General features: G+C 63.6%; 51 protein-coding genes. 21 read left to right on the top strand and 30 right to left on the bottom strand.

The features are described 5' to 3' along the window. Nucleotides 1-98 precede the first annotated feature (98 nt). On the bottom strand, nucleotides 99-893 hold the full coding sequence (locus I6F38_RS32880) for a DNA repair protein (protein ID WP_225163345.1): 795 nt from the start codon (nucleotides 891-893) through the stop codon (nucleotides 99-101). A gap of 256 nt (nucleotides 894-1,149) precedes the next feature. Here I6F38_RS32880 and I6F38_RS32885 point away from each other — a divergent pair, with 256 nt between their 5' ends. Further along, complete coding sequence (locus I6F38_RS32885) at nucleotides 1,150-2,598, top strand: UdgX family uracil-DNA binding protein (protein ID WP_225163346.1); 1,449 nt, start codon at nucleotides 1,150-1,152, stop codon at nucleotides 2,596-2,598. Between the two features lie 531 nt (nucleotides 2,599-3,129). Continuing rightward, on the top strand, nucleotides 3,130-4,752 hold the full coding sequence (locus I6F38_RS32890) for an inorganic phosphate transporter (RefSeq protein ID WP_057015669.1): 1,623 nt from the start codon (nucleotides 3,130-3,132) through the stop codon (nucleotides 4,750-4,752). 91 nt (nucleotides 4,753-4,843) lie between these two features. Here the strand turns inward: I6F38_RS32890 and I6F38_RS32895 are convergent, their stop codons facing one another. After that, a complete protein-coding gene (locus tag I6F38_RS32895) occupies nucleotides 4,844-5,752 on the bottom strand; it encodes a LysR family transcriptional regulator (RefSeq protein WP_225163347.1) in 909 nt (302 codons plus the stop codon). A 138-nt stretch (nucleotides 5,753-5,890) separates the two neighbouring features. Between I6F38_RS32895 and I6F38_RS32900 the strand changes: the two genes are divergently transcribed. Then, a complete protein-coding gene (locus I6F38_RS32900) occupies nucleotides 5,891-7,072 on the top strand; it encodes a cytochrome P450 (protein WP_225163348.1) in 1,182 nt (393 codons plus the stop codon). 3 nt (nucleotides 7,073-7,075) lie between these two features. On the opposite strand, the gene I6F38_RS32905 is transcribed toward I6F38_RS32900, so the two are convergent. Next, on the bottom strand, nucleotides 7,076-8,248 hold the full coding sequence (locus tag I6F38_RS32905; RefSeq protein WP_057015671.1) for a M20 aminoacylase family protein: 1,173 nt from the start codon (nucleotides 8,246-8,248) through the stop codon (nucleotides 7,076-7,078). Nucleotides 8,249-8,510: 262 nt separating this feature from the next. Here I6F38_RS32905 and I6F38_RS32910 point away from each other — a divergent pair, with 262 nt between their 5' ends. After that, on the top strand, nucleotides 8,511-8,936 hold the full coding sequence (locus I6F38_RS32910) for a hypothetical protein (RefSeq protein WP_225163349.1): 426 nt from the start codon (nucleotides 8,511-8,513) through the stop codon (nucleotides 8,934-8,936). A gap of 42 nt (nucleotides 8,937-8,978) precedes the next feature. Here I6F38_RS32910 and I6F38_RS32915 read toward each other — a convergent pair whose 3' ends face one another. Together I6F38_RS32915 and I6F38_RS32920 are read right to left on the bottom strand one after the other, a co-directional pair. Then, on the bottom strand, nucleotides 8,979-9,605 hold the full coding sequence (locus tag I6F38_RS32915; protein ID WP_225163350.1) for a pyridoxamine 5'-phosphate oxidase family protein: 627 nt from the start codon (nucleotides 9,603-9,605) through the stop codon (nucleotides 8,979-8,981). A 158-nt stretch (nucleotides 9,606-9,763) separates the two neighbouring features. Next, entirely contained in the window at nucleotides 9,764-10,534 is a 771-nt protein-coding gene (locus tag I6F38_RS32920) for an IclR family transcriptional regulator C-terminal domain-containing protein (RefSeq protein ID WP_225163351.1), read from the bottom strand. Nucleotides 10,535-10,704: 170 nt separating this feature from the next. On the opposite strand from I6F38_RS32920, the gene I6F38_RS32925 reads away from it, so the two are divergent. The 5 genes from I6F38_RS32925 (at nucleotide 10,705) to I6F38_RS32945 (ending at nucleotide 15,929) form a co-directional block, all read left to right on the top strand. Further along, a complete protein-coding gene (locus I6F38_RS32925; RefSeq protein ID WP_028331684.1) occupies nucleotides 10,705-11,196 on the top strand; it encodes a MaoC family dehydratase in 492 nt (163 codons plus the stop codon). A gap of 11 nt (nucleotides 11,197-11,207) precedes the next feature. Continuing rightward, a complete protein-coding gene (locus tag I6F38_RS32930; RefSeq protein ID WP_016847524.1) occupies nucleotides 11,208-11,660 on the top strand; it encodes a MaoC family dehydratase in 453 nt (150 codons plus the stop codon). Nucleotides 11,661-11,894: 234 nt separating this feature from the next. Continuing rightward, the gene (locus I6F38_RS32935; protein WP_225163352.1) at nucleotides 11,895-13,202 is read left to right on the top strand and encodes an MFS transporter; all 1,308 of its coding nucleotides are present in this window, start codon (nucleotides 11,895-11,897) and stop codon (nucleotides 13,200-13,202) included. Between the two features lie 197 nt (nucleotides 13,203-13,399). Next, nucleotides 13,400-15,019: a GMC family oxidoreductase N-terminal domain-containing protein gene (locus I6F38_RS32940; protein WP_225163353.1), complete on the top strand. Its 1,620-nt coding sequence runs from the start codon at nucleotides 13,400-13,402 to the stop codon at nucleotides 15,017-15,019. A gap of 7 nt (nucleotides 15,020-15,026) precedes the next feature. Next, on the top strand, nucleotides 15,027-15,929 hold the full coding sequence (locus I6F38_RS32945; RefSeq protein WP_225163354.1) for an alpha/beta hydrolase: 903 nt from the start codon (nucleotides 15,027-15,029) through the stop codon (nucleotides 15,927-15,929). A gap of 26 nt (nucleotides 15,930-15,955) precedes the next feature. Here I6F38_RS32945 and I6F38_RS32950 read toward each other — a convergent pair whose 3' ends face one another. The 6 genes from I6F38_RS32950 to I6F38_RS32975 form a co-directional block, all read right to left on the bottom strand. Continuing rightward, entirely contained in the window at nucleotides 15,956-16,465 is a 510-nt protein-coding gene (locus I6F38_RS32950) for a DUF2721 domain-containing protein (protein WP_225163355.1), read from the bottom strand. A gap of 133 nt (nucleotides 16,466-16,598) precedes the next feature. Next, the gene (locus I6F38_RS32955; RefSeq protein WP_346657151.1) at nucleotides 16,599-17,600 is read right to left on the bottom strand and encodes a transporter; all 1,002 of its coding nucleotides are present in this window, start codon (nucleotides 17,598-17,600) and stop codon (nucleotides 16,599-16,601) included. A 211-nt stretch (nucleotides 17,601-17,811) separates the two neighbouring features. Further along, the gene (locus I6F38_RS32960) at nucleotides 17,812-19,245 is read right to left on the bottom strand and encodes a DUF1254 domain-containing protein (protein WP_225163357.1); all 1,434 of its coding nucleotides are present in this window, start codon (nucleotides 19,243-19,245) and stop codon (nucleotides 17,812-17,814) included. Between the two features lie 91 nt (nucleotides 19,246-19,336). Beyond that, nucleotides 19,337-19,678 (bottom strand): HdeA/HdeB family chaperone, encoded by a 342-nt coding sequence (locus tag I6F38_RS32965; RefSeq protein ID WP_057015680.1) that lies wholly within the window; start codon nucleotides 19,676-19,678, stop codon nucleotides 19,337-19,339. A 106-nt stretch (nucleotides 19,679-19,784) separates the two neighbouring features. Continuing rightward, nucleotides 19,785-20,453: a hypothetical protein gene (locus I6F38_RS32970; protein WP_225163358.1), complete on the bottom strand. Its 669-nt coding sequence runs from the start codon at nucleotides 20,451-20,453 to the stop codon at nucleotides 19,785-19,787. Nucleotides 20,454-20,559: 106 nt separating this feature from the next. Next, nucleotides 20,560-20,931 (bottom strand): AraC family transcriptional regulator, encoded by a 372-nt coding sequence (locus I6F38_RS32975; RefSeq protein WP_225163359.1) that lies wholly within the window; start codon nucleotides 20,929-20,931, stop codon nucleotides 20,560-20,562. Nucleotides 20,932-21,151: 220 nt separating this feature from the next. Between I6F38_RS32975 and I6F38_RS32980 the strand changes: the two genes are divergently transcribed. Both I6F38_RS32980 and I6F38_RS32985 read left to right on the top strand, forming a co-directional pair. Next, nucleotides 21,152-22,201, top strand: coding sequence for an AraC family transcriptional regulator (locus tag I6F38_RS32980; RefSeq protein WP_225163360.1), 1,050 nt, complete (start codon nucleotides 21,152-21,154; stop codon nucleotides 22,199-22,201). Between the two features lie 65 nt (nucleotides 22,202-22,266). Continuing rightward, the gene (locus I6F38_RS32985) at nucleotides 22,267-23,130 is read left to right on the top strand and encodes a hypothetical protein (RefSeq protein WP_225163361.1); all 864 of its coding nucleotides are present in this window, start codon (nucleotides 22,267-22,269) and stop codon (nucleotides 23,128-23,130) included. 252 nt (nucleotides 23,131-23,382) lie between these two features. On the opposite strand, the gene I6F38_RS32990 is transcribed toward I6F38_RS32985, so the two are convergent. Further along, the gene (locus I6F38_RS32990; RefSeq protein ID WP_225163362.1) at nucleotides 23,383-24,054 is read right to left on the bottom strand and encodes a hypothetical protein; all 672 of its coding nucleotides are present in this window, start codon (nucleotides 24,052-24,054) and stop codon (nucleotides 23,383-23,385) included. 436 nt (nucleotides 24,055-24,490) lie between these two features. On the opposite strand from I6F38_RS32990, the gene I6F38_RS32995 reads away from it, so the two are divergent. After that, nucleotides 24,491-24,724, top strand: coding sequence for a hypothetical protein (locus tag I6F38_RS32995; protein WP_028331701.1), 234 nt, complete (start codon nucleotides 24,491-24,493; stop codon nucleotides 24,722-24,724). Nucleotides 24,725-24,802: 78 nt separating this feature from the next. Here the strand turns inward: I6F38_RS32995 and cax are convergent, their stop codons facing one another. Next, on the bottom strand, nucleotides 24,803-25,906 hold the full coding sequence (gene cax / locus I6F38_RS33000) for a calcium/proton exchanger (protein WP_225163363.1): 1,104 nt from the start codon (nucleotides 25,904-25,906) through the stop codon (nucleotides 24,803-24,805). A 309-nt stretch (nucleotides 25,907-26,215) separates the two neighbouring features. On the opposite strand from cax, the gene I6F38_RS33005 reads away from it, so the two are divergent. Beyond that, a complete protein-coding gene (locus tag I6F38_RS33005) occupies nucleotides 26,216-26,683 on the top strand; it encodes a Spy/CpxP family protein refolding chaperone (protein WP_225163380.1) in 468 nt (155 codons plus the stop codon). Nucleotides 26,684-26,873: 190 nt separating this feature from the next. Here the strand turns inward: I6F38_RS33005 and I6F38_RS33010 are convergent, their stop codons facing one another. Beyond that, nucleotides 26,874-27,281: a GFA family protein gene (locus tag I6F38_RS33010; protein WP_225163364.1), complete on the bottom strand. Its 408-nt coding sequence runs from the start codon at nucleotides 27,279-27,281 to the stop codon at nucleotides 26,874-26,876. A gap of 237 nt (nucleotides 27,282-27,518) precedes the next feature. Here I6F38_RS33010 and I6F38_RS33015 point away from each other — a divergent pair, with 237 nt between their 5' ends. The 4 genes from I6F38_RS33015 (at nucleotide 27,519) to I6F38_RS33030 (ending at nucleotide 30,227) form a co-directional block, all read left to right on the top strand. After that, nucleotides 27,519-28,472 carry a metallophosphoesterase gene (locus I6F38_RS33015; protein ID WP_057015687.1) on the top strand — a complete coding sequence of 318 codons (954 nt, stop codon included), beginning with the start codon at nucleotides 27,519-27,521 and terminating at the stop codon, nucleotides 28,470-28,472. 12 nt (nucleotides 28,473-28,484) lie between these two features. Further along, a complete protein-coding gene (locus I6F38_RS33020; RefSeq protein ID WP_225163365.1) occupies nucleotides 28,485-28,808 on the top strand; it encodes a cupredoxin family copper-binding protein in 324 nt (107 codons plus the stop codon). 94 nt (nucleotides 28,809-28,902) lie between these two features. Further along, complete coding sequence (locus I6F38_RS33025) at nucleotides 28,903-29,460, top strand: sigma-70 family RNA polymerase sigma factor (RefSeq protein WP_018270594.1); 558 nt, start codon at nucleotides 28,903-28,905, stop codon at nucleotides 29,458-29,460. Then, a complete protein-coding gene (locus tag I6F38_RS33030) occupies nucleotides 29,457-30,227 on the top strand; it encodes an anti-sigma factor (RefSeq protein WP_225163366.1) in 771 nt (256 codons plus the stop codon). Before I6F38_RS33025 ends, I6F38_RS33030 begins: the two co-directional genes overlap by 4 nt. 101 nt (nucleotides 30,228-30,328) lie before the next feature. Here I6F38_RS33030 and hpnO read toward each other — a convergent pair whose 3' ends face one another. Next, a complete protein-coding gene (hpnO, locus tag I6F38_RS33035) occupies nucleotides 30,329-31,720 on the bottom strand; it encodes an aminobacteriohopanetriol synthase HpnO (protein WP_225163367.1) in 1,392 nt (463 codons plus the stop codon). A gap of 102 nt (nucleotides 31,721-31,822) precedes the next feature. Here hpnO and I6F38_RS33040 point away from each other — a divergent pair, with 102 nt between their 5' ends. Further along, nucleotides 31,823-32,452, top strand: a complete 630-nt coding sequence (locus tag I6F38_RS33040) for a DUF2147 domain-containing protein (RefSeq protein ID WP_225163368.1) — start codon at nucleotides 31,823-31,825, stop codon at nucleotides 32,450-32,452. 86 nt (nucleotides 32,453-32,538) lie between these two features. On the opposite strand, the gene I6F38_RS33045 is transcribed toward I6F38_RS33040, so the two are convergent. Beyond that, nucleotides 32,539-35,151: an MMPL family transporter gene (locus tag I6F38_RS33045; RefSeq protein ID WP_225163369.1), complete on the bottom strand. Its 2,613-nt coding sequence runs from the start codon at nucleotides 35,149-35,151 to the stop codon at nucleotides 32,539-32,541. 450 nt (nucleotides 35,152-35,601) lie between these two features. Here I6F38_RS33045 and ispH point away from each other — a divergent pair, with 450 nt between their 5' ends. Together ispH and hpnH are read left to right on the top strand one after the other, a co-directional pair. Next, nucleotides 35,602-36,528, top strand: coding sequence for a 4-hydroxy-3-methylbut-2-enyl diphosphate reductase (gene ispH / locus I6F38_RS33050; protein ID WP_028338687.1), 927 nt, complete (start codon nucleotides 35,602-35,604; stop codon nucleotides 36,526-36,528). 44 nt (nucleotides 36,529-36,572) lie between these two features. After that, complete coding sequence (gene hpnH, locus I6F38_RS33055) at nucleotides 36,573-37,733, top strand: adenosyl-hopene transferase HpnH (RefSeq protein WP_028331712.1); 1,161 nt, start codon at nucleotides 36,573-36,575, stop codon at nucleotides 37,731-37,733. 67 nt (nucleotides 37,734-37,800) lie between these two features. Here hpnH and I6F38_RS33060 read toward each other — a convergent pair whose 3' ends face one another. The 10 genes from I6F38_RS33060 to I6F38_RS33105 form a co-directional block, all read right to left on the bottom strand. Continuing rightward, entirely contained in the window at nucleotides 37,801-38,703 is a 903-nt protein-coding gene (locus tag I6F38_RS33060; protein ID WP_225163370.1) for a DUF2520 domain-containing protein, read from the bottom strand. Continuing rightward, nucleotides 38,700-39,542 (bottom strand): class II aldolase/adducin family protein, encoded by an 843-nt coding sequence (locus I6F38_RS33065; RefSeq protein ID WP_225163371.1) that lies wholly within the window; start codon nucleotides 39,540-39,542, stop codon nucleotides 38,700-38,702. Before I6F38_RS33065 ends, I6F38_RS33060 begins: the two co-directional genes overlap by 4 nt. Nucleotide 39,543: 1 nt before the next feature. Further along, the gene (locus I6F38_RS33070; RefSeq protein ID WP_225163372.1) at nucleotides 39,544-41,244 is read right to left on the bottom strand and encodes an acyl-CoA dehydrogenase family protein; all 1,701 of its coding nucleotides are present in this window, start codon (nucleotides 41,242-41,244) and stop codon (nucleotides 39,544-39,546) included. Further along, complete coding sequence (locus I6F38_RS33075; protein ID WP_018270585.1) at nucleotides 41,241-41,885, bottom strand: TetR/AcrR family transcriptional regulator; 645 nt, start codon at nucleotides 41,883-41,885, stop codon at nucleotides 41,241-41,243. The genes I6F38_RS33070 and I6F38_RS33075 overlap by 4 nt, the downstream gene beginning before the upstream one ends. Nucleotides 41,886-42,219: 334 nt before the next feature. Further along, entirely contained in the window at nucleotides 42,220-42,948 is a 729-nt protein-coding gene (locus I6F38_RS33080) for a phosphorylase (RefSeq protein ID WP_176936924.1), read from the bottom strand. A 26-nt stretch (nucleotides 42,949-42,974) separates the two neighbouring features. After that, nucleotides 42,975-44,936 (bottom strand): squalene--hopene cyclase, encoded by a 1,962-nt coding sequence (gene shc / locus I6F38_RS33085; protein ID WP_225163373.1) that lies wholly within the window; start codon nucleotides 44,934-44,936, stop codon nucleotides 42,975-42,977. Between the two features lie 164 nt (nucleotides 44,937-45,100). Next, nucleotides 45,101-46,351 carry a hydroxysqualene dehydroxylase HpnE gene (gene hpnE, locus I6F38_RS33090; protein WP_225163374.1) on the bottom strand — a complete coding sequence of 417 codons (1,251 nt, stop codon included), beginning with the start codon at nucleotides 46,349-46,351 and terminating at the stop codon, nucleotides 45,101-45,103. Further along, nucleotides 46,351-47,187 carry a presqualene diphosphate synthase HpnD gene (gene hpnD, locus I6F38_RS33095; RefSeq protein WP_076833035.1) on the bottom strand — a complete coding sequence of 279 codons (837 nt, stop codon included), beginning with the start codon at nucleotides 47,185-47,187 and terminating at the stop codon, nucleotides 46,351-46,353. The genes hpnE and hpnD overlap by 1 nt, the downstream gene beginning before the upstream one ends. After that, nucleotides 47,184-48,062 (bottom strand): squalene synthase HpnC, encoded by an 879-nt coding sequence (hpnC, locus tag I6F38_RS33100; RefSeq protein WP_225163375.1) that lies wholly within the window; start codon nucleotides 48,060-48,062, stop codon nucleotides 47,184-47,186. Before hpnC ends, hpnD begins: the two co-directional genes overlap by 4 nt. A gap of 194 nt (nucleotides 48,063-48,256) precedes the next feature. After that, a complete protein-coding gene (locus I6F38_RS33105) occupies nucleotides 48,257-48,493 on the bottom strand; it encodes a hypothetical protein (protein WP_092083335.1) in 237 nt (78 codons plus the stop codon). A gap of 405 nt (nucleotides 48,494-48,898) precedes the next feature. On the opposite strand from I6F38_RS33105, the gene I6F38_RS33110 reads away from it, so the two are divergent. Then, complete coding sequence (locus I6F38_RS33110; protein ID WP_028331723.1) at nucleotides 48,899-49,402, top strand: hypothetical protein; 504 nt, start codon at nucleotides 48,899-48,901, stop codon at nucleotides 49,400-49,402. 95 nt (nucleotides 49,403-49,497) lie between these two features. On the opposite strand, the gene I6F38_RS33115 is transcribed toward I6F38_RS33110, so the two are convergent. The 4 genes from I6F38_RS33115 to I6F38_RS33130 form a co-directional block, all read right to left on the bottom strand. Beyond that, a complete protein-coding gene (locus I6F38_RS33115) occupies nucleotides 49,498-51,882 on the bottom strand; it encodes an MMPL family transporter (RefSeq protein WP_225163376.1) in 2,385 nt (794 codons plus the stop codon). A gap of 197 nt (nucleotides 51,883-52,079) precedes the next feature. Beyond that, nucleotides 52,080-52,874 (bottom strand): ethanolamine ammonia-lyase subunit EutC, encoded by a 795-nt coding sequence (gene eutC / locus I6F38_RS33120; RefSeq protein ID WP_225163377.1) that lies wholly within the window; start codon nucleotides 52,872-52,874, stop codon nucleotides 52,080-52,082. Between the two features lie 4 nt (nucleotides 52,875-52,878). After that, the gene (locus I6F38_RS33125; protein ID WP_225163378.1) at nucleotides 52,879-54,465 is read right to left on the bottom strand and encodes a B12-binding domain-containing radical SAM protein; all 1,587 of its coding nucleotides are present in this window, start codon (nucleotides 54,463-54,465) and stop codon (nucleotides 52,879-52,881) included. A 128-nt stretch (nucleotides 54,466-54,593) separates the two neighbouring features. Beyond that, nucleotides 54,594-55,976: an ethanolamine ammonia-lyase subunit EutB gene (locus I6F38_RS33130; RefSeq protein ID WP_225163379.1), complete on the bottom strand. Its 1,383-nt coding sequence runs from the start codon at nucleotides 55,974-55,976 to the stop codon at nucleotides 54,594-54,596. Nucleotides 55,977-56,270: the final 294 nt, after the last annotated feature.

Consider the following 56,270-nt stretch of genomic DNA (forward strand, 5'->3'; position numbering starts at 1 on the left):
ACCCGGATCGCATCTCACGATGCGATCCGGCCTCCCCCGCAAGCGGGAGAGGGAGTCCTACCACCGCCCGTGTGTCGGTTGGCACAACGGCATGTGCATCAGCTTGCGAGGCGATGTCCTGCGCGAGCTTGCGTTTGATGCGGTCGATGGGCAGGCGTGGCAGCCACAGGCTGAGGATACGCCGACGGTTCACTGAATTGGCACTCATCACATTTCCATTCCATGATCCATCGCCCGACCGGGCCATGACGATTGCGCACGAGTTCGGCCTCGAAGCGCGGCGTGCCCCACACGCTCGCGGCATTGCCCGGCGGCGAATGCGCCGCGCGCACGATCCAGCGCGTCTCCGCGGTCGAGGGGATCGGAGTTGCCGCGATCCGCAGCACCAGCGCGGTGACGCCGGAGGCTTGCGCGGCCAGGGTCAATTTGCGGCTGGCGACGAGATCGAGCTGGCGCGCCTGGCCCCAGACCTCGAGCACGACCGCGCCGAGCGCATCGCAGGCGAGCGCGTCGGCCGCGGTACGCAAACCGCTGTCGACATCGGCGGCGCGCACCGTGACCAGGAGGCGCGGATCGAGGCCGAGTTCGGCAAGCCCGCGCATCGACAGCGCGCCGTTTTCGCGATCGGAAAAATCCTGCCGCACCCAGACCAGCGGCTTGCGTGCCGACAGCCGTCCGGCGAGCCCCGCGATGAAGCCGGTCGCCGCGCCGCCCTGATGGCCGGCCGCGAACACCTCGTGCAAAGCTGCCGGCGCAAGCCCGCCGCGCAGCATCGCATCGGCGCCGGCATGGCCGAGCGCGACGCGGTTCGGCATAGTCGCATCCGATGGCGCCTCGATGCGCGCGATGCTGCCGCGCAGAGACGCAAGCGTACCCATGCGTGCGCCGTTCATAATGCGCCGCTCCTTCAACTTGAAAATTTGAGGTCGTCACTGCCTGAACAGAGAACCAGGGACTGGCTCAATTGTTCATGGTATGTTCTAATATAAAGCTAACAGGGCCCACGGAGTCAATCGGATTGGTGAGCTCATCGATTCATGAGTGGAATCAATGGGATTCAGCAGCCGCCGAACCGAACGGGCCCTGCTCTTCCGCAAGTCAGGCACGCAGGCCCCGAAAATGGCGGCGTGACGGAAACGGAGCAACCGCATGCGCATCATCGTGCTCGACAACGACACCGATTTCGAGGGCTGGCGCAAGGCCGCGCGGCGATTGGCGCTGAACGATGTGAAGCCCGCGGAGATCACATGGACGGTACGCAGCGACGACGAATTGTCGTCGGCATCCTGCGTGAATGAATTGCCGGATACGCCACAGGCGCGGTTCAATGTGTCGGCCAAATTCGTCGAGCTCGCAAAGGCCGCGATCCTGCATCGCAGTGACGAACGCTTTGCCCTGCTCTATCGCCTGCTGTGGCGGCTGCGCAGCCGTCACGATCTGCTCGGTGCGACCGATGATCCCGATGTCGCCGAGGTCCACGCGATGGCGCGCGCGGTCTATGTCGATATCGACAGGATGCATGCGCATCTGCGCTTCCGCGAGATCGGCCGCGAGCGGACGGCGCATTACGTCGCCTGGTTCGAGCCGGAGCATCACATCGTCGAGCTTGCCGCGCCGTTCTTCGCCGGCCGCTTCGCCGACATGCCGTGGTCAATCCTGACCCCCGACGTCTGCGCACATTGGGACGGGCACGCGATTTCGATCACGCCGGGCGTCGCCAAATCCGAAGTGCCGACCGAGGACCGGCTCGAGGAGGCCTGGCGGCGTCACGACAACGGCCGCTTCAATCCCGCACGGCTGAAAGTGATGGAGATGCCGCAAGCCTATTGGAGGAACCTGCCCGAGGACTCGATCATTAAACCCCTGATCGAAGACGCAATGCGCATGACCAGCGGCCCCTTCATCGCACGCAAGACGGCCGAGCCGCAGAAGCGGCAGGATACGCCGATGTCCCGCAAGCAAGTTCAAGGCAAGCAGGTTCAAGACAGGCAAGCTCACGACACGATTGCGGCCTTGCGCGAGGAGGCCGCCGATTGCCGCGCCTGCCCGCTGTGGAAAGACGCAACCCAGACCGTGTTCGGCGAGGGACCGCAGAGCGCAACGCTGATGCTGGTCGGCGAGCAGCCCGGCGACAAGGAAGATCTCGCAGGCCACCCCTTCGTCGGACCGGCCGGCCAGATGCTCGATCGCGCGCTGCAGGAAGCCGGCATCGATCGTCGCAAGGTCTATGTCACCAACGCAGTGAAGCACTTCAAATTCGTGCCGCGCGGCAAGATCCGGCTGCACCAGAAGCCGAGCACACCGGAGATCCGCGCCTGCCGCCAGTGGTATGAGCGCGAGTTCGCCACCATCAAGCCGGACCTCGTGATGGCGCTCGGCGCCACCGCGGCGCAGAGCGTGCTCGGCAAGATCACGCCGATCAACAAGAACCGCGGCCATCTGATCGACCACGACGGAACCAAGGTGCTCGTCACTGTGCACCCGTCCTATCTGTTGCGGCTGCCGGATGAAAAAGCCAAGGCGCTGGAATATCAGCGCTTTATCGACGACCTGAAAATCGCCGCACATCAGTTGCGCAGATCAGTCGATGCAGCTTGAGTTCCGTAAAACCGACGGAACCTGAGGAACCACATCGCAACGAGAAATTGTTCTAAGCCGCGGACAAATACCTACAACCTTGAATTGATCCGTGGTAGGGTAGCATGTTCCGCAGGTATCGGGCGTCATGTTCACGCCATGACGTACCCTGAGGCGGGCGCGCTGCGCGGTTTGCTAGCCCCGATCGTGCGGCGCGCCACCTCATCTCTCATCAATCCGCCTCCCTCATTCGCGATCCTCCCACTCGCAGGCGCCCGCCGAATTCTCCGGCCGGCCGGATGCCGGTGTGACGTCCTCCGCACATTGTCTCGCCCTGCGAAACGCAGGCCACAGCTTTCCGTCGCGATCCGCGATCCCTTTTTGCTGACGATTGCCACGAGGCCGCGAAGCCACGTGCGCGCTCAATGCGTTGCACAAAAATTCGGCTCGATGTCCACCGTCACCGCAAACCGGCTCATCTCGCGGGGCCGGATTTCAATTGCTTGTCATATGCATCGATCAAAATCGGGAGCATTGGGACAGGAGTTTACCATGAGCGATATGGCGTTACCCGGCTCGATCGAGCCCGCCCTGAAAAAGGGGCCGGACCTCGACAAGGGCTTTCATCCTCTCACCGGGGTTATCTATTTGGGCGTGGTTGCGGCCGCGCTGCTGTTCGTTGCCTACAGCATCTATGCCGATGTCGACGCCACCGGCACGCGCATCACCTCGTTCCTGCCATATATCCTGCTGTTCGTCGCGCTGCTGATCGCGCTCGGCTTCGAATTCGTCAACGGCTTCCATGACACCGCGAACGCGGTCGCCACCGTGATCTACACCCGCTCGCTGCCGGCGCATGTCGCCGTGGTGTGGTCGGGCATGTTCAACCTGATCGGCGTGCTGCTCTCCAGCGGCGCCGTTGCGTTCGGCATCGTCTCGCTGCTTCCGGTCGAGCTGATCCTGCAGGTCGGCAGCAGCGCCGGCTTTGCCATGGTGTTCGCGCTCTTGATCGCCGCCATCATCTGGAATCTCGGCACCTGGTGGCTCGGCCTGCCGGCCTCGAGTTCGCACACCCTGATCGGTTCGATCATGGGCGTCGGCATCACCAACGCGCTGCTGCGCGGCCGTGACGGCACCTCGGGCGTCGACTGGTCGCAGGCGACCAACATCGCGAAGGCACTGCTGCTGTCGCCGCTGTTCGGCTTCGCGCTCGCCGCCGGCCTGCTCTACCTCCTCAAGATCGCGCTGCAGCGCGCGACGCCGGCGCTGTTCGGCGAACCGGTCGGCGACCAGCCGCCGCCGTGGTGGATCCGCGGCATCCTGATCCTGACCTGCACGCTGGTCAGCTTCTTCCATGGCTCCAACGACGGTCAGAAGGGCATGGGCCTGATCATGCTGATCCTGATCGGCACCGTGCCGACCGCCTATGCGCTGAACCGCGCAATGCCCTCGAGCCAGATCGAGCTGTTCACGGCGCACTCGACCGCGGCCAGCAAGGTCATCGAAGGCAAGGCCGCCGGTTACAACGTGATCGGCAATCCGCGCCCGGCCGTGACCAACTACGTCGCGCAGCACCAGATCAACGAAGGCACCTTTCCGTCGCTTGCGGTGCTGGTGCGCGACATCGGCCAGCAGGTTGCCCAGTATGGATCGCTGGCCAAGTTCCCGGCTGACGCGGTCGGCAACACCCGTAACGACATGTACCTGGCGTCCGAGGCGATCCGTTTCCTGATGAAGGACAAGGAAGCCGAGCTGACCGCTGCCGACATCGCCACGCTGAACCAGTACAAGGGCTCGCTCGATGCCGCGACGAAGTTCATCCCGAGCTGGGTGAAGTTCGCCGTCGCCATCGCGCTCGGCCTCGGCACCATGGTCGGCTGGAAGCGTATCGTCGTCACCGTCGGCGAGAAGATCGGCAAGACCCACCTGACCTACGCGCAGGGCGCCTGCGCCGAGATCACGGCGGCCGCGACGATCGCGGCGGCCGACGGCTACGGCCTGCCGGTCTCGACCACGCACGTGCTGTCGTCAGGCATCGCCGGCACCATGGCCGCCAACGGCTCCGGCCTGCAATGGGCCACGATCCGCAACATCGCGATGGCCTGGGTGCTGACGCTGCCGGCCGCGATGATTATCTCGGGCGTTCTCTACTACGTGTTCTACCACCTGTTCTGACGCCACACGCTTTCGGCGCAGCAACGCGCCGGACAAAGGCCCGCACTCCGGTGCGGGCCTTTTGCTTTGGACCTGCAGCCCGGCTCCTCGCTCAGGCGGCGCAGGCCTTCGCAACCTCGGCCAGCAGGCCGCGTGCCCATTTGTGCAAGCCGGATTTGGCCGTCCTGGCGCTCCAGTACATGTCGATCGAGATCGGCACGCGGAACGGCAGCGCAGCGACATGCCACCCGCCGCGCATCGCCCGCGCCAGATGATGCGGGATGGTCGCAACGAGACCCGTACCGACGATGATGCGCTCCAGACTGTCGTGGTTCGGAAGGCTGACCACCGGCTCGATCTCGATTTCCCTCGCCCTCAGCGCCGCGAGATAGAGCGGCTGCCACTCACCGCTGTGGGTGATGAAGACATGCTCGGCCCTGGCATAGGCCGACAGCGCGATCCGGCCGCGCGCCAGCGGATTGGCCGGATCCATCACGCAGACATAGTGGTCGGTGAGGATATGGCGCCGAAAGAAGCTCTCGCCGACGATCCCGACCGGACCGAGCACGATGTCGCACTGGTTCTGCTTGAGATGGACGTCGCCGTGGCCCGCGGCATCGAGCAGGACGAGACGGACCCGCGGCGCGCCGGCACGCAGCCGCGTGCTGAACTGCGGGATCAGGGTCTGGCGTTCGTGATAGTTGCAGGAGATCGTCACGCTGCCCTGCGCCGTCGCCGGATCGAACTCCGCCGGTGATGCAAGCCCGTCGATCTCGCCGATCATCTCTCGCGCCCAGGCGACCAGCGCCGCACAGCGTTCGGTCGCCGTCACGCCATTGCCGCTGCGAACGAACAGCGGGTCATGCAGCGCACCGCGTAGCCGCTCGACCGCATAGCTGATGGTGGACTGGTTGACGTCGAGCCGCTTGGCGGCGGCGGAGAACGACTGCAGATCATAGACCAGCACGAGGGTCCGCAGAGTCCCGATGTCGATCGGATCAATCGAGGAATTGGCCGCCACGCTGTACCTCCCGCATTGCTGGCGGCCCAGCCTAGCACAAGGTCATGGAATATTTCGATGGGCCAGATCAATCCCATCGAATTGAGCGATCGCGCACCCGGAGCTAGCCTTCGCGAAAGAGCGCTCCCGGGAGGACCAATGACCAGCGCCGTGCCTGTCGTCACCGACATCGCGTATCAGGATCTGCTCGACGACCCCTATCCGATCTTCCGCCGCCTGCGCGAGATCGCGCCGGCGGTCTTCGTCGCGCCTGCGAAGCTGACGCTGGTGACGCGCTTCGACGACATCATGCGGATCGAGCGCGATCCCTCGGCCTACTCAGCCGACAATCCGGCCTCGCTGGTCAACAAGGTGATGGGGCCGACCTTCATGCGCAAAGACGGCGCTGAACACGCGATCGGCCGCAAGGCGATCGAGCCCTCGTTCCGACCGGCCACGATCAGGGAGCATTGGGCACCGAAATTCACCGCGATCGCAGAAAAGCTGATCGACGAGCTGGCCGCGAGCGACGGGGCCGATCTGTTCTCCGCCCTGGCCGCGCCGATGGCCTCACTCAGCCTGATGGCGATGATCGGCTTTCGCGCGATGCCGTGGCAGACCCTCGCCGAGTGGTCGCAGGCGCTGATCGACGGCGCCGGCAATTACGCCGCCGACGTCGAGATCGAGCGCAAGGCGATGCAGGCGAGCGCCGATGTCGATGCCGCGATCGACGCGGTGCTCGACGATCTCCGCAGCCAGCCAAATCCTTCGATCCTGTCCTCGATGGTCAATGCCGATCCGTCGATGCCGATCGAGGGCATTCGCGCCAACATCAAGGTGATCATCGGCGGCGGCCTGAACGAGCCGCGCGATGCGATCCTGACGCTTGTGCTCGGCCTACTGGAAAACCCGGCACAGAAGGACGGCGTGCTGGCGAAGCCGGAGCTGTGGCCGGCCGCGCTCGAGGAAGCGGTGCGCTGGATCTCGCCGATCGGCATGTATCCGCGCCGCGTCACCCGCGATGTCGAGCTCTCCGGCACCACGCTGCCGCAAGACCTTCAAATCGGCCTCTGCGTCGGCGCCGCCAACCGCGACGGCAGCCGCTTCGTCGAGCCCGATCGCTTCGACGTGACGCGGCCCAAGCAATCGCATCTAGCATTTGGCGCCGGACCGCATTTCTGCGCCGGCACCTGGGTGTCGCGGCTCACCGTTGGCAAGATCGTGGTGCCGATGCTGTTCGCGCGCTTGCGCAATCTGCGCCTCCGCGCGGAGGCGCCGCCGGTCGTGCGCGGCTGGGTGTTCCGCGGTCCGGTAACGCTGCCGGTCAGATGGGACGCGTGAGCCTCACGCCGCCAGCGCGTTCTCGACGATCTTCACGAAATACGACGTGCCGAAGACGATCGCCTCGTCGTTGAAATTGTAGGCAGGGTGATGCAGGCCGGCGCTGTCGCCATTGCCGCAGAAGATGAAGGCGCCGGGCCGCGCTTCCAGCATGTAGGAAAAATCCTCGGCGCCCATCAGCGGCGGCATCTCGTGCACGTTGGACGCGCCCGCGACCTCGCGCGCGATTCGGCTCGCGAATTCGGTCTGCGCCTCATGGTTGACGGTGACCGGGTAGCCGCGTTCATAGGTGAGATCGATCTTGGCGCCGGTCATCTTGGCAACGCCGTCGACCACCTCGCGCACGCGCTTCTCGATGAGGTCGCGCACCTCGCGGGTCAGGGTGCGCACGGTACCGCGCAGCTCCGCGGTCTGCGGGATCACGTTGCGGGCGTTGCCGGCGTGGAATTCGCACATCGAGATCACGGCGGAGTCGAGCGGATCGACGGTGCGCGCGACGATCTGCTGCAAGGCGGTGACGAGCTGCGCGCCCACCAGCACGGAATCGATGCATTTGTGCGGACGCGCGGCGTGACCGCCGAGCCCTTCGATCTTGATGTCGATCGCATCGGTCGCGGCCATGATCGGGCCGGTGCGGATCGCGAACGAGCCGATCGGAATCCCCGGACCGTTGTGCATGCCGTAGACCTGCTCGATGCCGAAGCGATCCATCAGGCCGTCCTTGATCATCGCGGCTGCTCCGGCCCCGCCCTCCTCGGCCGGCTGGAAGATCACGACCGCCTCGCCGGCGAAATTGCGCGTCTCGGCCAGATAGCGCGCCGCCCCCAGCAGCATCGCGGTGTGGCCGTCATGGCCGCAGGCGTGCATCTTGCCCGGCGTCTTCGAGGCGTAGGGCAAATTGGTCTGCTCGTGGATCGGCAACGCATCCATGTCGGCGCGCAGGCCGATCACCTTGACGTCGCCCTTGGCCGGCCCCTTCTTGCCCTTGATGACCCCGACCACGCCGGTCTTGCCGAGCCCGGTCGCGACCTCGTCGCAACCGAACTCGCGCAACCGGTCGGCGACGAATGATGCAGTGCGGTGCACATCGTAGAGCAGCTCGGGGTTTTCATGGATGTCGCGGCGCCAGGCCTGGATATCGGGTTGCAGATCGGCGACGCGGTTCACGATGGGCATGAGAATCCTGGCCTCAGAAGTTGGACGTAAGTCATCTCTAGCATGCAAGAGCCGGTCCACCCAAACAGATGTGGCATGCTCGCGGCTGGGACCTGCATTCGCAAACGGGATGCGGGCCGTCCCTCGCTGGACTTTGCGCAGACCTCGGGCCTGATATCATCGCATCCGACCAAAGCCTAATAGTGCGGGACATATCCCGCACGGATACTACCCCAGGTTTCCCGCACCGAAATCCTCTCGCCTTCCAACACGGAGCGGCTGCATGACGCCGGATCAAGCGGTCCTGTTTTCCACCATCATCCTGCTGGTGCCGATGGGATACTTCCTGCTGGCGGCGCCGGCGTTCCTGCTTGTGAAGCTCGACGTCCCGCCGGTCACCCGGCTGCTGCGCGGCATGTTCAATGCCTACTTCCTCGTGCTCACTGTCTCGGGCGTGATCGGCACGCTCGCCTTTGCCACGGCCGGCCGGTTCGCCGTTGCGCTTGGCATCGCCTCGATCGCAGGGTTCGCGGTGCTGGCGCGGCAGTGGTTTCTGCGGCGGCTCGATGCCGAGGCGGACGCGAGAGACGCCGGCGATCCGACCGCGGTGCGGCGGCTGCGCCAGCTGCATTGGGGCGGCATGCTGTGCAACGCGGTGCAGGTGTTCGCTCTGGTCGGCAGCATTCCTTACATGGCGCCGCTGCCCTGATCGCGGTTCGCTCCCGGTCCGGATGCGGTTCCCAGCTGTCCGCTATGCGTCACGTTTCCGATGCGGATCGTACTTCGAAAGGACGTCCTTGAGGTAATCCCGGCTTTTCCATTCCGGAGCGGGCGGCTCATACCCGGGCCGAGGCACGTACAGATTCGCCGGCACATCTGCTGAGGCGCCCATCAGGTCCGGAACGTAGCGCGGGCAATTTGGAAAGATCTCGCATTTGACGCGCACGACGGCCTTCGCACCATGATGCAAGGCGAGCGCTTCCGTGCTGTCGTGGATCGTCGCTTTGCCCCGGATGCGCGTGCGAAACGTCTTGCCGTCGAGCCGTACAAACAACAATCCGACGTTCGGGTTGCGGCGAATGTTGCCGAGCGTGCGGTACATGTTGTTGCCGTCGTATTCAGGGAATTCAAGCGTATCAGGCCCGGTGATCTTCACGAAGCCGGGATCGCCGGAACGCATCGAGCAATCGACGTTGTCCTGATAGCTGGTCGCGATGAAAAAGAATCGCGTCTCCTCGATGAGCTTGCGGTCCTGTTCCCAGAATTCGAAATGCAGGCGATGCTTCTCGAGGCCGTCGGCGACACGACGACCGTCGAAGCGGTCCTGCAACTCACGCATTCCGTCGTGATAGAAAGGGGCGCGGACTGGGTCGGCCACGGGAATCCTCCGGCAAGTTGAGCAATCGACGTTGACGTGGCCGCGATTTTCCTTGGCAGTTCACCCGGCCAGCAAGGCGAAAGACTATTCATTCGGCACGTTCGTGAAAAGCCATCCAGGTCCGGAGCGCGTGAAAAGGCGTCGATGACGGCCGTTCCCTACCCTGATGTGAGCATCTGGCTGCGAATCTCCTGCGCGGTGCGGCGCAGCGGCAAGAGATACTTCTTGCGCGCGCCGGCTTCGCTCACCGTCCCCGAGATCGTGTTGACGCTGAGCGCGGCGACCACCGCGCCCGCGGGATCGCGCAACGGCACCGCGATGCCGCAGATCGCCGGATCGAGCTCGCCATCGACCCAGGCATAGCCGTCGCTCTCGACGCGCGCAAGCAACTCGCCAAGACGCTCCGGATCGGTGACCGTGCGCGGCGTGACCTGCTTGAAGCCCCCGGTCGCGAGATAGGCTTCGCGGGTGCCGGGCGGCAGCGCCGCGAGCATGACGCGGCCGAGCGAGACCAGATGCGCGGGCAGCCGGCTGCCGACGCCGAGATTGGCGGAAAGAATCCGTCGCGCCGGCAGCCTTAGCGCATAGACGATCTCATCCTCGTCGAGCACCGCCATCGCGCAGGACTCGCCGATTTCGTTGCGCAGGTTTTCCAGCGCACGCTGCGCATGACCCCAGTATGGCAGCGCGTTGAGATAGGACAGGCCGAGCCCGAGCGCGCGCGGCCGCAGGCTGAAATAGCGTCCGTCGGAGGCGCAATATTTCAGCGCGACCAGGGTCGCAAGGATACGCCGCGCGGTGGCGCGGTTGAGGCCGGCAGTATCGGCGGCCTCCGCCAGCGTGTGCCGCCCCGGCGGCTTGCCGAGTGCCTCGATGATCGAGAAGCCGCGCGCAATCGCGCGCACGAAGCCGTCACTCTCTTTGCTCATGGCGGGCGCCCAGCTGGTTCCGTCATCGCGCTCACGACATCGCAGCCCGCATGGCTGCCTGCACATGACGCGGCCCTGCGCGCTTGTCAGGGGCTCCCGACCGCGCTAGCGTCAATTCATACAGCGAATGAATTGTTCGCCTGGTGAACTAACTAGCAGGAGGATGCACGATGGCGCAAGCAGAAAGTTCTGCGGCCACCCCGTTCGAAACCGATTTCTGGAAAGACGCGAAGCTGCGCAAGGTGTGGGACGACATCGTCCCCGGCGAGCCGCGCAAGACGCTGCCCTACAAGCTCACGCAGGAAGCGATCGCGCTGTACTGCCGCGCAGTCGGCGAGACCAATCCGCTCTATCTTGACGAAGCAGCTGCGAAGGCCGGGCCCTATGGCGGGCTGATCGCGCCGCCCGCGATCCATATCCTGCTGATGTTCGCCTGCACGCCGGCCGACGACTGGATGCGCTCACCGGGCACCGTCAATGCCGGACAGTCGTGGAGCTACAACATCCCGGCCCGCCCCGGCGACACCATCACCCTGCAGGCTCGCGCGCTCGACAAGTTCATCAAGCGCGAGCGGCTGTTCGTGGTGCACGACAACGTCTTCTTCAACCAGCATGGCGACGTGATCTGCTCGGGTCGCGGCCAGACCATCCGTCCGATGTAAGGAGGATCACCATGACCACGGCGAATTTCGAATCTCTCAAGGCCGGCGACACCATCGACGGCCCGGCATTCGCGGTTTCGCGCGAATCGATCCGCCTGTTCTGCGATGCGTCGCTCGACTACAACCCGCTGCATCTCGACGACAACTACATGAAGGGGGATTTCGGCAAGACCAATTTCGGCGGCATCATCATGCACGGCATGAACAATTTCGGCCTGATCTCGCGCATGCTGACCGACTGGGCGCTTCCGGCCGGCGCGATCCATCGCAGGCTCGAGACGCGCTGGCTGAAGCCGGTGAAGCCCGGCGACACCATCCGCCCGGCCGGCACCATCAAAGCCAAGCAAACGACCGCGAAGTCACGCTGGGTGCTGGTCGACGTCGCCGTACAGAACCAGCGCGGCGAGACGGTCGCGGCCGGCGAAGCGATGCTGGAGTTTCCGCCGAACGCGAAGGCGGGGTAGCGGGACGCAACTCGGGGGCTCCCACTTCGCCTCTCCCCGCGTGCGGGGAGAGGCCGGAACGCATCGTCAGATGCGCTCCGGGTGAGGGGGAGTCTCCGCGGGCTCAGCTACCACCGCGTTGTGTGGAGATAGCCCCTCACCCCAACCCTCTCCCCGTAAGAACGGGGCGAGGGAGCGTAGCGCCGTCGCGGCGCGATCCCACTCAACAATCAAAAGAATTACTCGGAGGTTTCGATGCAGGATGCGGCCCATTCGCGGCTCTATGGACGGATCGCCTGGCGCCTGATCCCGTTCCTGCTGGCGTGCTACACGGTTGCGATCATCGACCGCTTCAACATCGGCTTTGCCAAGCTGCAGTTCCTGCACGACCTGCAGATCGACGACGCGGTGTTCGGGCTTGCCGCCGGCATCTTCTCGGTCGGCTATGTCGCGCTCGAAGTGCCGAGCAATCTCCTGCTGGTCAAGGTCGGCGTCCGCAAGACTCTGCTGCGGATCATGGTACTGTGGGGCGCAGTCACCGTGCTGCTCGCGCTGGTGCAGAACCAGTATCACCTTTATCTGCTACGCTTCCTGCTAGGCGCCGCCGAGGGCGGCTTCTTCCCCGGCATCCTGTATTATCTGACGCTGTGGTTCCCGGATCGCGTGCGCGGCCGCATGACGAGCCTGTTCGTGATGGCGGTGCCGCTCGGCGGCGTCATCGCAGGTCCCTTGTCGGGCCTGATCATGGATCACATGCAGGACGTCCATGGCCTGCATGGCTGGCAGTGGCTGTTCATCCTCGAAGGCGGCCCGGCCGTGCTGCTCGGCATCGCCGCCTATTTCTACCTCGCCGACGGACCGCAGGTCGCGAGCTGGCTGAGCGCCGACGAGCGGCGGCAGGTCGCAAGCGACCTCGCCCGCGACCGCGCCGCTGTTCCCGGCACCACGCGGAGCTTCGCGGCGGCGCTGCGCGAGCCGCGCGTCTATCTGCTCTCCTTCATCTACTTCGCGTTCTTCTGCTCGCTCAACACCATCCTGTTGTGGACGCCGACGCTGCTGAAACGCGTCGGCGTGGCGACCACCACCGAGATCGGCTGGCTGAGCGGCGCGATCTCGGTTGCATCCGCGATCGGCATGGTGGCGATCGGCTACAGTTCCGACCGCACACGGGAACGGCGCTGGCACGTGGTCTGCTGCGGCCTCGTCGCGGCGGCCTGCTTCATCGCCTTGCAAGCCGCGCAAGACAGCGTGCTCCTGACCGTGACGCTGCTCGCCGTCGCCTCGATCGGCATCTTCGCGATCCTGTCGCTGTTCTGGACGATTCCGAACGCAATGCTGGAGGGCAGCGCCGCGGCCGGCGGCATCGCGCTGATCTCAGCGATCGGCTCGTTCGGCGGCGCGGTCTGCCCTGCCCTGATCGGCTGGATGACTGCCGCAACCGGGGGCATCTACGCACCGCTCGCCCTCGTCGGCGCCGTGCTCGGCATCGGCATGCTGACGCTGATCGTCTGTGTTCCCCGCGCGAGACATGAGGTCACACTGGCCGAACCGAGCCGCCCCTGATCATCCAGCGCACGCCCGGCATCCACTGCCGGGCTTGTGTCGGCCCGCTGCGTCTGGATAGAACTCGGTCCTGACTCTGTCAGAACCGAGTTCTATTTTCTTGTATTGACGCGTTTTCTTCACGCGAACCGGGCTCCACTTCGCTCGAAAACGCTATAGAAGGAGCCCAACAAAAGACGCTTGCCGGGAAAGAGGACATGCCGCGAAGGCTCGAGGGTGATTTCGACTACATTATCGTCGGCGCAGGCACGGCGGGCTGCATCATGGCCAACCGCCTGTCGGCCGATCCGAAGAAGCGCGTGCTGCTGCTGGAAGCCGGCGGCAAGGACAACTGGATCTGGTTTCATATCCCGGTCGGCTATCTGTTCGCGATCGGCAATCCGCGATCGGACTGGATGTTCAAGACCGAGGCCGAGCCCGGCCTCAACGGCCGCGCGCTCGCCTACCCGCGCGGCAAGGTGATAGGCGGCTCCTCCGCCATCAACGCCATGATCTCGATGCGTGGCCAGGCCGCGGATTACGACCACTGGCGGCAGCTCGGCCTCACCGGCTGGAGCTACAGCGACGTGCTGCCGGCGTTCAAGCGGCTCGAGGATCACTTCCTCGGCGAAAGCGAGCATCATGGTGTCGGCGGCGGCTGGCGCATCGAGGCGCCGCGGCTGTCGTGGCAGATCCTCGATGCGGTCGGCGATGCCGCCGAGGAGATGGGCATCAAGCGCATCCCGGATTTCAACACCGGCGACAACGAGGGCACCAGCTACTTCCACGTCAACCAGAAGCGTGGCCGGCGCTGGTCGTCGGCGCGCGGCTTCCTCAAGCCGGTGCTCAACCGCAGCAATCTCAGGCTCGAGACCGACGTGCTGGTCGACCGCCTGGTGATCGAGAGCGGCCGCGCCGCCGGCGTGCTGTTCCGCCAGGGCAATGAGACGGTGGAGGCGCGCGCCAGGGGTGAAGTGATCCTTTGCGCCGGCTCGATCGGAACCACGCAGGTGCTGCAGCGCTCCGGCATCGGTCCGTCCGAATGGCTGTCGCCGCTCGGCATCGACATCGTGCTCGACGTGCAGGGCATCGGCCATAATCTGCAGGACCATCTGCAGCAGCGCGCGATCTACAAGGTCTCCGGCGTGCGCACGCTGAACGAGACCTATTACAATCTGGTTCGCCGCGGCCTGATGGGCCTCGACTACGCATTTCGCCGCCGCGGGCCGCTGACCATGGCGCCGTCGCAGCTCGGCATCTTCACGCGCTCGGACGGGACGCGCTCGCGCGCCAACATCCAGTTCCACGTACAGCCGCTGTCGCTCGACAAGTTCGGCGATCCGCTGCACCGCTTCCCCGCGATCACGGTGAGCGCCTGCAATCTGCAGCCGAGCTCGCGCGGCACCGTGCGCATCAAATCGTCCGTTCCCGACGACAAGCCGTCGATCGCGCCGAATTATCTCTCGACCGACGACGATCGCCAGGTCGCGGCCGACGCAATCCGCACCACGCGCAGACTGATGAAGCAAAAGGCGCTGGAGAAATATCATCCCGAGGAATTCCTGCCCGGCCCCTCGGTCGGCGACGACGATGCCTCGCTTGCCAAGGCTGCCGGCGACATCGGCACCACGATCTTCCACCCCGTCGGCACCGCGAAGATGGGAACGGCCAACGACCCGATGGCGGTGGTCGACGAGCGGCTGCGCTTCTACGGCCTGCACGGCCTGCGCATCGCGGATGCCTCCGTGATGCCGACCATCACCTCAGGCAATACTAACACGCCGACGGCGATGATCGCCGAAAAGGCCGCGGCGATGATCCTGCAGGATGCGCGATAGAGCGACGATGAACGCCCCGAAGCGCTTTCTGGTCGGCGATGCCGGTGCACACGTTGCGGTGGCGCAATGGGGCGAGCCGGCCTCGGACAAGCCGCCGACGCTGCTGCTGCACGGCACAGGCTTTGTCGCGGAGGTGTGGACCGAGGTCGCAGAGACGCTTGCTGCCGATTACACGGTCTACGCGCTCGACCGCCGCGGCCACGGCCTGAGCCACAAGCCGCCCGCCGATCGCTATCACTTCCAGGATTTTGCCGAAGACGTCCGTATGGTGGCGGAGCGCCTCGACCTCCATGACATCTACGGCATCGGTCACAGTGCCGGCGCAACCGACCTGCTGCTCACAGCCAGACTGATGCCCGGTCGCTTCGCGCGCCTGCATGTCACGGAGCCGACCGCGATGGATCCGCGCGCGCCGCGCGCCGGAGGCCTCAGCGACATCGCGAACGGCTCGGTGCAGGGCGTGCTGCGCCGCCGGGCCGAGTTCGACAGCGCCGACGACCTGTTCCAGCGGCTGCGCGCCGCGCCGGCCTTCGCGCCATGGACCGAACGGTCGCTGTGGGCCTATGTCCATCACGGCTTTGCCCGGCTCGACGACGGCCGCATGCGGCTGCTTTGTACGCCGGAAATCGAGTCGGCCCTGCTAGGGCCAATCTTCCAGGCCATGGAGCAGATCTACACCGGCGATGGCCGCGGCAATCCGTTCCCGTGGTTCTCCGAGATCGCCTGCCCGGTCTGCATCGCGACCGCCGAACAGTCATGGCCGATCTACAAGGAGATGGCCGACCGCGCCGCGGCGCTGATCCCGCATGCGAGCCGCTGGACGTTCGACGGTGTCGGACATTGCGTCGCGCAGGAAGCGCCGGAGCTGATGGTGGCAGCGCTCACGACATTTGCCGCGCGTGCGCGTTAAGGCGTGCACGTATCAATGCGTTGCGTCTAGCCGTAGTGATCGAACTCGCTCAGGGCAATTCGGACCTCTCGCGCGAAATCGACCAACGACACGATGAAAGCCACAACGGCAACAATGAAGAGAATGGCAACGCCCCGCTCGTGCTGGATGTGAAGGAACGCACTCACAAAGCCGACGACGATGACAACGCTGATCGAGATGCTTCCAATGATGGACCAGAAGATCGCGCGATTGATCATGGTGGCGCGCCGAGCAAGACGCGGCAGGTCTGCCTTGAGCCGGCATCTCGCCTGATCCTGATCCGAAATTTGGTTCAGGTAAATCGATCTGTCGATGATCCGGTTCAGGCGGGAAATCAACACCGCGATAAAGGCCGCCAATGCGCCAAGCAGAAATGCGGGCGCAGCCGCTTGAGAAATCACTTGAGAGAGCTGACTGACCGACGGCGTATCCGGTAACATCGACTCCACTTTCGGGTTAACGTGGCCGAAATCAACCGGCCGAGCATTGGCAACTTGGGCCCTGCGGCCTGACAATCACGACGCCCGCGTATCGAACCGGCGTCGGCGAAAATTGCCGGGCGGCGTCCGAACGGCGGGCGTCGCCACCGGCACGGTTGCGGCCTATAGTGGCGTGATCTCGGCACAATCGAAGGCGCCAGCAGCGCTGCTATTTTGTCACGACCCGTCGGGTCGGCGTCACGGTGCTGGTCGGCGCCATCGGAGAGATCGAGAACGTCAACCAGGTATTCCAGCCGGCCGGGCGATTCTCTGCTGCAAATTCTCCATACCCTTTGAGATTCAGATAACCCTGCATGTCGCCTACGGGAAACAGGAAGCCGACCTGCGGACCAACGCCAAGCACGCGGGACCGGAAGCCTCCCAGGACAGGGTGCTGGCCGAAATCGTCGGTGACCTGCTGATAGGCATATCCAACCAGGCCAACGAAAACCTGCTTTGACAGGAATTGGGAGGCGCCCCAATCCAGATGGAAGTCGACCCCGTTCTGGTACTGGGTATCCGGATTCTTGAAATTGTAGGTGAAGCCCGCGACCGCGGAAAATTCGTGGCCCGCCTGCTGGTTGAAGTAGGTGTAGCCGCCGCCGGCATCGATGGCCGCGTGACCGATGCCAAGATTGGCAAGGCTGCTCGGACTGTATGCTCCGACCGGGATGTCTCCTGTTACATAGCTCATGAAATTGTGCACCCCGGCGTTCCACTTCAGCGTCGCCTGCGGGTAGAGGTCGCCGACCGATGTGATCGAATCGCCGAAGCTGCCGGTGCGGGTTGTCGCCAGCGGACCGACGGCCGCCGTCAGCGTCCCCGCAAGATCCGCGCTCGACCGTCCGAACAGCCCGATCACGCCGATGGCAAGTTGGCCACCCAGCACCGGCGTTGCGAACGTATAAGTGGGATTGAGAAGGATGAGATCCGCCTGCGCGTTGAGATGCAGGTTTAGGTTGACGTTAGCCGCGGCGGGGATTCTGCCGACCTGGATCTCCCTGGCGGCCGCGGCATTGCCGAATGCACTTACGCTGGTGTGATAGTAGACCTCCGCCATCGACCAGCCAGGGACCTGCGGGGTCGCAGCGAGGCTGCCGAAGCGGCCGGGAAGCCAATATGAGACGCCGGCCTCGTCGGCACGCGCGGCCTCAGACGAAACTGACGCCATGACCAGTATCATGGCGATGCCGACATCCCTGAGTGTCTTGCCTCGCCCGTTTGGTTGCCGCCTCATCGAAAGACCGCGAAGCCGCATGTCACGCCCCTTTGGTGCGGTGCGGAACGACCTGTACGGCTCGCTCAAGCGCACGATTCGCCCGCGCAAATTGTAGCACATTGATTCATGCCGGCCCGGTTGGAGCCGGCATGAATCCAGTTTCTCAGGCCCCGATCTTCTTGGCGGCCGGAATCGTCCAAGTGCCGTTGATGATCGAAGGGTCGGTTTCCTGCGGCCAATACATCCGCAGCATGAGTATGAAATCTCCCTCGGGCGCAGGAAGCCAGTTCGATTCCTTGTCTTTGCCGGGCGAGTCCTTCTGAATATAGAGATCGGTCGAGCCGTCCGGATTTTCCTTCAGATTTTCCCGCGCACTGATTGAATATCGGTTGAGCGGATTGTTCACGAAGAAGTAGCTGCTGTCGTACATCGTGAGCGACCAGAATCCCTCGACCGGAGGCAAGTGGCCTTTGGGAAACCGCATGACGTACTTGTTCGCACCATTGTACTTGCGGTCATCCGCATCCTTTTGCGAGGTCGGATAGACCGCATCCTGCGGGCGGTTGGCGCCGAGTCCGATCGCGGTTACCAGGGCCCGCATCAGGTAGTCCGTCCCGTAGATGCCGGTTTTCGTCGTGAACGCAAAGCCGTTCTCATCCGTGATGGCCTTGTTGACCTTGAACTGAAGCATGATCCTGTCGAATGACACCTCGGGCACACGCTTCAGGAAGTCCGCCTTCAGCTTGGTCTCGTCAAAGTCCCGCCCGGGTACGATGCCGATGCGGGCAAATTTGGCGAGCTGGGCCGCGTCTGCCGCGTTCGGCGGGTTGCTTTTCATGAGCTCGCATAGCAGCTTGAAATACGACACCGCGTCCATGCGATTGACCTGTTCGCGGACGGCCGTCTTCATGTCGATCGAAGGATCGACCTTTCCTGGAGGCGGTGTGTACGGCTTGCCGTAAGCACTGAGCGGAACGAGCTTGCACTCATCCTGCAGCTTGTGGACGGCGGCGTAGTCCTCCGGCGTTCCGGTGCAATAGATGCGGCCGAGCAGCCACACGATATTGGTGGGCGATTTGTACTCCTTCACGCCGTCCGGCAGCGTGCCCTTCCAGCCGGGCCCGGTGATGGCATAGGTTTGGGCACCGGTGCCGGTGGTGCGCTTCCCCGGCACCTGGAACACCGTCGTCCAGCCATCAAGCATGGGCATCAGGAAATAGCGCCCCTTCATGTCCGGGATGCTGAGGACCCACGGTTCTTTCCCGACGTCGAAGAAGGACGTGGTGTAGAGCGTGTCCGCGTTGGGCGCAGTGACGTCACGGAACGACGCGTCCGGATATTGGCGCAGCTTGATGATATGGCCCATCGGCCCTCGCGTGCCCACGGGCTCCGCGACGTTGGTGATGATCCTCCGCGTCATCTCCATCGTCACCAACGGATAGCCGAATATGTAGGCGTCGCTCGCGAGCCAGAAGTCCTCCAAGCCCTGACCGACACCCGCGAAAGCTCCCTCCTCGGCGACGGCTGGTCGACCTATCGCCGCTCCGGTAAGCAGACCCATTCCGCCGAGCGCAAGATTGCGACGCGTGATCTCCATTGTTCTCTCCTTTGCAAATCGAATGGTCTTCAAACAATCGTCAGGCTGCTCCGACTGTCGGCCTGCCGTAAAAGGTGTCCGATCCCGCGGGTCAGGGCTGCATCCTGATCCCGAGCGCCGCTCTCATATCCTTGAAGACCGCCGCGATCGCCTCGATGATGAGTTGATCAGGATGCGCCTTGCAATGTTGGATTACTTCGTGCTCGGCCTCGCGGGACTTCTTGATGTCGAGGTAGTGCTTGCGCGCAAGCCCGTTGTACCAACCGCTGTACCAGGCAGTGAGAAGATCGGCGTCTCCCTGCCATGTTCCGGCGAGTTGCGCGCAGGTCAGCTTCTGAACGTCCAGATAGCCTTCGGCGTTGGCGTAGGCGCTGAGGTCTGTCTGCGCGTGCGCCGACTGAATGCCGGCGACGATCAGCGATGCTGCGATCATAGCGGTTCGTCTCATGATGCTCTCCTGTGAGCTCGCGTGCCCGGCTTGGATCGCGGCCGATCTTCCACCTGTCGGCCCAGCGGCTTCGACGCGACGGTCGCGTTGCTCAGTAACAAGGCGGATAAGGATAGTATCCGCATCGGGGGGCGTAGTACGGATAGGCTGCCGCAGCTCCAAGTGCGGCCGCACCCGCGACTGCAGCGCCGCGGTAGTAAGCACCTCGCCAGGCGGTGCGGCGGGCAACGCCGGCAAAAGACAGCGGCGTGAATGGACGACCGATGATGTCGATAAAGATCGACGCCGGTCCATCAGCCCCCGCAAGGTCGCCTTCGAGCATATCGACATCGAAAGTCAGCCTGTCGCCTTCGAGCTTGGGCGATTTCAAGACGACGACGGCGTCCGCTACCGATGATCCGTCTTTCCTGAACCCGGACACCGTGGCGTTTGGAGGGTCCTTTGCGAAATTGTCACTGCCATTGCCCCAATCCTCGACAATGCGCGATGTGAGATCATGACCGGCTGCCCTCACGGGCCGATCGGCGAACACGATCGCATTCGGTGAAACCCCCGTCAGCACAAGCTTCCCGTCCTTCAAGCTCGCACCGCGCGAGTTGAGGACGAAGAGCGATGGCACGACTTCCGGCTTTGCCTGACCTATCGACTTCTCGAGCGGTACGTGTGGTTTGTTCTCGGGTGCAGTTTGGGAAAGCACCTTATGGGGAGCGGCAATCAATCCGGCGACGCAAAATACCAACAGAGCTGAGCGAAGGGTCATGTTTGTTATTCCTTTGGGGAGCGCAATCTCGGCAATCAGCTTCGCTAAGCATTTCGCGCCAATTCAAATCGCGCGTCTTGCCATTTCGCGCCAATGATCGGAATTGTCATGGCCCAGCGGTGTGGGATCTCTTGCGATGGCCTGCTTGGCCCTGCCGATCGGCAAGTTGCCGCTGCCTGTAAACGATAGGTTGGATTTTCATCAAACGCACGAACCTGCGGCTGAAGCTGCTGGCGTTGCTGTAGCCGACGAATTTCGCGATTTCCGACAGCCGCTTGCTTGAGTCTGCGAGCAAGCGGCAAGCGATGTTCAAGCGAACTTCCGCGAGCATTTCGCTGTGGCTGGTGCCCAGGCGACCAAGGTGTCGCTGCAATGTGCGCGAGCTGATCTTGAGGGCGTGAGCGGTGCTATCAAGAGTTGCGTCACCGTGTCGCAGCGACGCGACAATGACTGCGCGGACCGCCTGGGCTGAAGGCAATCGGACAGCTCTCATCGGTTGGTTTGAGGCGTGAAGCCCGTGCTCCTGCAAGAGAAACGACGCTTCAAGATAAAGCAGCTTCGCCCACCGATCTGGCCATCAGCCGCCAAAACTTTCGCCAATCGCAATTCGTCGCAGCTGATTGCGCGATAAAGACAACGCAAGACGAGTTCCGGCCTGCTAAGCTGCGATCGCGGCAAAACTTCTTGGGTAGGTAGTAATGACCGTCATTCCATTGACCCGTTGTCAATTTCTGATCCCGTTCGCTGAGCTCCATTCTGAAATAGGCGGCCCGACGGCAGCACTTCTCGCCAAATTTCAACTCCCGACGTCCTTTGAAGAAAAAGCGGATCATTACGTGCCTTTGCTGCCGGCGGTTCGGTTTGCGACGGCCGCTCAGCAAAAGCAGGGCCTATCGGAAATCGCCTTTCGCGCAGCCCAGCGGCTCTCGTTCGAACATTTGAGCGAAGCCATGCGGGCGCGGGTGCGCCATGCGCCAACGCTTCTGGTTGCCCTGCAGCAAATTTGCCGGTGGGCGCCGTGCGAAGATACGATCCTCCAGCTATGGCTCGAACCAAGCGGCGAGAGCTTGAAGATTTGCAGCAAGCTTACTGGAACGGAGGGCATTTCCCATCTTGAGATATCCCAGTGGCTTCAGAACATATTCGTCCTGCACATCGTCCGTCAGTTCGCCGGGATGAGTTGGTCTCCGAGAGTGATTGCGTTTGAAGCACTCTATACGCCGAGCCCGGAGGTCCAATCGCATTGGCCGAACACGCGCTTCATGTCGGGTCAAAAGGCGTCATGGATCGAAGTGCCGGTAGAACTCCTCAGTCTTGCAAATCCCGCAAACGACGTTCGGCCGACGCCGGCTGATCACGAGCCGCAGTCATTCGGAAAGGACGTCGTCAGCGCACTGAAGCTAAGCTTGCCCTCCTACCTTGATCAAGGAGGCCTCACGATCATGCAGGCCGCCGAGATGATGGGCGTGAGCACCAGGAGTCTGCAGCGGAGGCTTTCGCTCGCTGGTCTGACATATTCGGGTCTGCTTGAGCAGGCTCGCTTCAACAATGCGGCCAAGCTTCTGGGCAGCACAGAAATCAAGATCATCGACGTTGCATTCTCGTCGGGCTATGCCGACCCTGCGCACTTCACGCGGGCTTTCCGCCGGATTTCCGGCTGCACCCCGCGGGAGTTTCGGCAGAGGTCGAGGAACGGACAAGCCACGATCGATCGGCCAGCCTCCCGACCCAATGACAATCGCGCCTAGCGAAGGTTCTCGCCTTGAACGCGCCACCACGTAACAGCGCAGGGCTGCCGGCTCCTGGATCGATCTTGAGCGCGGCATTGTGCGCGCTGCTTATCATCGTCCCGGTTACGAAGGCCTTTGCCGCGAACGATGACGGCCTTGCCAATGCTTCGGTGCCGACGATCTATCTCGACCTCAGGACGATCTACGCGCAGGTTCCGGCAGGATCGCTCGCGTTCGGCTTTGGCCATCCGACGCTGTTCAATACGCAGACGCTTGCGACATCGGGCGGCGCGGCATCTCCGGTCGGCCTACCAGCAGCGAAATCCCTCAATATGGATTTTCCGCTGACGGTCGATGTCACCGAGAGCGCCTCGCTCTATGCCGGCGTCTCCGGAAGTTCGACGAGCTTTGGAAGCTCCGGCTTTTCGTCCCTTCAAATCACAAGCTGGAATATCGGCTTCCAGGCCGACCTTTACGAGCAGAACGGTGGAACCTTTCCTACCGTGACGCTGCAGTCGACTATCACAAAGTCGATTCCCGATGGTCCACTGAGCACAACCTCCTTCAACAACATTCTCGAATTCGACTATGCGCTCGATTCCGATGAGACCAGAGGCTTCCTCAGCGGTTTCCAATACACGCGAGCCGACGTCGACGGTGCGCTGGGAAGGATCAACCCGAACACGATTGCCTATGTCGGCGGCTACTATCAATGGCCGAACAATTGGAAATTTACCGGCCGCGTGGGCGTGCAATCCTTCGAGGGCGCGCAGCTTCTGAACCTCGCATCGATTCAGCCCTTTGCACAACCGATCGTGCGGATCGATCTCGACCGCGTGGACGATAATGACAACCGACTGTTTGGCGTCACAGCCGAAATCATGTGGGTGCCGAAACCGGCTTATCAACTGACGTTCAGAACGCCTCTGTATGCCGTCAAGAACTAGCCGGCGCCCTGGCGCCCGAGCAAGCAAGGACCGAGACCATCCGACGAGGGTGCGAGCGACCCGCCCCGGCCGTGCTCCGACGACAGGTAGTTCTGCCCCGCTCACTTTGACTGCGTCCTCTGCGGCCGTCACCGGGTCGGCCATCGGCGCGCCGGGATGCTGCGCCAATCGGTGCAGTGACACGGCCAAACAGTCATGGCGTCAGCCGTCACCTCGAAAACCGAAGCGCGCTCGCGGCAACCAATCGTCCGGCTATTGTTGATCGTCGATCGGTTTGACCGAGTAGGCCGGAGCGCGCACCGGCTGGATCGTCAGCCGATAGGCGATCAGGTTGGTGCCATCGAAGGCCTCGAGCAAGTAGTCGCAAACGGGGCAGTGATACTCACCTTTGGCGCCAGGTTCGGACCATAGCTCCAACCGCCGGAAACCTGCGCCACAGCACGCGCACGTCACATCCGCTTTGCGCACGTTGATCCTCTTGGCTGCGTTCTGCAGGACGTAAAAACACCAGGTGAACTCGGCAATGAAACGATGGCTGTCGCCTGACTGAGGCGAAAAGCAAATGCCATGGAACTCACGTTCGCATTCCAGGCAAGATGCTTCGGCAGCAAAGTACAGATTGTGCCTGGGGTTGATGACAGCTGCCTGACCCTTTTGGAAGGCGCGCCCTACTGCATTCCGTTGATCTACGTCAATCTCGCGAGGCGAAATTGTCGCAGTGTCGCCGCTCGCAATATTGTCCCATAGGGAGGACACGCCATGCTTCGTTGTATCCTCGCCGCTCTGGCGGCTCTGGTGCTCGTCGCTGTTTGCCTGATTCCTGATGACGCCTATGCCCGTCGCGGAGGAGGCGGCGGCTTCCGCGGCGGCGGAGGCGGCTTTCGCGGCGGCGGTGGCATGCATGTAGGCGGCGGAAGAGTTCACGGTGGAGGATATCGCGTTGCCGGCCGTCCAGGTGGCCGACCGATTGCAGGGCGTCCGGGCTATCCCGGTCGACCGATTGCAGGGCGCCCTGGCCGCCCGGTCGCCGGCTATCCCGGCTACGGCAGAGGCTACTATCGGCCGGGCTGGGGTTATGGTGCTGCCGCCGTCGGCGCTGCAGCCGCAGCCGGCGCGTATGGCGCCTATGGCTACTACGGCAACCAAAGCTGCTACTACAATGAATACGGGCAAATGGTCTGCCCGCAGTATTGATCCGGCTGAGCTGCAATGGATGGACATGCGGTTGCACCGCACCGGCTCGCTGTCGAGCTTCGGTCAGGCATCGGCATGTCCATTTTGAATGGATCGATCGCAAAGAGACGCCATGATCGCCATCGTGGCGGTCCCTTGAATTTTGCTTTTCCAAGGAGACGGCTCGATGGAGTACGACGCCTTCACCGACGCGAGCCTTAAGATGATGTACGAGGCTGTTCGCGGCGCGCTCGAAGCCGACGATGAGTTCGAGGCAAACGGTGAAGATCCAAAATTCCGGGTCCGGTCGACGGCCGAATGGAAGCGGCATGCCAGCAATCTTGAGGCCGAGATTCTGAAACGGGGGCTCCAGATCGACATCATCGACTGGACGCGCGGTCAGAGCGAGCTACCGCTGTAAAGCCATCAGGTGTCCGCGTGAACGCGACGAGGAACACGGGCCCTCGTCCGGATCGGTGCCGGCAACGCTCGCCGTTGATCAAACCGGGCCGTGCGATCCAGGTGGCACCATGTACAGGGTCATGGCGAAAATCACATAGATCAGCACGAGCAAGGCGCCGATAAACCATGCCGACCGCCCGCTGTTGGTGATGAAGCAGGATGTCACGGAAGCGATCATGACCATCGTCACGGCGCCCGGCCAGAACTGCAAATCCATCGGCTTCGGACCGACGACGTAGCTCAGAAGCACCAGCGCCGGCGCGACAAACAAGGCGATTTGAGACGCGCTGCCGAGCGCGATGCTGACGCTCATATCTAGGCGGTTCTTGCGCGCCGCAGAAAACGCGACCGCCATTTCTGCCGCGGCGCCGACCAGCGCGACGATGATGAAACCGACGAACGCCGGGCTCAATCCCAGCGTCTCGCCCGCCTTCTGTACCGAGCTGACGAATATTTCGCTGACCAGCGCGACCAGCACCGTGACCACGAGAAGGGTGCCTAACGCAAGTCCGATCGGCCAGCCGGCGCCGCCGGTTTCGCCATGCTCCTCGCTTGCGAACAGCTCCTTGTGTGTCTTGAGCGAGAACAGCAAGCCGAGCCCATAGGCACATATCAGCAGCACTGCGAGGCCCGTACTGAGAGCCAGCGCCATGGCCTCGCCGCGCGCCGGATCGAGGTCGGCAACAGCCGAGGGCGCAAGCAACGCAATCGTGGCCATCAGCAGCAGCGCTGCGTACATCCTCCCGCCGGCCCGATTATACTCCTGAACGTGATGGCGGAGCCCACCGAGCAGGAATGATGCGCCGAGCATGAAGAGTGAATTGGTGACGATGGCACCAGCGATCGATGCCTTGACCAGCATGTACTCTCCGGCATGCAGCGCGGCGATCGCGATGATCAGCTCGGTCAGATTGCCCAAAGTTGCGTTGAGCAGGCCTCCGACTGCGTCGCCGGTTTTCTCTGCGACGCTCTCCGTCGCGTGGCTGAGAAGGGCGGCCAACGGCACGATGGCCAGGACGGCGAGCACAAACAGGGCGGTGTGGGCGGACGGAGCTGCCGTCTCGACCGCCAGCACGATCGGTACGAAGACCAGCATCCAGAGCAGTGGATTATGTCGAATTTCCTTGAGCAGAAGGTGCATGGTACCGCCCGGTCGAAACGAGGTCGACAGCAGTTTCTGAACACCGCAGGCAGCGTAACCTTGATCTAGCTCAACAATCCGGCGCCACCGTCGCGCCGGTCATGGCTTGAGCCGGACCAACCGATCCGGAGCCTCACGGAACTTCCCGAACGGTCAGAAGCGCGTCCATATTTTCCGGCTCCCTCTGCCGCTTGACCTAGATCAACCCGTGGCTGACGTGATTGTGGTTGCTCTCGCGGACATCCTTGATGACCAGCTCAGGAGCGTACAATGACGAGGAACGCAGCTGTCGCAGCGATTGCATTTTTGGTGACGACCTCGTCTCTCGCTTTTGCAGCAGAGACATCCACAACAGTCGGAGCCGCGCAACCCAGCGCAGCCGATCTGAAGAGCCTGACGGACATGCGTGTCGGGATCGTCAGGGCCGCCTTGCAGCTGACACCCGATCAGGAGAAATACTGGCCGGCCATCGAGGATGCCATCCGTGCGCGAGCGAAAAACCGGCAGGCTCGGTTGGAGCGAATTGCCGAACTCCAGGAGAACGGACCGATGGAGGCCCTTGGTGGAAGCAATCCGGTCGAGATGATGCAACGCAGGGCCGACCGGCTGATTCAGCGCGGGACCGATCTCAAGAAGCTCTCCGATGCCTGGGAGCCGCTCTACAAGACATTGAGCGATGATCAGAAGCGAAGGATGGCATTCGTGTCGTTCGCCGTCATGCGCGGCGTACGAAACGCGATCGAGCAGCGTGGCGGTCCGGACGACGAAGACGAATAAGGCCAACCGGACGCAAGCGAACGGCCCCGCGCTGGTTTGTGCGTGAAATGGACGCTCGACCAACGCGAGCGTCACGCGCAGCCGCCAAAAAGAAAACGCCGTATTGCAACCGTCCGTCTATGTTGCGGGCGATTCCATGTCATGGCGGGCATAGTCGCTTCGCCGGAAAGCACCGCGTTCATCAACCCGGTCATTCCGGCGGCGGAAAGCGGTCGAAGGTCGGCAGCTCATGCGCATCCTCCATCCAGCGCAGCCGCTCCGCGACCTGGATATGCATCGTGGCCGGCACCACGTCGGGATCGTCATAGGTACCGCTCTGGATGTCGATGAACCCGGGCAGCACGTTGCCATTGGTATAGAAAAGTCCGCTGCCGCAGTTCGCGCAGAAGTGCCGCCGGCCGTGCTCCGAGGATCGGTAGATCCTGGGCTGCCCCTTGGTCACCTTGACCATGTCCTCGGCAACCATGACCCAGCCAACCATCGGCGCGCCGGCGTGGCGCCGGCAATCGGTGCAGTGACACAAAGCATGGACGACCGGTTCGCCGGTCACCTCGTAACGGATCTCGCCGCAGTGACAGCCGCCGGTGACGTCAGCCATGTTTTCCTCCGCTCGATCAGTGGTTTGCCGGGTCGATAACGCTGCAAGCACCAACGCTTCAATTGCGCATCTTGCCCGTGCGTCGAGCTGTCGCGCGGTCCCCTGCGCCGCCGATCATGCGGGCCTCACGAAATCGTCATCCCTGCCCTCGGCCCCGCCCAGGCCTCGGGAATAAAGCCCCAGCCCCACCGATCATCTCCCCGGAAACCCAATCCCTGGGCCCACGGGAGACTTGCCATGAGCGGACACGATCACGACCATCGCGATGAGGAAAAAGGCGTCAGCCGACGCAAGGTGCTCGAATGCATGACCTGGGCCGGCACCGGCGTGCTGTGGACGGTCACCGGCGGCGTGCCGCATTCGCTCGGCATCGTCGGCTCGGCCGCGGCTGCGGAAGCTGCGCCCGGCATGACCTTCATGCAGATCAGCGACAGTCATGTCGGCTTCGACAAGCCGGCCAACCCGAACGCCATCGGCACGCTGGAAGAGGCCATCAACAAGGTCCGGGCGATGCAGGTCAAGCCGTCCTTCATGATCCACACCGGCGACATCACCCATCTGTCGAAGGCGTCCGAATTCGATGACGCCGATCGCATCATCTCGCAGGCCAAGCTCGACGTGCACTACGTGCCGGGCGAGCACGATTTCATCGACGAGGAGGTCAAGCTCTACAAGGAGCGCTACGGCCGCGGCACCAAGGGTCCGGGCTACTATTCGTTCGATGCCGGCGGCGTGCATTTCATCGGCCTCGTCAACGTCGTCGACCTCAAGGGCGGCGGCCTCGGCAATCTCGGCAACGAGCAGCTCGAATGGCTGGAGAATGACCTCAAGGGCCGCTCGAAGTCGACGCCGATCGTGCTGTTCGCCCACATCCCGCTGTGGACGGTCTATCCGCAATGGGGCTGGGGCACCGAGGACGGTGCCCGTGCGCTGGAATACGTCAAGGGCTTCGGCTCGGTCACCGTGCTCAACGGCCACATCCACCAGGTGATGCAGAAGGTCGAGGGCAACGTCACCTTCCACACCGCGCGTTCGACCGCCTTCCCGCAGCCGGCGCCGGGCTCCGCCCCCTCGCCCGGCCCGATGAAGGTGGAGGATGCCAAGCTGCGCAGCATGCTCGGCGTCGCCAGCATCAACTTCAAGCAGAACAGCCAGCCGCTGGCGATCATCGACACGCCGCTGCAAGGCTGAGGGACAAGACCGATGAGTTCGATCAATCGACGCGACTTCGGGATCGCCTTGGTCGCGACCATGCTGCTGCCGGTCACGGTGGCCCGCGCCGAAGATACCGCGGTTCACATTGACAACTTCTCGTTCACCCCGCCCCAGCTTGAGGTGAAGGTCGGCACGACAGTGACCTGGACCAACCGCGACGACATCCCGCACACCGTGGTGTGCGCGGGCAAATTCCGCTCCAAGACCATGGATACCGACGGCACCTTCTCGTTCACCTTCACGGAGCCCGGCGAGTACAAGTATTTCTGCTCGCTGCATCCGCACATGACAGGCAGTGTCAAGGTTGGGTAACGTGACAACCCATACGATCACAACCATGCCCGGCCGGTGGCCCTGCGCCCCCGGCCGGGCACGAGCCGTCTCTCGACATGCCGGGCAGGACACGATGGTTGTCAACGCGTCGCAAGACGATCCCGAAAAGGCGCGACGCTTCCGCGAGGCCGCGCTGCCGTACCTTGACGACGCCTATACGCTGGCCCGCTATCTGCTGCGCGATGCCGCCGACGCCGAGGATGCGGTGCAGGAATGCTATCTGCGCGCCTACAAGCATTTCGACAGCTACCGCGGACCTGCGATGAAGCCGTGGCTGTTCGCGATCCTGCGCAATGTCTGCCGCGCCGAATATGCAAGGCGCAAGACCGCCCCGACCGCGGTCGAGGAGTTGCCCGAAGGCGGCGAGCAGACCCCGCTGTGGAATGAAGCCCCGGAGACCCCGGAAAAGCAGCTGCTCCGCCGCTTCGACGGCGAGACCGTGCGCAAGCTGGTCGCGGCGCTTGCCGAGCCGTTCCGCGAGACCTTCGTGCTCAGGGAAATCCAGAATCTTTCATACCGTGAGATCGCCGATGTCGCCGCCGTGCCGGTCGGCACCGTGATGTCCCGCCTTGCGCGCGCCCGCGCCATGCTGCGATCGGCCTGGCTTGCGGAACAGGAGCAAGCGAAATGACCTGCGAGGAAGCCGAAGTGCTGATCCACGCGCTGATCGACGGCGAACTCGACGCCGGCCATGCGCGCGAAGTGGAAGCCCACGTCGAGGGGTGCGCGCATTGTGCCGCGCTCATGAAGGAGTATCAGGAGATCCGCCAGGCGATCGCCGAGAGCGATTTGCGCTACAAGGCGCCGATCGAGCTGCGCCGCAAGATCGAGAAGTCGCTGCCGCAACCACAAGCGCGGGCGGCGCCGACCCGGCGCTCGGTGCTGCGCGGCTTCGCGCTGGGCTCCGCGGTGTCGGCGATGGCAGCGACCGGCCTTGTCGCGATCGTGCTGCGCAACGATGATGAGCAGCGCATCGAGAACGAGGTGGTGTCGGCGCATCTGCGTTCGCTGCAGGCCGGCCACCTCACCGACGTGATCTCGACGGATCAGCATACGGTCAAGCCCTGGTTCAACGGCAAGCTCGACGTCTCGCCGCCGGTGATCGATCTCACCGCGCAGGGCTTCACGCTGATCGGCGGCCGGCTCGACTACGTCAACGCCCGCGAGATCGGCGCCGTGGTCTACAAGCGGCGCCAACACGTCATCAACCTGTTCGTGGCGCAGACCGCGAACACCGAACGCAAGGCGGCGAAGATCTCGACACTGCAGGGCTTCAACATCCGCCGCTGGAGCGACCGCGGCCTGAACTACTGGGCGGTCAGCGATCTCGGCGCCGACGAGCTCTCCGAGTTCGGCGACAAGTTCGAGGGCGCAATGCGCGCCAACAAGGAGGGGTGAGTCTAGTAGCCCGGATGGAGCGAAGCGCAATCCGGGAACGGTCTTGCCGGTTGTGAGAATCCCGGATTTCGCTTCGCTCCATCCGGGCTACATCGTGAGGCCTACGCCGACTTGCGCACCGCGTTGTCGACCAGCGTCTTGCCGAGCGACCAGATCGCGCCGGGCACCTTGTGGCTGCCGGCGATCACGTCGTCGAACGACTTCTCGATCCAGGTGCAGTCCTCTTCGGTGATCATGAGCGGCGGCAGCAGCTTGATGGTGTGGAGGCCGTGGCCGGCGACCTGGGTCAGGATCTTGTGATCCTTGAACAGCGGCACCGTGATCAGCTGGCAGAACAGGCCCTTGTTGGCGGTCTCCAGCAGATTCCATGACGCCTTGAGCCGCAGCGATTTCGGCGGACCGAACTCGACGCCGATCATCAGGCCCTTGCCGCGCACTTCCTTCATCAGCTCATAGCCGGGCACCATGCGCGTCAGCGCAAGACGGAGCTCGGCGCCGCGTTTGGCGGCGTTCTCGACGAGCTTCTCGGCCTTGATGACGTCGAGCGTGGCGATGCCGGCGGCCATCGCCAGATCGTTCTTGGCAAAGGTCGAGCCATGCACGACCGCGCGATCCATCTGGTTGAAGATCTTGTCGAAGATGTTCTTGCGCGTCAGCAGCGCGCCGATCGGCACATGACCGCCGGATAGCGCCTTCGCCAGCAGCACCATGTCGGGCTCGATGCCCCAATGCTCGATCGCGAGGAATTTTCCGGTGCGGCCGATGCCGGTCTGGATCTCGTCGGCGATGAACAGCGTGCCGTATTTGCGGCACAGCGCCAGCGCGCCGGGCAGGAACTCGTCGGTGGGCATGTTGACGCCCTTGCCCTGGATCGGCTCGACGATGAAGGCGCCGACCTGGCGCGACGACAGCGCCTTCTCCAGCGCTTCGAGATCGTTGAAGGGAATCGGAGTGCAGCCCGGCAGCAGCGGCTCGAATCCGCCGCGGAAATTCGAATCATCCGTCAGCGACAGCGCGCCGTAGGACAGGCCGTGGAACGAATGCCCGCAATAGACGATACCGGGGCGGCCGGTCGCGCCACGCGCGAACTTGATCGCGGCTTCGACGGTTTCGGCGCCGGAATTTGCGAAAAACACCTTGTCCAGATATGGAACATGTTCCAGAAGGCGTTCCGCGAGCACGCCGGCGAGCGTCGAGACATCGAGCTGCACGAGATTGGGCAGATCGGCGTCGAGCACGCTCTTCAGCGCCTGGCGCAGGGCCGAATGATTGCGGCCAATCGCAAAAACGCCAAATCCGCTCAATAGATCAAGGTAACGAGCCCCCTGACGATCGAAGAGGTATTGGCCTTGCCCCTTCTGGAAGCCGACGTCGTAGCCGATGGTCTTGAGAACGCGAACGAGCTGCTCGTTGAGGTGACGTGTGTGCATGGCACCGCGCTGCCCCTCGCGCTCCACAAAAATCTCGGAAACGTCTAAATTGGAACTTACCATTCGTTACATACGTCGGTTGATGGCCATCTCGTCAACTTAAAACGCTCGCTAGCGGCGTTTTGACCCCCGCTCGGATCGTCCAGTTAAGCACAGGTTTGGACCATGTTGCACTGCCCAAGAACTTTCGCGCGTACAATAGCCTTTTCAGGTTTATTTTTGGCCACCGTATTATCACCGGCACTTGCAGCGGATCCGACCGGCGACTGGAAGGTCGCTGACGGTGTCGCCACCATCCGCGTCGCCCAGTGTAATGGCAACATGTGGGGTGCGGTGTCTTGGGAAAAAACCCCAGGCGGCAAGGATAAGAACAATCCTGATCCTGCGAAGCAGAGCAGGCCGACGCTCGGCATGCCGATCCTGATCGACATGAAGAAGAAGGCCGGCGCGGATGCGTGGGAAGGTCAGGTCTACAACGCCAAGGACGGCCAGCTCTACAGCTCGACCATCAAGCCCGTCGGCACCGATCAGCTTGAGATCCAGGGCTGCGTGCTCGGCTTCCTGTGCGGCGGCGAGACCTGGACCCGCGTCGGTCCGCCGATTCCGGTGAGCGCCGCCGGCAATCCGGCGGCGAAGGGCACCCAGCCCAAGTCAACAGCGCCGCAGAAAACCACCGGCGCCGTGGCGCCGGCCACCAAGCCGGCTCAAAAGCAGGCCCCGGGCAATGCCAATGCGCAGGCTGACGCCGTGGGCGATATCTGCCTGCTCCCCGACATCGCGCGACCGACGCATTAGCGGAAACCTGCGGGAACACCGTCCGCTGACATCGCGGCTCGGCGGCGCCTGCCGCCAAGCCGGTTCGACAGCGAATCGCCAACGCGTCAGGTGACGTCGTTGGCGATATCCTCCTCCTTGACCTCGCGCGGCTTGCCCATCAGCGCCGGCTGGAACAGCAACACCGCCGCGAGTGTGGTGACGAGCGAGAGCGCCAGCAGCTTGCCCATGCTGGCGGTGCCGGGATGGCTCGACAGCCACAGGCTGCCGAACGCGGTCGCCGTGGTCAGCGCGCTGAAAAAGATCGCGCGTGTCAGGCTCGACTGCAGCAGATTCGTCCTGCCCTGCCGCCACGCCGTGACATAGTAGATCTTGAACGCCACGCCGACGCCGAGCAGCAGCGGCAGGGCGACGATGTTGGCGAAGTTGAGCGGCAGCCCGATCAAGACGCAAATCTCCAGCGTGACGATGCCGGCGACGAGGAGCGGCACCAGCGTCATCAGCACGTCGACGACGCGGCGCAGCGTGAGCCACAGCAGTAGGCTGATCGTGACCAGCGCCAGAATGCCGGCGTGGATGAACGCCTTCACGATGACGTCGCCCGACTTCAGGATCGAGACCGGTCCGCCGATCGCGGTCGGCTCGGCGGCGAGCACGGCGTCGGCAAAGCGGCGCAGATTGTCGTTGTCGTTCGGATCGCCCTTCGGCTCCACCTCGACACGCATCAGACCGTCCTTGGTCTTCCAGCTGGCGACGAGTTCCGGCGGCAGGTTCTGCAGCGTGACGGTCTGGGCCTGCAGCGTATTGCGGAGCTGATCGAACACGATCTTCATCGGCGCGACGAATACGTCCTGCGCCTTGTCGCGGGTCGCCTCATTCGCATCGGCGAGCTTCTGCAGCGCGTCGGCGAGCCGGCGCGCGGCCAGCGCACCCGGCCCCTTGCCGTCGCCCGCGGTCTTGCGCAGGCCGTCGACCGAGCTCTTCAGCGACTCGACATTCTCCTGATCCGACGGCGCCGGATCGACCGAATCCGGGTTGAGCGCGGGGCCGAGCGTCTTGGCCGCCTGCGCGATCAGCTTCAGCTTGGCCGGCTGGTCGTCGGGCACGAAGCTGTCGAGCGACATCACGCGCGACACTTCCGGCAGCTTCTCGAGCTTGGCCTCGATCTTCTTGGCGTCGGCTTCCGAGCGCGTCATAACATTGATGGCATTGGCGCCGGTGTTCGGATCCTTCCTCAGGTCGAGGAAGGTCGCGATCGATTCCACCTTGGAATTGCGCAGATTGATCGGGTTGAAGTCGAACTTCATGTAATGGAGCAGCGGCAGGCCCGCGACCGTGACCAGCAGCGTGCCGACGATGATCGGAACGCGATGCTTCTCCAGGAAGTTATCGAGCGGCGCCAGGAAGGCGTAGCCGACCGGCTCCTTCTCGCCGGGCGGATTGAGCAGATCGAGCAGCGCCGGCAGCACCGTGATGCTGGTGACGAACGCCACCAGCATGCCGGCGCCGGCGATCTTGCCGAGCTCCGAGATGCCCTTGTAGTCGGTCGGCAGGAAGCAGAGGAAACCGGCAGCGGTCGCCATCGCGGCGAGCGACAACGGCACCGCCGAGCGGCGCGCCGCGTTTTCCAGCGCCAGCGTCAGATTGTCGTTCTTGAAGCGCTCGGAGCGGTAGCGGACGCTGAACTGGATGCCGAAGTCGACCCCGAGGCCGATGAACAGCACGGCGAAGGCGATCGAGAGCAGGTTCAGCGAGCCGACCATCATCAGGCCGACCGCCGTGGTGATGGCAAGCCCGATGAACAGGTTCACGAACACGGCGAAGATGATCTTGCCGGAATGCAGCGCCATCCAGAGGATGACCAGCACGATCACCACGGTGCCGATGCCGTTGGTGATCGCGCCGTCCTGCACGGTGGCGTATTCCTCGTTGGCGATCGGCACGGGCCCGGTCAGGCGAACGCGCGCATGATATTCGGTCGGGAATTTCAGATCGGCCGCCGCCTGGCGGATCGCATCGGTCGCGGCCTTGCCCGGCTCCAGCGCCGAATAGTCGATGATCGGCTTGATCTCGATGAAGGCGCGCTTGTCCGAATCGGTCAGCGGCTTGTCGCTGGTGAGCTCGCGCCACGAGAAGGTCGCGTTGCCCTTGGCGAGGACGGTCTCGACCGTCTCGGAGATCAGGTTGAAGGGCGGCGCGGCATTGTCGAGCTTGACCTGCCCGCGCTTGACGCCGGCAAGGCCGGTCTCGAGCGCGCCGGTCAGGCCGCGTATCGAGGGATCGCCGGCCATGATCTCGATCAACGGTGCGGCCGATTCGAGCTGGCCCGCGACCTTGCCGACTTCTTCGGTCGGCAGGAACAAGAGGCCGTTCTTCTCGAAGAATTCGCCGGAGCCGAGCGCGGTGATCGCCTCGAAGTTCTTCTTGTCGGCCTGCAGCTTCGCGGTGAGCGCCTTCGCGGCCGAGCTGGTCAGCTCCGGCGTCGCTCCCTCGACCACCGCCAGGATCAGCCGCTCGCGATCAAACGCTTCCTCGAACTGGTTGTCGCGCTTGCGCCAATCGAGATCCGGCGAGATCAGCTTGTTGATGTCGGTGTTGATCGAGAAGTTGCGGGCCGTGTAGAAGCCGGCGCCGATCGACAACAGGACAGAGATAATCACAACCGGAAGGGCAAAACGCGTACAGGTCCTAACAACGGAGACGACAATATTTGTCAGCACTTCGTTTCTTTCTAATCTCGGGGAAGCATGGCCGAAAACGCCCGCTCTGTAGCGGAGTTCCCGGGACCGATCTAATGTTGTTTTGGTTATCTTCCTCGACGGGACGGCGAGGAGGTTCCAAACCACAGGAACGGCCACGAATGGCCGGTATAAACCGCATCAGTGGGCGATAAAGTGACGAACAAGTGAGGGAGACGGACGGTCGCAGGGGTCGAAACCCACACCATATTACCTCTAATGCCCCTCGTCCGTGACCACGCCCCCATCGAACCGCTACCTTTTTGCCACAAATCGCTGTATTTCCATGCGCTTGGGGCGCAGATCCCGTCCAGGAACTGTGATGGCTCGGACATTGCAACTGACGTTGCGACGTCCGACCTGTGGAGTGCGTTGCCGAAAAGGCCGCAGGGCATTGAACGAGATTGGTGCAATTTGCGTAACGGACGTCAGATGGAAGTGTTTCTTGCTCAGCCGCGCGGCTTTTGCGCGGGCGTTGTGCGCGCGATCGAGATCGTCGAACGCGCGCTCGAGAAGTATGGGCCGCCGGTCTATGTCCGCCACGAGATCGTGCATAACAAACACGTCGTCGAGAGCCTGAAGAAGAAGGGCGCGATCTTCGTCGAGGACCTCTCGGAAGTGCCGGCCAAGGCGGTGACCGTCTTCAGTGCCCATGGCGTTGCTAGGAGCGTCGAGGAGGAGGCGGAAGCCCGCGATCTGCCGGTGCTCAATGCCACCTGCCCGCTCGTCACCAAGGTCCACAACCAAGGCAAGCGCTATATCTCCAAGGGCCGCGCGCTGATCCTGATCGGGCACGCCGGCCATCCCGAGGTCGAGGGAACCATGGGCCAAGTTCCGGGGCCGGTCCTGCTGGTCCAGAGCGTCCAGGACGTGGCGGAACTGAGGCTGCCGAGCGATGCGCCGGTCGCCTACATCACCCAGACCACCCTGTCCGTGGACGACACCAGGGACATTATCGCGGCCCTTCAGGCAAAATTTACAGATATTCAAGGCCCGGATATCAGGGATATCTGCTATGCGACACAGAACCGCCAATCTGCGGTAAGGGACCTCAGCAAACTGGTTGACGTCATTTTGGTGGTGGGGGCCGCCAACAGTTCCAACTCGAACAGGCTTCGTGAAATCGGCACCGAGGTCGGCGTCGCGAGTTATCTCATTGCCGATGGGAGCGAACTCAATCCGGATTGGCTCAAGGATGCGAAGGCCGTCGGCATAACCGCGGGCGCTTCTGCGCCCGAAGTTTTGGTCGACGATGTGATCGAGGCTCTGCGGCGGATCGGACCGGTGTCGGTCTCGGTCGTTCCGGGCCGAGAAGAGAATATCGAATTCCGGCTGCCAGCCGAACTGACTGCGGGCTGATCTGAACCCACATCCCTTTGATAAGTGCAGAAAGAAATCGTCTAATGGCTATACCGTTCTTCAAGGAAATGCGTATCGGCGGTTATCTGATCAAGCAGAAGCTGCTTGGCCGCAAACGCTATCCGCTCGTGCTGATGCTGGAACCTTTGTTCCGTTGCAACCTCGCCTGCGTCGGCTGCGGCAAGATCGACTATCCCGATGCGATCCTCAATCGCCGCATGACGGCGCAGGAATGCTGGGATGCGGCCGATGAGTGCGGCGCGCCGATGGTGGCGATCCCCGGCGGCGAGCCGCTGATCCACAAGGAGATCGGCGAGATCGTGCGCGGCCTCGTGGCCCGCAAGAAGTTCGTCTCGCTGTGCACCAATGCGCTGCTGCTCGAGAAGAAGCTCGATCTGTTCGAGCCGTCGCCCTATTTGTTCTTCTCGGTGCATCTCGACGGCCTGAAGGATCATCACGACAAGGCGGTGTCGCAGAAGGGCGTGTTCGATCGCGCCGTCTCGGCGATCAAGGCGGCGAAGGCGCGCGGGTTCACGGTCAACGTCAATGCCACAATCTTTGATGGTCATCCGGCCGAGGAGATCGCCAAGTTCCTCGATTTCACCACCGAGCTCGGCGTCGGCGTCTCGATGTCGCCGGGTTACGCCTATGAGCGTGCGCCCGACCAGGAGCACTTCCTCAACCGCACCAAGACCAAGAAGCTGTTCCGCGACGTCTTTGCGCTCGGCAAGGGCAAGAAGTGGAATTTCATGCATTCCGGCCTGTTCCTCGACTTCCTCGCCGGCAACCAGGAATACGAGTGCACGCCCTGGGGCATGCCGGCGCGCAACATCTTCGGCTGGCAGAAGCCCTGCTATCTGCTCGGTGAAGGCTACGCCAAGACCTTCAAGGAGCTGATGGACACCACCGACTGGGACACCTACGGCACCGGCAAGTACGAGAAGTGCGCCGACTGTATGGCCCATTGCGGCTACGAGCCGACCGCGGCGACCGCTGCGATCAACAATCCGCTGAAGGCGATGTGGGTTGCGCTGCGCGGCATCAGGACATCAGGCCCGATGGCGCCCGAGATCGACATGTCGAAGCAGCGTCCGGCGCAGTACATCTTCGCCGAGCAGGTGCAGAAGAAGCTCTCGGAGATCCGCCGCGACGAGGCTGCGGCCGCCGCCGCCAAGCAGCAAGCGAAGGCCTCGACCGCCGCCTGAAGCGCGACGTGAACGAAAGCAGAAACATGAAAGCCCCGGTTCAGCGAACCGGGGCTTTTTTCTTGGCTCAGGATGCCGCCTGCTTTTCCGGTCTCGTGCGCAGAAGCAATTTCTCGATCTCGGCGGCGCGCGGCGCACTGAGTGTGCCACGCTCGATCCCGAGCGGGACGTTGCGCAAAGCGAGCTCGCGATACAGCGCTCCGGAGGGAGGAAAGCGCTCATCCAGCGCCCGGAGGTGCTTGAGGATCGTTCCGACGTCGCCGCGCGCCACGCAGCCGCCCATGCCGTTGGCCAATCCGCCGTCGAGAACAGCCGCGACCGTCCCCCGCAGCAGCGGCATCATCGCGCGCAACGCGTCGGCCTCGCTGGCGCCGAAGCTCTTCCAGAGCTCGACGCCCTCCTTGAGCAGCGCGATCAGGAACGGGCCGACATAATATGCCGACGCATGATAGAGCGCCCGCGCACCGGCCGGCAGCGCCAGCGGTTCACAACCGATACGGGTCGCGAGCAATTCCAGGTCACGCCTGAAGTCGCCCTCTGCCTCGATGCCGACGGTGCATCCGCGCAACCCCTCGAGCGCGACGTCGGGATTGGCAAACATCTGCATCGGATGAAATCCGCCGGTCGCGGCGCCTGCGGATTTCGCATGATCGAGCGCGGCCAGTTCGGTCGCGCCGCTGCAATGAACCACGCGGTGACGCGGCTCCCAGCGCAAGTCGCGGCAGACCGGCAGGATCGCGTCGTCGCTCACGGTCAGGAAAACCATGTCGCATCGGTCGACGACCTGCTGCGCATCCGTCATCGGCCGCGCCGACGGGATGCGGGATCCGAGCCGCTGCGCGGCATCGGCACCGCGGTTGTAGAACGCCGCGACGTTCAGCCCCGCGCGGGCGAACGCCGGCGCGAGCGTCTGCGCCACGCGGCCGGCGCCGATGAAGCCGATCCGCAACGCCGCCAGCGCCGTGCTCATTGCGCGTAGCTCCCGTCGATGCGGTCGAGTCTGCGCCGCAGCGCCGGCCATTCCAGCAGGCCGTAGCCGGCCTGCAGATTTTGCACTGCTTCATTCAGCACCGGATTGGTGTCGCGCTCATTATCCAGCGTGATCTCGGTGCCGGCAAAACAGGTCACCGTGTTGCCGATCGCCGTCTCGGTCGGCACATGCAGCGGCCGGCCGCAGCCGAGCGCGTCGACCTGGATCCGGCAGGCCTGCTCCAGCCAGTAGATCGCATTGAACGCCTGCGGAATCGTGTTGCCGCAAACCAGCAGGCCATGATTGCGCAACACCAGCACATTGTTGCGGCCGAGATCGGCGACGACGCGATCGCATTCCTCCCGATCGATCGCCGGCCCCTCGAAATCGTGATAACCGATCCGACCGTGAAACCGCATCGCCGTCTGCGACAGCGGAAGCAGCCCCTCGGCAAGCGCGCTGACCGCGGTGCCAGCCCTGGTGTGGGTATGGAGAACGCAGTTCACGTCGGGCCGCGCGCGATGGATCGGGGCATGCAGATAGAAGCCGGCCACGTTGACGTTGTAGCCGTGGTCGGGCTGCAGCAGGGTGCGGCCCTCGATGTCGATCTTGACGAGGCTCGAGGCGGTGATTTCCTCATACAGCATGCCATAGGGATTGATCAGGTACTGATCGTGATGCCCCGGGACCTGTGCACTGATATGGTTGTAGATGAGGTCGGTCATTCCGTAGAGCGCGACCAGGCGGTAGCACGCCGCAAGATCGACGCGGGTTGCCCACTCCTGTTCTCCCACGACGGCCCTGACATCGCTGACGGCACAAACTTCGATCTGACGCATGTTACTGGGGCCCTTGGTGTCGGATGACGGATGCGCGCTCGACGATACGGCTGAGGCTTTCCGTCGATGGAAGCCCGCCGAATACCTGCATCCCGTCCGCGCCAAGCCTGGATTTCACGAACAGATCAGCGGCAGCGGCGTCGCCACGCCTCAGCATCTCGGCAGCCTGCAGCGCATGTGCCATGCGGGTGACGAGCGCTCTCGCGTGCCCGTCGTCCGGGTATCGAGCACGCAAGCGATCGGCGAGATCGTCCGTGCTTCGGTCATAGATCGGATTGAGGCCCCTGCTCGCACGCAACTCGTCGATGAATGCGTCCCGGCAATTCGCATCGCGTTGCATGGCGCGCAAAACGTCCATGCACATCATGTTCGAGGTGCCTTCCCAGATCGAATTCAATGGCGCCTCGCGATAGAGCCGGGCCATCGGATTCTCCATAATGAAGCCGTTGCCGCCATGCACCTGCAGGCATTCATAGGTGAAGGCCGGCGCGCGCTGGCAATTCCAAAACTTCATCACCGGTGTCGCGACCCGTGCCAGCAATCGCTCGTGTTCGCTTGTCTGCAGGCCGTCGGTCGCACGCGCGATCCGAAACGCGCCGAGCATCGCCGCCTCGCTCTCGAGCGCGAGGTCGGCGAGCACGTTGCGCTGCATCGGAAGCTCGGACATTGGCTTGCCGAACGCCGTTCGCGTTTGCGCGTGGTTGAGGGCGAGGCTCAGCGCCTGGCGCATCAGCCCGGCGGAGCCGACCGCGAAATCCAGCCGCGTCAGATGGGCATGCGAGAGGATTTCCGCGATGCCGCGGCCCTCTTCGCCAACCAGGATCGACCACGTATCGTGGTACTCGATCTCGCTCGACGCGTTCGATCGGTTGCCGCACTTGTCCTTCAGACGCTGAATGTGGATGCGGTTGGCACTGCCGTCCGGCAGCAGGCGCGGCACGAACAGGCAACTGACGCCGGACTGGGTGCGCGCCAGCGTGTAGAATCCGTCGGCCACCGGCACCGAGAAGAACCATTTGTGGCCGGTGATCGCATAGATCTCGCCATGCGCGCCGCGCTCGACGAAGCGCGCGGTGGTCTGGGTCTCGCGCAGATCGGAGCCGCCCTGCTTTTCGGTCATGGCGTAACCGATGACCGCGGCGCGCTTGGCCTCGATCGGAAGCCGCCGCGGATCGTAGTCTGCCGCCAGCGTTCGCTCCCGCCACAAATTGAATTGCGGCTTGCCGGAAAACCCGGCGATCGCGGCGTACGCCATTCCGGTGGGGCAGCCGACGCCGTTCTCGATCTGATTCCAGAGATAGCTCAGCGCCGCACGCGCCAGATGGCCGTGCGGTTCGCGCGTCGACCAAGCGAGGCTATGCACCTCGCTCCGGAACGCCAGCGCCATCAATTGATGCCAGGCCGGATGAAATTCGACCCAATCATTGCGGTTGCCATACCGGTCATGGGTCAGGAGCTTTGGTTCGTGCTCGTTGGCCAGCCGTGCCGCCTCCTGCACGGATTCGCTGCCGGCATGAGCGCCGAGCGCGGAAAGCTTGTCTTTCGCCCACGGCGCGATCGTCGCGATCAGGCCACTCAGCGCGCGGTCGTCGTCGAACGCATTGAAGCCGAGCGCCGGCAGCGCCTGATTGCGTACTTCATGGGTCGCAAACGGAGCGGCTTTCGCTTCAGCGACGGCAACCGGCTGGACGCGCGCGTTCATGCGGAGACTCGCGATACGGGGGTGAGTTCAGGGGTGGCGTGGCGAAACAGCATGCGCGCGGAAAGCCCCGCGATCGATTGTGCGATCGCCTTCGCCGCGTCGGAATCGGGGGCCGCTTCGGGCGCAAGGGGACCGACCAGCGCCTCCATGAAGGCGCCGGTCACGCAGGATGCCGCGACGTTCGCATCGATCTCGACGAACTCACCGCCGGCGATACCGCGCCGAACCAGCCTTGCGATCTGATCGGCCAGGGCCGCCCGGTATTTCAGGCGCGCCGCGTCGATCTCGGGTTCACAGGGTTCGGCGATCAACGCGTACGCCAGGCGGCGGCCGCGCATCGCCCGGACCGCGAAAGTGTAGATCGCGTCGACCAGGCACTGGGACGCCGAGCCTTCCGCCTCGACGATCGCGGCGACGACAGCCACCTCGCGCTCGGACACCAGGGCGAGCACCTGCGCGTACAGGTCCGCCTTGGAGTCGAAGTAGCGATACACGCTGCCCGTGGCCACGCCGGCCCGTGAGGCGATCAGGGCGATCTGGGCGTCCTTCCAGCCACTCAGCGCCACGGCCTCCCTGGCGGCATCCAGGATGCGTGCCTTGGTTTCGACCAGTTGGTTGAGGCGAACGGCAGCGATTGCCATAGTGAACCTTAATTCATGAATAAAGGATCATAGTTCACTCTCGGATGAATAGCCGTAGCTGTCAAGCATCGACCAAGCGCGGTCCGCGTAGGGGCCCTTCCCGGGGCGCCGGCGCGCTGCTGGCAAGTCGTCAGAGGCTGGCCGCGCGACCCCACCAGCGGGGTCTCTCACCGCACAGCCGACGCGCAAGTCCCGCTGACCGCGCGGAACCGGAACAGCGTGGCATCGAGCGAAACCTTTGGGCATCAAAGCAAAAGGCCCGATCGCGATGCGACCGGGCCTGTGAGTTGAGCTTGATGCGGTGAGAAACCCGGTCCCTGCCCGGCGCAGCGGATCAGGCCGCTTTCGCCGTGATCAGAACGTCTTCCACCGGCATCAACACCTCGTTGCCGAGCAGGAAGCCGCGGCAGCTGCGCAGCGAGCGCAGCGCGCGGTTGAAGTCAATTCCGGTCGACACCAGCGCGCGCAGCGTCCGTGGATTGCGGGCGATGCCGCGCAGCACCTTGCGCAGGTCGATGTCGCCGTTCGGCTTCACCGCGGATTTCGCAAGTTCCGGTAGCGCCCGGTGCGCGGGATCGCTGATTACGCGCAATGCGGCAAACGGAATGCGGGCCTTGGCGGCATAGGCCGCCGCGATATGGCTCTCCATATCGACTGCGGCTGCGCCCGTCATCGAGCGCAGAGCGGCCTTGCAGGCCTTTGCCGCGATCACCTCTTCCACGCCGGCGAGACTGCCGCGGACGATCCTGCGGCGCTTCAGCGCGGCGCTGGCGATCATCTCTTCGTTCAGCGCGGATGCGGCCAGGAAACGGGTATCGCCCGACATCACCTCGGTCGCAACCACGACGTCGCCCGATTTTAGCGACGGATCGAGCCCGCCGGCCACGCCGAACGAAATCACGCCACGGAAGGTGGTCGGATCCAGCGTCGCGAGCAACTCACGCAGCTGCTGCGGATCGCTCGAACTGCAGATTACGATCATGCCGGGGCCTGCCGCGATGCGAGCCTCCTGCACCAATCCAGTCACAATCAATACCGGCCGAGGATCAATTCTACTGCCCACGGTCTCGGCGGCCCCCGCCTCAACAATCACATCCCGACCCCTACCACCCTGCTATTGGTGCTTCTCAAATTTCGATACCGCGCCAGCGCCCAGAGCGGAAAGAACTTCGAGTAGCCATGATATCGCAAGTAAAATACCCGCGGAAACCCCGTAGCTGTGTATCGCTGCTCGTCCCACAGCCCTTTTTCCGTCTGTGTTGCCTTTAGGTACTCCACCCCGCGCGTAACAGCGGGATTTTCGACCTCTCCGGCCGCCATCAATCCAAGCAAAGCCCATGCCGTTTGCGAGGAGGTCGAAGGCGCAACTTCATAACCCTTGTAATCCAGCCGGTAACTGACGGCGTCCTCGCCCCAGCCGCCGTCCTGATTCTGGACTGACGCCAGCCAGTCGACCGCCTTCCGAATCATCGGGTCGTTGCGATCGACCCCTGCGACATTTAGCGCCGAGAGCACCGACCAGGTGCCGTAGATGTAATTCAGGCCCCAGCGGCCGTACCAGGAGCCCTCGGCAAGCTGGGTGCGGCGCAAATAAGCGACGCCGTCAGCCATCGCCTTGTTGCTCTCGACGGTCTCGCCGAGCTGGCCCAGCATCGAGATGCATCGCGCGGTGACATCCTCGGTCGGCGGATCGAGCAATGCGCCGTGATCGGAGAACGGGATGTTGTTGAGGTAATATTCGAGGTTGTTGACGTCGAACGCGGCCCAGCCGCCGTCGCGGCTCTGCAGCCCCTCGATCCACTCGCGGCCGCGCGCGATGGCCTCGTCATATTCCCTGGTTCCGGTATGACGCCGCACGCGATCCATCGCCATCACGACCACCGCGGTGTCGTCGAGATCGGGATAATGGTCGTTGTTGTACTGGAACGCCCAGCCGCCCGGGCGGACGTCCGGCGCCTTGACCGCCCAATCGCCCTTCAGCTCCAGCACCTGGCGCGGCTTCAGCCAGTCGAGGCCCTGCTTGGCCTTGGCCAGGGTGTCGTCGCCGCCCGCCTCCTGCAGCGCATGACTGGCCAGCGCGGTGTCCCACACCGGCGAGACGCAGGGCTGGCAATAGGCCTCGTGTTCGCCGATCACCAGCAGCTTGTCGATGCCGCGGCGGGTGATGGCGCGCGGCGGGAAATTCTCGTCCTTGCCGAGCGCCTCGTACATCATGACGATGTTGGCCATCGGCGGATAAATCGCGCCCATGCCGTCTTCGCCGTTCAGCCGCTCTTCGGTGAAGGCGAGCGCGGCATCGATCGCGCGCTGGCGCAGGCTCTTCGGAAACATCGGCTCGATCACCCGCAGCACGGCGTCGAGCGAGCGGAACAGATAGAACCAGCTGGCGCTCTGATGCGGCGCCTTCGGCGCCATGCGGACCGATTTCGGATCCTCCAGGAACAGTTCGTCGATGCCGACGCCTTTCGGATTCTTCGCACGCGGCTTCAGCGCGGCAAGCACCATCAGCGGCACCATGGTGGTGCGCGCCCAGTAGGACATCTTGTTGATGTGGAACGGCGACCACATCGGCAGCAGCATGATCTCGATCGGCAGCACCGGCGTCGCGCGCCAGGTCACGACGCCATAGAGCGCGAGCAGGAATCGCGTGAACACGTTGCTGCCTGAAGCGCCGCCGCGCGAACGGATCGCCTCGCGCGCCCGCGCCATGTGCGGCGCGTCGACGGAATCGCCGATCATCTTCAGCGCGAAATACGACTTCACGCTGGCGCTCATGTCGAACGGGCCGTCATGCACCAGCGGCCAGCCGCCATGGGCGCCCTGGACGCGGCGCAGATAGTTGCCGATCTTGGCCTCGAGCCCGGCATCGATCGGCTCGGCCAGGTAGTGACGCAGCAGGACATATTCGGCCGGAATGGTGCTGTCGGCCTCGAGCTCGAACACCCAATGTCCGTCGGACTGGCGATAGCCGAGCAGCGCTTCAGTTGCCTTGGAGATACTCTTCTCCAGCGCGACCGGGTCGACTGCAACGCTGTGATCTCTCGCAAGCATTTCGCTCGATATCCTCTTCATCGCGGGCCGGCTGATCGAAAGCCGCAGCCGCTCCAGAGCATGATCCGATTGCTTCGGATCACGTTCTTGTCCTTTTGTTCAGTCGCGTTTGCTTAACGCGAACCGGTAGCCACTTCGCTCGAAAACGCGCCAACGGGTCGAATCTAACGTCTGGCCAGAACCAGATCTGCGGCGCGATCACCGGATCGCACCGATCCCTCGATGGTTGCCGGCAACCCGGTAGCAGTCCAGTCGCCGGCAAGGAACAGGTTTTTTTGCGCCGTCGCGGGCCCCGGACGCAGGGCATTCTGCTCTGGCGTCGCCTCAAATGTGGCACGGCGCTCGCGCACGATCTGCCAGGGCGGCAGGTCGCCGGAAACCCCCGAGGCCTCGCAGATGTCCTGCCAGATCGCCAGCGCGAGCTCCTCGCGCGGCATGTCGACCAGGCGGTCGCCGTTGCTGATCGTCACCGACAGGCGTTGCGGGAACGCGAACAGCCACTCCACAAGGCCGCCGACCACGCCGAGAATGGGCGCGGCGTCGCGCGGCGGATCGACGCGGAAATGCGCATTGACGATGGCGCGGAATTTGGTCGGGGTTTTCAGGCCGGGCAGCAGGGATGCCGCAGCGCGCGGCGGCACGGCGAGCACGACCGCATCGTCGGCTCCCAGCGCAATCTTGTCGCCATTGCCAAAATCAAGCTCAGTGATGCGATCACCCGACATGCCGAGCGCACGCAATTCGTGGCTGAACTGAACGCTGTGGCCCCTCTCCTGCAGCAGCTTCACGGCCGGCTCGATCAGGACCGAGCTCAGGCCGTCGCGCGCGATCAACGGACGGCAGGCCTGCCCGCCCGCGAGCAGCGTCTCGCGCACGATGGCGCCGGCGAGCCCGGCCGAGCCCTCCGGCGGATCGACATTCAGCGCGGCGAGTAGCAGCGGCTGTACCAGGCGGTCATACAGCGTGCCCTTGCAGGGAATGGTGTTGCCGACCAGCGCGCCGGTGCCGGCCCAGGCCAGCGGTGCCAAGGCGAGATAATCGCGCAGGGTCGTATCCGGAACGCGGCGCGCCTCGTCGAACACCCACAGCGGCAGGCGGGAACCGCCGAGGTCGAGTTGCCAGCGCCGGCCGCTGGCAAGATCGACGAACGGAAACTGCGCGCGCGCGGGCCCGACGAGGCCGGCCTCGGTGCCGATCGAGCGCGCGTAGCTCAGCGCATGGCGATTGCCCGACAGCAACAGATGGTTGCCATTGTCGATGGTGAGATTGGTGGCGGCGTCGAAATAGGAGCGGCAGCGGCCGCCGGCCTGCTGCGTCGCCTCATGGACAAACACCTTGTAGCCGCCATTGGCGAGGCGCACGGCCGCGGAGAGGCCGGAAATGCCGGCACCGATGATATGAACGGTCTTTTGCATCAGATGATCGCGTAACGAAGAAGGATGCCGATCTTGGCAGCTTTGGACACACGTACCGGCGCGCGCGGGGCGGTGAAGCCGCGCGCGATCAGAAGATCGAGGATCGCGCGGTAGTATTTCGACATGATCCGCGGCGCGCGCACGGCGCGGCGCGAATTGCGCTTCATGATCTCGTCGGATTTCTGGAAATGCATCTTGGCCCGCTCGGCCAGCGGCGCGCACACCTTCGGCAGCGCGCGGTCGGCGGTGACGCGGGCCGGATCGTTATTGGTGATGCCGGCGTGCCAGAGCCATTCGCGCGGCAGATAGAGCCGGCCGAGGCCGGCATCCTCGTCGATGTCACGCAGGATATTGGTGAGCTGCAGCGCGCGGCCGAGGTGGTACGCGAGCTGGATGCCGTCGTCCTCGGGCAGGCCGAACACGCGCACCGACAGCCGGCCGACCGCGCTCGCGACGCGATCGCAATACAAATCGAGCGTCGCGAGATCCGGCGCGCGGATGTCCTGCGGCACGTCCATCTCCATGCCGTCGACGATCGCGACAAAATCCTCGCGCTTCAGGCCGAAGGTCTTCACCGAGGCGACATAGTCCTTCAGCCGCTCCGGCGGATGCCCCGCATAGAGCGCGTCGATATCGTCGCGCCACTGCTGCAACGCGGCCAGCCGCTCCGGCCGCGGGCCGTCGGAATCGGCGATGTCGTCGACCTGCCGGCAGAAGCTGTAGATCTGGAACATCGCCTCGCGCTGCGCGCGCGGCAGAATGCGCATCGCGGCGTAGAACGAGCTGCCCGACGCGGTGCTTCCGTAATTTGCGTTGGCCGCCGCCTCAACGCTCATGCGCCAGCCGCCGATTTGGAGACCGCACGCCGTCCGGTCGCACGCCGCGCCGTCTCGCCGGCCACGCCGCCAAGGCTCTGCAGCAGCAGTTCGAGCGGGCTCAGATGCACGCGCTCGCTGAGCGGATCGCGCACCTTCAGCATGTTGACGATCTTGTCGGCGAACGCCTGGATCACGGAGATCTCGAGCCCCAGCCTGAAATCCTTCACCTCGGCGGCGAGCGACTTGCTCTGGTCGAGCAGCGCCTCGGTGCGCACGGCGAGCGCCTGCAGGCATTTGAGCAGGGCCGGCTGCGACTTCGCCTCGCCGAGCATCTCGACGGTCGCGCCCGCGGCGGCCAGGGCATCGCGCGGCAAGTAGACACGGTTCAGGTTGCGGTAGTCCTTGCCGCAGTCCTGAAGATGATTGTTGATCTGCAGCCCGGCGCAGAGCGCGTCCGACGCCGCCCACGTCGAGGTATCCTCGCCGTGCACGTCGAGCATGAACCGCCCGACCGGCATCGCCGAGTACCGGCAATAATCGATCACGTCGTCCCAGTTCTCGTAACGCAGCTTGGTGACGTCGAGGCGGAACGCCACCAGCACGTCGAGCGCGTGCCGCGGCGGCATGCCGCGCTCGGCGAAGGCGCGGCGCAGATTGACCGATTCCCTCTGGGTGTCGCCGTTGCCAAGCAGCTCGGCCTCCATGAGGTCGAGGTAGCGCAGCTTCTCCTCGGCGGGCAGCGTGGCGTGATCGGCGATATCGTCGGCGGTGCGGACGAAATTATAGAAGGCCAGGATCAGGGCACGATGCCGCGGATGAATGATCCACGACGCGACCGGGAAATTCTCGTCGCGGTGGGTCTTTCCGGATCGCAGGTCGCTCGCGGTGGTCATGGGAAATTTGGGCTACACTGGTCATGGCACGACGCAGGCGCGAAAGGTCAGCGCATGCGGGGGATTTGCGAGCCCCATATAGGGGAATACGCCACCAAAACCAATGCTGTCCGTGACCGCCAGCATACGAAGCCCGTGGCCGGCACACATGCCGAGCACGGGCCTTGCGGCGATCCATGGGGCCCGAAGCGGCCTTACTGGCCGTGGGTCTTCAGCACCTGGTCGCAGGCGGTGCTGATCTTGCTACGGTTCTGCTGCAGGCAGGCGAGAATGGTGAAATCGCCCTGATCGATCACGGCGCGGCAGTGACGCTGCACGTCGCGCGTGCAGGCCTTCTGCTCATCGGGTGTCCCGCGCGTCTGCTGCTGGGCGAAGGCGCTGGACGAGAGCGGGATCGACAACAGGGCAAGAGCCAAGAGAAATTTACGCATCGTATTCCTTCATTTCCGACAGCAGAAAATCTGTTCCCGAAAAGCGCTTCGGCATGGCCGGGACGGATTTTGGGGATTTGCAGACGCCACGTAACGCGGCAACGGATTGACGACAAGCACCGCTAAATGCGGCTAAATTTGCGGCGCTGTAAACCCCCACATAAGTTATTGATTCGCAATGACGATTCGTGCCATCACTTTGTCGCGTTCGGCTATTGCGGATAGCAGTTGCGCAAAGCTACATGCCATCACGAAGCCGACGGTTTCTGATTCTGTTCGATGACAATATGGGCGCCGCGCGCCGTTCTGTCGTTTGAACCTAACATTCTTCGGTGACACTAAACCTTCGATGCGGCGAGACGCTTTCTTGCGTAGGAAGCGTTGATTTTGATGGGAAAATTCACAATGAAACGGTTTGGTTCCAGCCTTTATGGTCAGGCTCTCAGGGCTGTTGGCGTCGGCGCCGCACTGATGCTCTCTGCCTCCGCCGTCCACGCCCAGGCCAGCGGGCCGTTTGCCGGTTTTGCCGGCTCGTGGACTGGAACGGGCACGGTGGCGCTGTCAAACGGCACGACCGAACGGATTCGTTGCAAGGCGGATTACAAGGTCGCACCCTCGGGCATGAGTCTGAAGCAGTCCCTGCATTGCGCCAGCGACAGCTACAAGTTCGACCTCTCCAGCGATGTCACCAGCCAGGGCGACCGGATCTCCGGCAACTGGAGCGAGGCGAGCCGCAACATCTTCGGCAATCTGCAGGGCACCGCGGGCGGCGGGCGGATCGACGTGTTCGTCGAGGCGTCCGGCTTTGCCGCGAACCTGAACCTGCAGACCAACGGCTCCAAGCAGGTCGTGCAGATCGACTCCAAGGGCGAGATCCGCGGCGTCTCGATCACCATGACGAAGAGCTGACGCTCCCGGCCGATTGCGCCCACAAGACACAAAGGCCCGGTTCCGAACGCTTCGGAACCGGGCCTTTGTGCTGCAGCTTTTTGCTTGTTCGTCGATCAGGCCTTTTCGATCGGCGCGGGCTGGCCGCCCCTGCCGCGGAGCTTTTGCGACAGGTTGATCAGGAACATCGAGGTCGGCCGCAGGATGAAAAGGTCCGCGACCAGGGCTGCGACCATCGAGAACGCGCTGAGCCAGCCGAACAGGCGCAGCGACGGCAGGTCGGAGAACACGGTGACGACGAGACCGCAGGCCAGCACCACCGTGGTTAGGATCAGCGCAGGGCCGACCAGGACGGTGGCGCGCTCCACCGCAAGTTCCGGCGTGACACCCGGCTTGGTCTCAAGCCGCAGGCGATTGAGGAAGTGGATGGTGGCGCTGAGGCCGAGGCCGAACGACACCGTCAAAGCCACCACGCTGGCGAATTGCAGCCCCTCCCCGAGCAGCCACAGCACCGTGCCCGACAGCACCACCGGGAAGATGCCCGGCAGGATGCAGGAGAACATCACCACGATCGAGCGGAATGCGAGCCCGATGAAGATCGCGACCAGCAGGAATTCGATGGTGAGGCCGTGGTTGAGCTTTTCGATCATGCTGGCGCTGTTGCGTGCGGCAATCACCGACAGACCCGTGACCGCGATCTCGTAGCCGGGATGCTCGGCGCGCACCTTGTCCAGCGAATGATCGAGTTTGTTCACCACCGGAAGCAACTGGCTCGAGTCCACATCCGGGACGCGGCCCGACACCACGACAGCATCCTGATTCTTGTCGATGAACCGGCGCACCAGGTGTTCGGGGATCAGGTCGACATATTCCTTCAGCGTCGCGACATCATTGCTGCCGGCCTTTTCGGCGAGCCAGCGCCGCAAGGTCTCCAGCGACCACACGTTGCCGACGCCGGCAGAGTCCTCGACCATTGCATGGACATCGGCAATCGTCTTCAAGGTCTCCGGCGAGTACAGCGATTGCCCCTTGGGGAATTCGATCAGCACATCGACCGGATTGGCGCCGGTCAGCTTGGCGTCGAGCCGGCTCGACGCCGCCACCGCCTGCCGCTTGTCCGGCACCTGATCGGCGAGCCGATAGCGCGGCTCGAGATTGGCGTAGATGATGCCGAGGCCGCCGACCACGATCAGCGCAAGCAGGCTGAACAGCCCGGGACGGCCGACCATGCGCACCGCGATCCAGTAGCAGAAATTGCGCAGCGCCTGCACGCCGGCATCCGCGCTCTGGAACTTGACCGCAAAGATCTTCTCGTTGCGCACGAACAGGACGCCGAACACCGGCACCAGCGACAGCACCGCGATCAGCGCGATGATGGTCGCCGCAAGCCCGGCCTCGCCGAACTTGCGGATCAGATCGGAATCCGAAAACTGCAGCGCGATGAAGGAAATTCCGGCCGTGCCGTGCGTCAGCACGCAGGCCGGTCCGACCACCAGCACCGCATTCTTGAACGCGGTGAACTTGTCCTGCCCCGCAATCAGCCGGTCGCGCGCCGCGAATGTCAGCTGCATCGAGTCAGAGAAGCTGATCACCATGATGAGCGGCGTCATCACGTTGAGGAACATGTTGAGATTGAAATTGGCCCAGCCGAGGCCGCCGAGCGCGAGCAGGATCGCGATCATCGGTGGGAACGCCGCCGCCACCATGAAGGATATCTTGCGGAAGAAGATGATGGCGATGACGCAGCCGGCGAGGATGCCGAGGATGTTGTAGGTCAGGCCGTCGCGCTCGACCGCATTGCGGATCTCGAGCTGCATGACCGGCACGCCGGACAGCTGGGCATTGAGCCCGCTGCCGCCGAGATCGTCGGCCATGATCTTCCTGATGTCGCCGACCACCTTGCTGAGCTTGTTGCTACCGACCACCTCAGGCTCGAGCGACAGCACGATCAGCGCGAGCGTGCCGTCCTCCGACAAGAGCTTGCCGCGGATGATCTCGTTGCTTTTGACGGTCTCGACGAACTTGTCGTAGGCCGCGCCCTCGGGCAGCTCGTTCGGGAACAACGCCGCCGGCAGCTTGCCTCGCTCCGGCGCCTGGCGCGCGGAGAACAGCGACACCAGGCCGCGCACGCCCTCGACGAGTTGCAGATCCGTGACCATGTCGCGCAGCTTGCCGAGATTGTCGCGCTCGAGCAGCGTCTTGCCTTCGACCACGACGAGCACGTCGAACTCGGTCGCCGGGAAGCGCTTGGTCACCGCCTCATACTGCTTGTAGTCCTTGGAGTCGGAGCGGAACAGCTGCGACAGCGAGTCGTCGATCTTGATCCGTTGCACGCCGAACACCGCGCCGATCAGCAACAGAACGAGGACGATGCAGGACAGGATCGGCGCCCGCATCGGGATCAGGCCGAGACGCTCGATCCCGAACGCGATGCTGAGGCCCGACCGCGGCTCTTCGATCTTCTCGACGTGGACCTGACTTTCGGAATTCTTTTCGAGCATGCCCTGTCCAGTTCTGAAAACGGCTCAATCTGTCTAGCTTGGGTCTAGGGGCGCGAATGAGGCGGGTGAGCGCAACTGATCGGCGCTAGTCCTTGAAAACACGCGAATATTGACCGGCGCCGGTTTTACCTGTCTGCCCCTTTGCTCGCAAGCGCGAGGGGCTGACCAAATCGACAGGGAACCGCCGATCCCCGCCATTAAGTATCTGATTTGTCACACCCTGGTAGCGCATTCCTCGACGATCCACCGCCGCTTTCATCTTTCAAGGCGACCCCTGTGATCTGGCGTGCCAAGCCCTCGCGCACAAGCCACGAAATCCTGAATGCGGCCTCCGCATAGCTCAGCCCGGCATGGTGGATGTTGGAGATGCAGTTGCGGTCGGCGTCGGTGAGACCGATTCGCGGCGCGAAGGTGAGATAGGCGCCAAGGCTGTCGGGTGCGGACAGGCCCGGCCGTTCGCCGATCAACATCACCAGCATGCGCGCGCCGATGATGGCGCCGATCTCGTCACCGAGCGCGACCCGCGCGCCGGACGCTGCGATCACCGCGCCGGCGTCGATGTTGTCGGCCGCAAGGCGGGGCACGAGATGCCGGATCAATTCGACGGCATGCACATTGACCGCCGTCGGCGACAGGCCGTCACCGATCACGATGGCCCAGGGGCAGGCGGTGATGCCGCAGGTCTCGAGCGACCGCCGCGACGCAGAATCCAGCATGCGCCCGAGATCGGGCCGCCGCAGATAGTCGCGCCGGCTGTGCGCCTGGCTCGACACCTCAAGCGGCGTGATGCCGAGGCCGGCAAGACCGGCCGCGATCCCGCTGACATCGAAGGCGGCGTGGACAGCGTCGCGGGCGCGGGCATGGTCGAGCGTGAACGACAGCAGCGCATCGGTCGGCAGGCTGGCCCCGGACCGGCCAAGGCCGACGCGCGCCGGCGTAAGCTCGCGCAGATCGGCAAGCGAAGGGGACAAGGGCGCCGGCGGTGTCGTCATGCTGTTATTCGGCGGGGACGGAAGCCTCGCGCAGCCGGATCGAGTAGTTCGAGGCGTTCTGCCGGCCACTGGAGGCTGCACGCGCAAAGGTGATCAAATGATGGGCAACCAGCGTCGCCGAGATCAACCCCTCGATGTCGCCGCGCTTGAGCCGGCCGAGCGCAAACTTCCAGAACACGCGCTTGTAGTCGCCGAGCACGCCGACCTTCCAGAAGATGTTGCGGAGCATGATCAGGCCGCGTCGGATGTTGGCCCAGCTCTTCATTTCCGGACTGACCGGCACCTTGATGCGATTGGCATAGGTGTAGTTGCATTGATGCAGATAGCGCGCGAACAGCCTTTTCGGCTCGTAGGCAACTTCCATGCATTTGCGCCAGGAACTGACCACGTCCTCATAGGGCAGCAGGAACTCGACATTGGAGTCGCGGCCCTCGTCATCGATCAGCCGCCCGGCTTTTTCGAGCCGATCCCACAATGGCGTCTTCGGCAGCGCCTGCAGCAGGTTGATGGTGAGCAGCGGAATCCGCGACTCCTCGACAAAGGAGAGCAACGAGTCGCCGGTCTGGGGCTTGTCGGTATCGAGCCCCATGATGATGCCGGAGACGACCTCCATGCCGAACGAATTGATGGTGCGCACGCCCTCGAGGATCGGAACCATCATGTTCTGATCCTTGTGCATGGCCTTCAGCGCGTCGGGATCGGGCGTCTCGATGCCGACGAAGATCGTCACGAAGTAGGCTTCGCGCATCTTCTCCAGGATCTCGGGACGCTTGGCGATGTTGAGCGTCGCCTCGCAAGCGAGGCGCGTGACATATCCGGTGCGCTTCTGCCACTCGATCAGGTGCGGCAACAGCTCGCTCGCGGCCTTACGGTTACCGATGAAATTGTCGTCGACGAAATACACGGTGTCGGTGGCACCACAGGCGCGCAGCTTGTCGAGCTCGGCGATGATCTGCTGCGGCGACTTCAGGCGCGGATTGCGGCCATAGAGCCCGGGGATGTCGCAGAACTCGCACTGATAGGGGCAGCCCGAGGAGAACTGGATGCTGCCGAGGAAATACTTCTTGGTTTCGGCGAGCTCATAGGCCGGCAGCGGGAATTCCGTCATCGGCAGCCGGTCGATGGTTTTAAGCACCACCTGCTCGTCGGGACGGCTGGTATCATCAGCCAGACGCTTGATCAGCTCATTGGTCGCATCGCCGAGCTCGCCGACGTGGAGGTAGTCGAATGAGGGATAGTAGTCCGGGCAAGCACTGACCGAGGGGCCGCCGATCGCGACCACCAGGTCATGGTCATGCGCGCGATGGCAGATGTCGTTCATCTGCTGGCGCTGGATATGCATACCGCTGACGAACACGGCATCCGCCCACTCGAAATCCTCCGCCGTCGCCGGACGCAGATTCTCGTCGACGAAACGCACCGGCCAGTTCTCGGGAAGGTATGCGGCGATCAGCAGCAGGCCCTGCGGCGGCATGAACGCCTTGACGCCGTCAGTGAGGGGGTAGGCGTGCTCGAAGGTCCCAAACGACGACGTATAGCGCGGAAAAACGCAGAGGATACGTCGTACTGTCTCTATGCCCTCAGCTCTCATCAAACGACCCCGAAGCACCGGCAAATCTAACCACGACGCGGAACGCTGGGCCAGAAATTCTTCAACATTGTGGCACTACTTAACGTCATAACGACGAGATAGTTGCTCTGCAGAATTTCGCTATCCCCTCAGGTCAGGAGCCTGGCAGCGAGGTCGGGCAGCCGCTCCGCATCGGCCACGAGGCGGAAGTCCTGCCCGGCAAGGCCGACGCGCGCGAGCCAGTCGTCGAATTCGGGGGCCCGCTTCAGGCCGAAAAGGTCGCGGACATAGAGCGCATCGTGAAACGATGTCGACTGATAGTTCAGCATGACGTCATCCGCGCCCGGCACGCCCATGATGAAGTTCACGCCCGCCGCCGCAAGCAGCGTCAGGAGATTGTCCATATCGTCCTGATCCGCCTCGGCGTGGTTGGTGTAGCAGACGTCGATCCCGAGCGGCAGGCCGAGCAGCTTGCCGCAGAAATGATCCTCGAGCCCGGCGCGGATGATTTCCTTGCCATCATAGAGGTACTCAGGACCGATGAAGCCGACCACGCTGTTGACGAGCAGCGGATCGAACGCGCGCGCCACCGCATAGGCCCGCGCCTCGCACGTCTGCTGGTCGACCTGGTGATGGGCATTGGCGGACAGCGCCGAGCCCTGCCCGGTCTCGAAATACATCACATTGTCACCGACCGTGCCGCGGCGCAGCGACAGCCCCGCTTCCCGGGCCTCCCGCAGCAGCGAGAGGTCGACGCCGAAACTGCGATTGGCCGCCTCGGTGCCGGCGATCGACTGGAACACGAGATCGACCGGCAGCCCCTGCCCGATCAGTCCGAGCGTGGTCGTGACATGGGTCAGCACGCAGCCCTGCGTCGGAATCTCGAGCCGCGTGATGATGTCGTCCAACAGCCGCAGCAGGGTGCCGATGACCTTCGGATCGTCGCTCGCCGGATTGATGCCGATGCAGGCATCGCCCGCTCCCAGCAGCAACCCGTCGAGAATCGAGGCTGTGGTGCCCTTGGGGTCGTCGAAAGGATGGTTCGGCTGCAGCCGCGTGCTCATTCGCCCGCGCAAACCGATGGTGTTGCGGAAGCGGGTCGTCACCTCGCATTTCTTCGCGACCAGGATCAGATCCTGGTTGCGCATCAGCTTCGACACCGCCGCAACCATCTCTGGCGTGATGCCGCGCGAGATCTTCTTGATCGCTTCCCTGCTGGCGGCATCCGACAGCAGCCAGTCGCGGAATCCGCCGACGGTGAGCGACGACACGGGCAGAAAGCCGGCAACGTCGTGGCTGTCGAGGATCAGGCGGGTGACTTCGTCAGCCTCATAGGGGATGACAGGCTCATCGAGGAATTGTTTGAGCGGAACATTGGCCAGCGCAAGCCGCGCTGCGATCATCTCCTCCGCGCTGTCGGCGGCGATGCCGGCCAGGCGGTCGCCTGAACGCGGCGGCGAGGCCTTGGCAAGCAGGATGCGCAGATCGTCGAATGCGTAATTGGTGGCGTCGATGGTGTGACGATAGAGCATGAGGGGTTCGTCGCGGGCTGGGGCAGCGCAATCTAGCACCTCTTTGCGAAAGGCGTGCCATCGGCTTCGCCCCGCGTGCTGGCGCCTTAGCCGGTAACGGCGGCGCAGCCTCGGCACGACCGCAAGCCGCGAGCACCCGGCAGACTCAAAGCGGCCCATAAGGCATTGGGATTATTTACAGATTTTAACGGTTGCGGCTGCACAAATCTCGGGCGTTAAGAAATTGTCCATGAAAATTTTGCATAAGCTTTAATCGGCCGAAGGTACTCCCCGGCCTCTTGGAGTGCCCCGCAA

The sequence above is a fragment of the Bradyrhizobium sp. BRP56 genome (genome assembly GCF_020194035.1).
Lineage (GTDB): Bacteria > Pseudomonadota > Alphaproteobacteria > Rhizobiales > Xanthobacteraceae > Bradyrhizobium > Bradyrhizobium australafricanum.

What these genes read in the sequence shown, in the direction of transcription:
- I6F38_RS32880 (WP_225163345.1), bottom strand. Translation starts at nt 893, where the DNA reads ATGAACGGCGCACGCATGGGTACGCTTGCGTCTCTGCGCGGCAGCATC.
- I6F38_RS32885 (WP_225163346.1), top strand. Translation starts at nt 1,150, where the DNA reads ATGCGCATCATCGTGCTCGACAACGACACCGATTTCGAGGGCTGGCGC.
- I6F38_RS32890 (WP_057015669.1), top strand. Translation starts at nt 3,130, where the DNA reads ATGAGCGATATGGCGTTACCCGGCTCGATCGAGCCCGCCCTGAAAAAG.
- I6F38_RS32900 (WP_225163348.1), top strand. Translation starts at nt 5,891, where the DNA reads ATGACCAGCGCCGTGCCTGTCGTCACCGACATCGCGTATCAGGATCTG.
- I6F38_RS32905 (WP_057015671.1), bottom strand. Translation starts at nt 8,248, where the DNA reads ATGCCCATCGTGAACCGCGTCGCCGATCTGCAACCCGATATCCAGGCC.
- I6F38_RS32910 (WP_225163349.1), top strand. Translation starts at nt 8,511, where the DNA reads ATGACGCCGGATCAAGCGGTCCTGTTTTCCACCATCATCCTGCTGGTG.
- I6F38_RS32920 (WP_225163351.1), bottom strand. Translation starts at nt 10,534, where the DNA reads ATGAGCAAAGAGAGTGACGGCTTCGTGCGCGCGATTGCGCGCGGCTTC.
- I6F38_RS32925 (WP_028331684.1), top strand. Translation starts at nt 10,705, where the DNA reads ATGGCGCAAGCAGAAAGTTCTGCGGCCACCCCGTTCGAAACCGATTTC.
- I6F38_RS32930 (WP_016847524.1), top strand. Translation starts at nt 11,208, where the DNA reads ATGACCACGGCGAATTTCGAATCTCTCAAGGCCGGCGACACCATCGAC.
- I6F38_RS32935 (WP_225163352.1), top strand. Translation starts at nt 11,895, where the DNA reads ATGCAGGATGCGGCCCATTCGCGGCTCTATGGACGGATCGCCTGGCGC.
- I6F38_RS32940 (WP_225163353.1), top strand. Translation starts at nt 13,400, where the DNA reads ATGCCGCGAAGGCTCGAGGGTGATTTCGACTACATTATCGTCGGCGCA.
- I6F38_RS32945 (WP_225163354.1), top strand. Translation starts at nt 15,027, where the DNA reads ATGAACGCCCCGAAGCGCTTTCTGGTCGGCGATGCCGGTGCACACGTT.
- I6F38_RS32955 (WP_346657151.1), bottom strand. Translation starts at nt 17,600, where the DNA reads ATGGCGTCAGTTTCGTCTGAGGCCGCGCGTGCCGACGAGGCCGGCGTC.
- I6F38_RS32960 (WP_225163357.1), bottom strand. Translation starts at nt 19,245, where the DNA reads ATGGAGATCACGCGTCGCAATCTTGCGCTCGGCGGAATGGGTCTGCTT.
- I6F38_RS32965 (WP_057015680.1), bottom strand. Translation starts at nt 19,678, where the DNA reads ATGATCGCAGCATCGCTGATCGTCGCCGGCATTCAGTCGGCGCACGCG.
- I6F38_RS32970 (WP_225163358.1), bottom strand. Translation starts at nt 20,453, where the DNA reads ATGACCCTTCGCTCAGCTCTGTTGGTATTTTGCGTCGCCGGATTGATT.
- I6F38_RS32980 (WP_225163360.1), top strand. Translation starts at nt 21,152, where the DNA reads ATGACCGTCATTCCATTGACCCGTTGTCAATTTCTGATCCCGTTCGCT.
- I6F38_RS32995 (WP_028331701.1), top strand. Translation starts at nt 24,491, where the DNA reads ATGGAGTACGACGCCTTCACCGACGCGAGCCTTAAGATGATGTACGAG.
- cax (WP_225163363.1), bottom strand. Translation starts at nt 25,906, where the DNA reads ATGCACCTTCTGCTCAAGGAAATTCGACATAATCCACTGCTCTGGATG.
- I6F38_RS33010 (WP_225163364.1), bottom strand. Translation starts at nt 27,281, where the DNA reads ATGGCTGACGTCACCGGCGGCTGTCACTGCGGCGAGATCCGTTACGAG.
- I6F38_RS33015 (WP_057015687.1), top strand. Translation starts at nt 27,519, where the DNA reads ATGAGCGGACACGATCACGACCATCGCGATGAGGAAAAAGGCGTCAGC.
- I6F38_RS33020 (WP_225163365.1), top strand. Translation starts at nt 28,485, where the DNA reads ATGAGTTCGATCAATCGACGCGACTTCGGGATCGCCTTGGTCGCGACC.
- I6F38_RS33025 (WP_018270594.1), top strand. Translation starts at nt 28,903, where the DNA reads ATGGTTGTCAACGCGTCGCAAGACGATCCCGAAAAGGCGCGACGCTTC.
- I6F38_RS33030 (WP_225163366.1), top strand. Translation starts at nt 29,457, where the DNA reads ATGACCTGCGAGGAAGCCGAAGTGCTGATCCACGCGCTGATCGACGGC.
- hpnO (WP_225163367.1), bottom strand. Translation starts at nt 31,720, where the DNA reads ATGGTAAGTTCCAATTTAGACGTTTCCGAGATTTTTGTGGAGCGCGAG.
- I6F38_RS33040 (WP_225163368.1), top strand. Translation starts at nt 31,823, where the DNA reads ATGTTGCACTGCCCAAGAACTTTCGCGCGTACAATAGCCTTTTCAGGT.
- ispH (WP_028338687.1), top strand. Translation starts at nt 35,602, where the DNA reads ATGGAAGTGTTTCTTGCTCAGCCGCGCGGCTTTTGCGCGGGCGTTGTG.
- hpnH (WP_028331712.1), top strand. Translation starts at nt 36,573, where the DNA reads ATGGCTATACCGTTCTTCAAGGAAATGCGTATCGGCGGTTATCTGATC.
- I6F38_RS33060 (WP_225163370.1), bottom strand. Translation starts at nt 38,703, where the DNA reads ATGAGCACGGCGCTGGCGGCGTTGCGGATCGGCTTCATCGGCGCCGGC.
- I6F38_RS33065 (WP_225163371.1), bottom strand. Translation starts at nt 39,542, where the DNA reads ATGCGTCAGATCGAAGTTTGTGCCGTCAGCGATGTCAGGGCCGTCGTG.
- I6F38_RS33070 (WP_225163372.1), bottom strand. Translation starts at nt 41,244, where the DNA reads ATGAACGCGCGCGTCCAGCCGGTTGCCGTCGCTGAAGCGAAAGCCGCT.
- I6F38_RS33075 (WP_018270585.1), bottom strand. Translation starts at nt 41,885, where the DNA reads ATGGCAATCGCTGCCGTTCGCCTCAACCAACTGGTCGAAACCAAGGCA.
- shc (WP_225163373.1), bottom strand. Translation starts at nt 44,936, where the DNA reads ATGCTTGCGAGAGATCACAGCGTTGCAGTCGACCCGGTCGCGCTGGAG.
- hpnE (WP_225163374.1), bottom strand. Translation starts at nt 46,351, where the DNA reads ATGCAAAAGACCGTTCATATCATCGGTGCCGGCATTTCCGGCCTCTCC.
- hpnD (WP_076833035.1), bottom strand. Translation starts at nt 47,187, where the DNA reads ATGAGCGTTGAGGCGGCGGCCAACGCAAATTACGGAAGCACCGCGTCG.
- hpnC (WP_225163375.1), bottom strand. Translation starts at nt 48,062, where the DNA reads ATGACCACCGCGAGCGACCTGCGATCCGGAAAGACCCACCGCGACGAG.
- I6F38_RS33105 (WP_092083335.1), bottom strand. Translation starts at nt 48,493, where the DNA reads ATGCGTAAATTTCTCTTGGCTCTTGCCCTGTTGTCGATCCCGCTCTCG.
- I6F38_RS33110 (WP_028331723.1), top strand. Translation starts at nt 48,899, where the DNA reads ATGAAACGGTTTGGTTCCAGCCTTTATGGTCAGGCTCTCAGGGCTGTT.
- I6F38_RS33115 (WP_225163376.1), bottom strand. Translation starts at nt 51,882, where the DNA reads ATGCTCGAAAAGAATTCCGAAAGTCAGGTCCACGTCGAGAAGATCGAA.
- eutC (WP_225163377.1), bottom strand. Translation starts at nt 52,874, where the DNA reads ATGACGACACCGCCGGCGCCCTTGTCCCCTTCGCTTGCCGATCTGCGC.
- I6F38_RS33125 (WP_225163378.1), bottom strand. Translation starts at nt 54,465, where the DNA reads ATGAGAGCTGAGGGCATAGAGACAGTACGACGTATCCTCTGCGTTTTT.
- I6F38_RS33130 (WP_225163379.1), bottom strand. Translation starts at nt 55,976, where the DNA reads ATGCTCTATCGTCACACCATCGACGCCACCAATTACGCATTCGACGAT.